Consider the following 57,671-nt stretch of genomic DNA (forward strand, 5'->3'; position numbering starts at 1 on the left):
GCGGGTGGTTTAAAGCTGGCCGCTGCGCGGCCAGCAGACTAAAGTCTTGAAACGAAAAGACCCGGCTTAGGGCCGGGTCCGAATGCGCATGCCTATTGACAATGGCTTTCTCATATTACAAAAAAGCTCCCATTGCTGGGAGCTCTTTCATTTAATGGTGCGGGCGAAAGGACTTGAACCTTCATGGGGTTGCCCCCATACGGACCTGAACCGTACGCGTCTGCCAATTCCGCCACGCCCGCGTGCAGAAATTAGAATAACGGAGCGCCACCACGAACGCAAGAACTATTTTTGAAAAAGTTTGCAGGCATTTTCCCAAGCGGCTTGCGCGATTGTTTCGGCGTCCTCACCAGTGCGATCGACACGGTCGTTAACCAGCGCGTTTGCCGTAATGGAGATCATTGCGGGCTCGCATTCAAGACCGCGGATGGGCTCCGGAGCCATATACGGGCAATCCGTCTCGAACAAAATTCGATCGAGTGGGGTTGCCGCAAATGCCTCGCGCACGTCGTCGTTGCGCTTAAAGGTGGCCGCACCACCATAGGCGATATAGCAGCCCAGCTCCACAAAGCGCTCCATCGTGGCGCGGTCCTCGCCAAAGCAGTGCAGCACACAACCGGCCTGGGGCACGCCCACCTCACGAAGCACGTTGTAGGCGTCCACGTGCGAGGTACGCTCCTGGTCCGTGTCCTCGTGACGCAGATGCAGCTCCACCGGCACATTGCAGCGCACGGCGACTTCGAGCTGACGTGCCATGCAATCAATCTGCACGCTGTGGGGCGCCGGCGTGATGTCGTCGTCGTAATCCATGTGGTAGTCCAGACCAATCTCGCCGATACCGGCACACAAAGGGTCATCAAGCGCAGCAACAACCTGCGCGTGAATGTCGTCGGTATAGTCCGGCGCGCCATACGGATGCACGCCGGCAAGATACTTGATCTGCGGGATATCCTGCATCGGCAGAATCTCGCGCGTCAGCCAGTCGCTATAGTCCGTCACGCTGCGCTTGTCGGCGATGGGGTCGAAGACCGTCACCAACAGGTCGATGCCTGCCGCCTTGGCACGCACGAGTGTCTCAGGCACATCCTTGCCCCAGAACGAAAGCAGATGCGCATGTGTGTCGGCAAGCGGCGCCAGCGGCACCGGGCAGGCCACCGTTTTCTTCTTTTTGGTAAACGTCACGCGTTCGGCATTAGGCGTCATGGATTAGCTCCTGAGCCAAGCGGACAAAGGCGGCGACGTCGAGCGTCTCGGCGCGCGTGGTGGGTGCGATACCGCAAGCCTCAAAGGCGGCATCGAGCACGTCCTTGGCAAAGCCGTTGGCGCTCATGGAATTGCGGATGGTCTTGCGACGCTGAGCAAATGCAGCGTCAATCACACGGGCCACAAATTCGCGATCGAGTCCTTCGGGCACCACACCGTCAACACGGTCGATACGCACGACGGCCGAGTCCACGTGTGGCGCCGGCATAAAGCAACGCGGCGGCACCTCAAAGCGACCCGTCACCTGCGCATACAGGCCAAGCTTTGCCGTATAGCCGCCATAGGTCTTGTTGCCCGGCACTGCGGCAATGCGATCGGCAACCTCCTTTTGAACCATGACGACGGCACGTTTGAGCGCGGGCATCGTCTGGAAGAACTGCAGGATGATCGTCGCCGCCACGTTATAGGGCAGGTTCGCGACAAATACCGTCGGCTCACCGCCCGCAGCCTGCTCAATCTGCCCCGGCGTCACCCTGAGCGCGTCGCCCATGATAAAGCGGAAGTTGGCGTAGTCGGTGGCATGGGCGTCGAGCACCGGCTCAAGCTCGGGATCGGCCTCAATGGACGTAACGCACGCCGCTTCCTGCAGCAGCGCAAGTGTCAACGTACCGCAACCCGGACCCACCTCGAGTACGCGCTCGTCACCTGCAAGCTCGGCAAGCTCGCAGATACGCTCGATCACATGATTGTCGATTAGAAAGTTCTGGCCCAGGCGATGCTTGGTCGCAAGGCCAAACTCCTCCAGCAGCTCCCTGGTGGCCGTGGGGTTTGCCAAAGGCGAAGTTGTCATGGTTGCCTCCTTAGCATGATGGCGGCGTCTTGAAACAAAAGGGCATGGACCGTGGCGGCCATGCCCTTACAGCTAAACAGCAAATTGCCGATATGGCGCTCGCGCGGTCTCTACGCCAGACGCGGGAACAGCGGATCGCCCTTCTCGACGGACTGACCGCCGGCAAGCAGGCCCCAAGTGCAAATGCCCTTGAGGTCGTCGCTCGCGGCCTCGCCCTCACAGGACAGACGGCGCAGAGCCTCGACAGAAGTCTGGGGCATGAGCGGCATCAGCAGGTGGGCGGCGATGCGGATGGCCTCGAGCAAGTTGTAGATCACAAATGCCAGTTCGTCAGCCTTGGCCTCGTCCTTGGCAAGCGCCCAGGGCTCGGAGTCCTCGATGTAGTGGTTGGCGGCATGGATGAGCTCCATGACCTCGTCCTTAGCTCCACCGTAATCGAGCACGTCCATCTTGGCCATGTAGCGCTCGACCAAACCGTCGGCAATCTTTGCCAGCGGGTTATCGAACGCGTCGGCAGACGCCGGTTTAGCCGGGGCGCAGCCGTCAAAGTACTTTGCGCTCATGTTGAGCGAACGCGAAATGAGGTTGCCCCAGCTGTTGGCCAGATCGGCGTTGTAGACCTGCTCCATGCGATCGAAGCTGATGGCGCCGTCGGTGCCGGGGACCACGTCGGTCATAAAGTAATAGCGGTAGCCCTCGACGCCCAGCATGTCGATAACATCCTGCGGAGCGATGGCGTTGCCGCGGCTCTTGGACATCTTCTCGGCCTTGCCGGTCTCGGCATTGCGCACGGTCAGGAAGCCGTGGGCAAAGACGTGCTCGGGCAGGGCCTCGCCGATGGCCATGAGCATGGCGGGCCAAATGACGCAGTGGAAGCGGATGATGTCCTTACCCACGATGTGGAACTGCGCGGGCCAGCGATAGGCCAGCTCGGCACGCGCCTCATCGGTGTCGACACCGTAGCCGACGGCTGTCATATAGTTGAGCAGTGCATCGAACCACACGTAGGTCACGTGACCCTCGTCAAACGGGACCTGAATGCCCCAGTCAAAGCTCGTACGGCTCACGGAAAGGTCGTTAAGGCCGCCCTCGACAAAGCTGCGTACCTCGTTCATACGGAACGCAGGCTCGACAAAGTCGGGGTGCTCGTCATAGAGCTTGAGAAGCTTGTCCTGGAAAGCGGAAAGCTTAAAGAAGTAGGACTCCTCCTGCACGCGCTCAAGCGGACGGTGGCAGTCGGGGCACAGGTGCTGGCCGACGCTGCCGTACTCCTCGTCGCCCTTCTGGACCTGCGTATCGGTGAAGTAGGTCTCGTCAGGCACGCAATACCAACCGTCGTAGCTGCCCTTATACAGGTAACCGGACTCCTTCATGCGCTCCCACAGGTACTGCACGGCATGATGCTGGCGCGGCTCGGTGGTGCGGATGAAGTCGTCGTTGGAAATCTCGAGCTTGCTCCAAAGCTCCTTGAAGTGCGGGGCCTGGCTATCGGTCCACTCCTGCGGCGTCATGCCATGCTTGGCTGCGGCCTCGGCGACCTTCTCGCCGTGCTCGTCCATGCCGGTCAGGAACTTGACGTTATAGCCGGCGGAGCGGCGATAACGAGCCTGAACGTCGGCGATGATGGTGGAATAAGCCGTGCCCAGGTGCGGATCGGCGTTGACGTAGTAGATGGGCGTCGTGATAAAGAACGAAGGCTTGCTTTGATCCATGGGGTTTGTCCTCCAGAAAAACGTTGCATACAGAGGATGATTCTAGCGCAAGGGCTGGATATCCTCCATCTATTGCATATCGAGCACCATGGCATAGACATCGCGCTTGCGGCGCGAATACTTCTGAGACAGGCGCTTGGCCACCGCAGATGCGGGCTCCCCCTCCTCGAGCGCGGCGCGGATATCCTCGCGCAGGGCCTCGTCGGGATCCGCTACCGCAGCGCCAACCGGCGCGATGCCGGCCTCCTCATCCTCGCTCGGCGGCGCGATGACCAGCGCAATCTCGCCCTTTACCTCGCCGCGAGCACGCAGCTCCTCGGCAAGCTGGTCAGCGGGCCCGCGCAAGACCTCCTCGTGCAGCTTGGTGAGTTCGCGGCAGACGGCAACCTCACGCTGGGGAAAGACCTCCGCCACGGCCTCGAGCGTCGCCACGATGCGATGTGGAGACTCGTAGAAGATGAGTGCGCCGGGCACCACGGCAAGGCGCTGCAAACGGCGCACACGGTCGCCGTGCTTTCGGCCCAAAAAGCCCTCGAAGAAAAAATGCTCGCAGGGAATGCCGGACGAAACAAGCGCCGTGACGCAAGCAGAGGGCCCGGGAATAACTTCGACGGGCACATCGGCCTCACGTGCCGCCTCGATCAGCGCCTGGCCGGGATCGGACACGCTCGGCATGCCGGCGTCCGAGGCAAAGGCGAGGGTCTCCCCCGCCAGCAGACGGTCGACCAGGCCGGCAGCGCGGCTGGCGATCACATTCTCGTCGCAACGGACAAGCGGCTTGGAAATGCCCAGGTGCATCAGCAGCTTTGACGTCACACGCGTGTCTTCGCAGCAGATGGCATCGGCGGCGGCAAAAGCCTCACCAACGCGCGGGGACAGGTCGCCCAGGTTGCCGATGGGCGTGCCGACCACATAGAGTTTGCCCGTATGGGCGCTATTTTGCGTCATATCAACCTATTCAATCATGCCGCGCTCGAGCGTACCGAGCGCCGCGCGGGCGTCCCATGCTGCAATGCGCTTCTCGGTCTTCCACGTTTGGAAGAACCAGCCAGCCGCCGGCGCAAACGATGCCAGCTGGTTGGCGATAAACACGCGCTCGTAGGCATTGCGGCCCTCGGGCGTAACCGACGAGTTGGCAAAGATCGCCGCGCCCGACCATTCGCCCACCAGCACGGGGAACCCAGTCGAAATCGCTTCTTTAAGTTCGCGCTTGTTACGCGAAATCGCCGTCGTCAGCCCGCGAGGGCTCGTGATGTCGAGCGCATACTCGTCGCGGTAATGGTACAGGTGAAGGTCCATGTAGACGTTCTTGTACTTGGCGCCGCGCATAAAATGCTTCCACTCGCTGGGATGCCCCGACGACGAGAAGACGACGATCTTATCCTCGGGCATATACGAACGGACGAGCTCGTAGGCATCGCGATAGAAATTGCGCAGGTAGTGAGCGGGAATGCCATCCGTCATGGTGAAGAGGCTCTTGCGAACGCTCATCTGCGGCGTGTCCAGCAGCTCAATGCCCAGCAGGCTCTCGGCCTCGCCATAGCGATCGGCCAAGCGCTCGAGCACGTCGAGTGCGACATGACGGCCGTTGGTGGACGAATGCCACTCGGCGACAGCCTCCGGCGTGGTGGGCGAATCGTTGGAATCGCCCTGGCCACCGGGCACAGTTGCCAGATCGAGCAGCACGCGGATATCGTACTTGGCAGCCCACTCAATCGCACGGTCAATGTAGTCGACAACCGAGATGTAGGACGCATCGGACTCCTGTGAGCCAAAGGCATACCAGGGCACCGGCAGACGCACGGCATTGAGGCCAATCTGCGCCATGCGGCGGAAATCGTCCTCGCTCACAAACGTCTCGTAATGACGGCGCATGCGCTCGTTATAGGCGGCGGTACCCATGGCCTCCTGCAGCTCGGCTGCGTTGGATGCACCGGTCGCCGCGTACAGCGACGGGGTCACCCAAGGCTCGGGAATAAACCAGCCAGAGAGATTAACGCCGAGTATCCTCTCCATCACTGCCCCCTTCGGATCATGCAGGTCGAACCCGCATCGTATTGCATAGGATAAGTATCGTTTTGAGTATACCCGCGTGTGCGGACAGGCGACCGAACGGTCTGTAAAGTGATGCGAAAGTGGGAGGAATGTCTGGGGCGGGCGGGCTCGGAATGGTGCGACGAGGTGTGTACGCGCGCCGGAGGCAGGCACCGGAAATCGCGTCCCGTTCTATCGCTCAATAATGGGGCGCATTTTCCGTTAGCAGGCCCAACCGGAAAGCGCGACCCGCAATTTCGCGTCATTCCGGGTCGCGCTTTCCCAGACAGGCCCGAAGCGGAAAGTGTGTCCCGTTCTGAGCCCTTATTCTGGGACGCAGTTTCCGCAGAACCCTACATAAAAGAAAAGGACCCCTTTGCAGAGGTCCTAGTCAATTCAAGGTGGCGGGGAAGGGAATCGCGTCCGCGCGCTGCGCGGACGGACCGCTGCGGCGCTTACGCGCCTTGCGAGCTGCGCTGGCAAACGCTTACGCGTTTACTCAGCTCCGCGCCCTCACGGGGTTCGATTCCATGTGGGGGCTGCATAAAAGAAAAGGACCCCTTTGCAGAGGTCCTAGTCAATTCAAGGTGGCGGGGAAGGGAATCGAACCCCTGACACGAGGATTTTCAGTCCTCTGCTCTACCAACTGAGCTACCCAGCCATTTGAGGTGTGCCTTGTTTCAAGGCTTGATTAGTATAACCAAGGACGCGTTCCGGTCAACCGAGAATTTTAAAAAAGTTTTTGAGCACAGCCTCGGTTCTTTAAATCGGCACGTCAGAGGCATCAGCCGGCAGCAAGAAGTTTTTCGCTCAGAGCCGCACGGGCAAACTCACTTGGCGTCATCCCCTCGGCAGCCGCCCGTCGACGAATGGCCTCCTTCATTCCCAGAGGAATCTTGACCGACAGCGTTGCCGTCCCCTCACCTGAGAGTGGGGGCCGTCCATGCACGATCCCACCAACGGTGTGTTCGCCATCCGGAAACTCTCCGCGCTCGTACGACTCGCACCACGCGTCAATCATTTCATCCGTTACAACCTGACCATTAGCGGCCGTATACGTCTTGCCCATCATCGACCCCTTCCGTCAGGTGCTTTTTAGCGTTGGGATGGATCTCGACATCCATGCATCTTCTCCTCCATCTTACCCAATTTCGTATGACGAAAGTCCGCTGTCGCCAATTCTTAAGCCGGCACGCGTTGGAGAGCAGGGGTCGAAACAATGATTGAAGGGCGCTCTAGTGCGGCCCAGGCGCCGGGGCAGGAGCACATACGCCAGGGACGTACGTTTTCGTAGCGCGCGAGGATATTGCCGTCGCGATCGATGAAGGCGATGTCGATGGGATAGGCCATAAAACACGTATGGACCGAAGAGCAGCGTGGAAATGCCATGACGAGCGGCAGACCGTTGGCGGCAACCGGACACCGTCCCAGCATGCCGCGCAGGCGCACGGCAAACGACTCCGCCACCGCAAACTCGGCCGGCGTCCAACCCAGCCTGTTGAGTGCCCGCGCGTAGGCGATGTAGGACGAGACCGCGGTCACATGACCACCCCCGGACGCCATGGATCGACCGTCACCGCGCGCTCGTGCGACAACGTTGTCGGCGCCCCCAGCGGAACGCCAGCGATGCTGAGAGAAGTCGGCCACGGCTCATAGTGCATGGTGCAGGTGTAGGTCCTAAACGTACCGGATAGGGAGAGCAGACCACCATCCGATGCCTCCGCGCCTTGCTCGCTCGACACTTCGATCTGCAAGTCATAGCCTTCCATGGCATTCAGAATTTGCGTCTGAACCGTCGCCGAGGCATCGGCAGAGCTTTCGTCGCCCTCCCCGCTCGGCGCCACGGCGTGCGCCAACACGATGTCGGGCACCACGCGGTCGAAGCGTGCGACCGCACCGGCAAAGACCATGACGTTGTACACAATGAGTGCCAGCACCAGCAAAACGGGCGCAACCACTGCTATCTCCACCGTCGCTTGGGCGCGCTCCTCGCGCAGACGCATGCGGATACTCATTACGACCCACCGCCCAGAGCGCCAACCAGCGTGGCGACATCGACGGTGAGTGGGATGGAGCCGCCGCCGGGCAGAGGAATCTCCGCAAGCGTGAACACAGTACCGCTGATGGTGCGTTCGACTTGATATTCCAACGCCTCGCAAAGCGCCTTGGGATCGGTCACGCCCAACGGAATACTTCGCAGTTTGTCTTGCGCTTGAGAGAGACCAGCAATGTCAGACCCCGGGCCCTTAATGACGTTGGCGGAATCAGTCAGCACCGGCTTTCGCAGGCGCAAGTCGCACGGTTCCAAACCCAGCGCCGCCACGGACGCCGAAACGGTATCGCCGAGCCACGATGCAATGGAGCCCAACGCGCCGCTGCCCCCTCCTAGGCCTTTAATCATCTCGTCCATAAGTTCGTCGGCCGAACCTTGGATGTCTCCGTATCCCACAAGCAGCCGTCCCCAGACATCCATGACGCCATCGAGTACGCCGGCAACGCTACCCGAGCGTTCCTTCAATGTCGAGAAAAATCGCGAAAGCACGTTGTTTTGCGCCGTCGCCTCATCGGGCGCCAGTACCGCGGCAGAGATGGCACCGCGACTGCCAAGCTCAACCGCCGTGTTAAACGAAGAGTTAAGTTGATCGGGGCTGGTAATATCACCCGAAACTGCAAAGGCGACTACGCCGTTGCGGCCAGGTGGGGCGATACGCGGACGCTCACCGGAAAGTTCTTTGATGGCGGTATCGAACGCATTGCCCGCACGGTCGGCTTCGTCCTCGGTCTGACGCTCGAGCTCGAGCTCCTTGTTGCGACAGTCGACGTAGTCCTCCAGGGCGTCTTTAAACTTGTCAAAGTGATACTCGAAGCCGTTTTCGATAGAGGTTGAAGGCGCCGCAACAGCACCAAGCGACAAAACGCCAAAATGGCATTTGCTGCATTTATCCTGTCCATCGTAATCGGCAACCGAAGCAAATCCGCTCGGCGTCCCTTTCTTATAGTTAGGGCAGGTCGTCCCGTAATGCAGATACGCCTTGTCATCGTTCACGCTCGTCGGCCACACCGCATCGGTATAGAGTTCCGTCGCCCGAACCTCATCAGAGTTGCGCGGCAGCAGCGGAATATAGGAGGAAACCCTGTCTCCGTTCTCGGTTATATGTGCCCGATCGACCTCCGCGCTCGCATAGGTATAAAACGCCTTACGCGCCGCAGACTCTGCCTTCATCTCGACACTCGAGCCGTGGGGCTTCTCATTTGTCAGACGCCAATGGTAGTAGTCCTTCGCGCGATCAAGGGCAACTTGGGGCTCCCACGTAACGCTCGATGAGTAATGCGGATTTTGAACACCGGAGAGATCCGTTAGGCTTTTCGCACGCTCCCACATGCAAGAACAGCTGCCGACCGAGCCCTTGTCAGACCCACCACAATCCGCCAGCCAAGCACGCTCTTTAGCCTTCGCCGTGTCCTCAGAAGCCTTCCGCAGTTCCTCGGCCGCACACTCTAAATCATCTGATGTGTCTTTAATGGTATCGGTCGAGATCTCTGATCCTTTGAGCGCAGCGAAGTCAGACTCGGATGTCCTGGGCACGGCAAGCGCCGTACCGGTATAGGTCACACTATCGGTATCCTGCGCCGACACCGCCTGCGTGGCACGCGCGGCGATCAGATACGGCAGAGCCGTCTCGATTTTCTGTAAGCCTTCCGATGCGCTTTTGGCAAACTTGTTGCGCGTTTTAATGATCTCAATCCCGGTGTCGACCATATTGCCGGCAACCGGCTCGGCACCCGGGATGAGGATGGCGACCAGGCCCGTCCCGATCGTGGCAAACCCCGCCAGCCCCAGACTCAAGATGCTCGCATCAACCACCGTGGCAGCCGTGTGATAGGACGACACTACGTTGGCACCCGCCAGCGCGCCGCTATCAGCCGCCACCTGGGTATCCCCGGCACGCGACATGCTCCATATCGCCGCGGTCGACGAAAACAACAATGTGAGCACCACTAGGATGACCACGGCAGAAGAAAGCGTGGTATAGGCGCCGTCTTCGATAAACAGATCGACACCGGCTCGACCCATAAAGCCGCCTCGCTTGCGATGGCAGCTCGGACGGCGCGTCAAAACGCGTCTAGACCAGAAACGCTTAATCCCATGTAGCAATCCACGAATCATAATCTCCCTCCAGCCATTCGGGACGCGATTGATACGAGACATCGACCTTGAGCTCAACGTAGCCGCCTTCGGCGGTACCACCCATAGCCTGCGCAAACGCACCGATCACGGGCAACGGCTTGACCTCGCCGGAAACGGACACGGACGAGACGCCACCCGCACCGGCCCGGCCAAGCTCGATATCCCACGACAACGGCCCGCCGGCATGAAAGATCGAAACGTTGGGCACTGCGGCTAGTCGGCGGCGGGTGAACTCCTTAAGATCGTCGTCCTCCGCCGTCGTCGTGGTCATGAGCCGCGCGGTCTCGGCGGCGGCAGACTCCATGACCGCGCGCGTATAGAGCAGGCACACCGGTTGCAGCGCGAGAAGGATGAGTGTCAGAAACGTCGGCAGCAAAAAAGCGGCCTCGACCGTAGACTGCGCCCGGTCCTCGCGCGCGGCATCAATACAACGCGATGTCCTTAGCGGCCGCAGCGGCGTCGATAACCGACGTCGAGGCAACGCCATGGGATGCCGCCCGCTCAACCAGCGCCGCCAAGCGCCCATCGGTGCCGGCACGCCAAAGTCCCGCGATCGCCAGCACGATCGATAACAGCGCCACCGTGACGATGGCGTATTCGACCGTCGCCTGGGCAGATTCCTCACGCAGGACATCATGCATTTCACGATCCCTCCTTTGAGTCCGTTGCCTGCGGGCTCAGGCGCACGGCGCGCAGACGACACGAAGCATCGCCAGCATCCGCGGCAATTGTCACCATATCGACCCAGCCGCGTCCGTCGCGCACGATGGCGCCCCACACGTTTCCCTTGATGTCGAGATAGCCGCTCAGAGCAAGTTGCGCCGTGGGTACCTCGCGATAGGCACGCAGCATATCCGCCGCCGCTTCGGTCATCGGTCGGTCCTCGGACCATGCAAGCCGGACCGCAATCGCGTTGCCCTCAGGCGAATCCGTCGCAGTGCCAGACCGCTTGTCGAGCGTCCGCAGAAAGGTTTGCGCCGTGACAGCGGCATCCGAATCGTCCGCATCTCGCATCTCATCTTTTTGAGACGCCACCGCCGAATCTGAGCCCAAATCGGAGGCGGTCCCAGGACGCTGCTGCCGCGCGGCGTTAAGCCCCCAAAGCACCGCCGCTATCGCCACGGTCAGGCAAGCAAACACCAGCAGCACCCCGATGGGGCGCTCGCCCTCTACAGGCTGTTGATGCCCTCGCTGATAGCGTTCCATAGATCTTGGACCTTGCCCTTAAATGCGACGATGGCGATAATCGCGATCACCACGAGCACGCCGACCAAGATGGCATACTCGGTGGTACCCTGTGCACTCTCCTCCTGCAATAGTTCCTTGGCGCGCTGACGAACATGTGCCGCCCGGCAAAACGCCCAGCCCTGGACCTTGCCAGCAGCGTCAGTCATCGTGTTCATGTATTCCTCCCTACATCATCCCGCCTGCTCCCAGCAGCGGGCCCAATATGGACAGAAGCAACGCCGGCAAGATGAGCGTGCCGGTGGGAATCAGCAGCTTGACGGGCGCACGCTCGATCTCGCGCTCGACCGCGGCGCGATGAGCCGCACGGATCTCGCGACTTTGAGCGGCCAGCGTCTCGGCAAGTGGGGCACCCAGGGCGAGCGCCTGCCCCACCGTGATGGCAAAGGTCTCGAGCGCTCGCACGTCCAGGTCGCGCGCGGCGGCCAACAACTCGTCCTCACGCGTGCCCACGCCCACCTGCCACGCCATGCAGGCGCGCTCAAGGCGAAGAGCCAGCACTGACCGGCGGTTGGCGCAGAAAATCTCAAGCGCCGCATCAAACGAAAGACCGGCCGAAAGACCCAAGCGCACAACATCGATCATCTCGGACACTTCGCCGAGCGACACTCGCGCCGGGCCGCCCGCTCCAACCGCGCCCTTCACTCGCGCGGTCAGAGCATCGACCACCGAGCGACCCGCGGCAGCGACCAGCACCGCCTCGCGCTTGCAGGCCCCTGCGATCTTGCGTGCATCCGCCCGATCCAAACCCGTCGCGACAAATACGCTCAGGGCGCACAGGCAAGCCGCAACTGCAACCGGGGCGCTCATAGCTCCACCCGCATAATGCGCCGGATAACCACCAGGGCAACGGCGTTGAGGGCAAGACCCAGCACCACAGTGCCCGCGCCGGCAGGCGTCGCAAGACCGCGACGAAAATCTGCCGAAAGCAGCGCCAACACCGCGCACATGCCCGCCGGCATCGCCGCGACCATATGCGCAGACATGCGAGCCTGCGACGTCTTAACATCCAGGCGGCGCTTGAGCTCAATGCGCTCCCCCACCATGCTCGACGCCTCGGACAGTAAGTCGGCAAGCGGAGCGCCGGTGCGCTGAGACACCTTAAGCGCCAAGGTCACAAGCGAAAGACCGGGGGCGTCGATACGCACGAGCAAGTCATCGAGCGCGTCGGTCGCCGAGATGCCGCAATCGATCGCCGCCGCCACCCGCAAAAACTCGGTATGCACTGGCTCTTGCGCATGAGCGCCCACAAAGCGCATGCCCTGGGCCAGCGAATGTCCCGAGGCAAGCGACATGGAAAGTGCGGTAAACGCCTCGGGCATTGCCTCTTCTGCATCGTGTTGCTCGCGCCGGCTCTCAAAGCCATCCCGAGCGGCACCAACGGCAAACGGAGCAACAAGTCCCAAGGCAAATCCGAGGGGCGATAACGACACCATCGTTAGTAAAACGCAGCAGACACCGCTCGATAGCAGCAGAAACGCCAAACGTCCCGAAGCATCTTCGATCACGAGGCCAAGGCGATGCGCCGGAGCCAGCGATGCCCACGAACGGGCGATCTTTTTCAGCAGATCGTTTTCCACCAGCTCACGTGGCAGCTTCTCTGCCACCGTCTCGAGCGCCTGACGTGCCAGCTCCGCCGGCGGTACCTGCGGCACACGAGGTTCCGCCCCGCACGCCGTCGCGACAGAAAGCCCTGCCAAGCCCCCTACGACGAGGGGCACAGTGATCTCCATTCGTCCACCTCCTCTTGTGTGAGCGTCCCCGACCGCAGGCCTTCTGCGATAAACGGCGGCTCGCGGTCAAGCGTCCAGGTGCGCTCGGCGGCATCGAACGTCACATAGCGCTCGAGCTCTACGCCACCCGATGCGGCGCGTCGCACCCCCGAATACGAGGAGACGAAACGCCTGCCATCGGCGTGGCGCTCGGACATCACGATGCCGTCGAGCGCCATGGCAATCTGCTCCTCGATGAGCTCGCTCGGCAGATCGATGCCATAACGTGCAAGCAACGTCAGACGCACCACGGTCTCCTGTTCTGAACCCGCATGAAGTGTGGTGAGCGACCCGTCGTGGCCCGTGTTCATGGCCTGCAACATGTCGCAGCACTCGGCACCGCGCACCTCGCCCACCACGATGCGGTCGGGGCGCATGCGTAGGGCATTAGTTACCAGGTCGCGGATCGTCACCGCGCCTTCGCCCTCAATTGAAGCCTCGCGCGCCTCTAGGTGCACCACGTGCGGATGATGCGCAAACTTGAGCTCGGCAGAGTCCTCGATCGTCACGATGCGCTCGCCGGTGGAAATCTCACATGACAACGCGTTGAGCAGGGTGGTCTTACCAGATCCCGTGCCTCCCGCAACCGCCAGGTCCTGTCGCAGCGACACCGCACACGACAGCAGCTGCGCATACCAAAGCGGCAGCGATCCCAACCCCACGAGCTCGTCCAGCGAGCAGATACGGTCCGAGAACTTTCGGATGGTGAGAATCGGTCCGTCAATCGCCACAGGCGGAATCACCGCGTTGACGCGATAGCCCGTTTTGAGGCGGGCGTTGACGATGGGACTGCGCTCGTCGACACGGCGGCCAAGTGGCGAGATAATGCGGTCGATAAGCACACGGATCTGCTCATCATCCTCAAACGCATGCTCGATGGGGTACAAGACGCCGCCGCGTTCAAAGAAAGCCGAGCGGCAGCCGTTGATCATGATCTCGGTAACGGTGTCGTCCTCGATGAGCGGCTGCAACGGCCCCAAGCCCACCACGTCATCCAAAATCTCGTCGATGATGGTCTCGCGCTCGGGCGTCGCGAGATCGGTCGGCTCCTCAACATTGAGCGCCGCCTCCACCGCAGGACGCAATTCCGAGCGGGCAAGTGCCGGGTCGATATAGGCGCTGATACGCGCCACTTCGTCGTAACCCATGCGGTCCATCACGGCGCGCTTGGTGCGTCGTTTCACAGCGCGGCGACGCCCCGCATCTACAGGCGCTGCCGCCGCCGCAGCGCCGGCAGCCTTAATCCTCGTTTGCAGGCTCATCGCTGATCACCCTCGCGCGACCAGGGAAGGCGGATACGCGGGCGTTCGGTGCGCGTTGCACGGTCGGCGACCATATCGCTCCAAGGGCCGACGGCGCACCCCAGTTCCACGAGCATCTCGCGCGTGGCCTCGCGCACGCTGGTCGCAAAAGCGCTGGTCTGCCCCACTGCCTCGTCAGCGCGCCCAAACGCCATGAGCGCGGCGAGATCCTGCCCGCCATCGGCGATACGAATCTTGGAGCTCAACGCACAGGCAATCTCAAAGCGCATGGCGACGTCCTCGTCTGCCCCGCGCGCACCGAACCGGTTGAACACGGCGCTCATGCGCGTGCGCGGCACACCTACTCGACTTGCCAGTTCAATGACGCGCGACGCCGATGTCGCGGACGACACCGCCGCATCGCCAACGATCAGGCAACGGTCGCTCGCCGCCACCGCAGCCGCCACGGCGTCGCCCCAAAAGACCGAGGTATCGATAAAGACCACGTCGGATTCGCGACGCAGGACATCAAGCAGTAGCTCCACCGGACGTGCCATGAGCTCGGCTTGCTCGGGCGCCGCGACGGGACCCCAGAGCGTAACGCCCGGCGCCACGCGCATCGATGTGGCTACGATATCCGGCTCGGTGAGCGTGCCCGCCGCCGACGGCTCGATAAGTGCCGCCATATCGCGCGGAGCATCGACGCCTAACAAGTCGTAAAGGTTTCCAAACATCAGGTCCAGGTCGAGCACGGCGGCACGCAAGCCCAACAGCGACGATGTGTGTGCCATGGTGGCAACGATCGTCGACTTGCCGCAACCGCCCGAACCCGAAATGGCGCAGATGACCGGAGCTCGATGCGGCGAAGCGGCAGCGTCTGCCGGCGGCATCGGAGGCGGCGGGGCGGGCGTCGGTGACAGCGTCCCCGTCTCCCCCGCCGCAACCACATGCTGCGTCCAAGCCGGCATGGCAGCTTGTTCGGTCTGCGAGGCAGGCTCGTTCTGTGCAATCTGCTCATGCTGCATCAGCGACAACTCGCCGCACCCGGCAAAGCCCTCAACTTCATCGAGTTCATCCGCCAGATTCACGCCGTGCACGTATCCCATATCTACAGCCGGGGAATCGCCAGCATGCTGCGCCGGCCCTCCAGCGTCATCGTATACAAGAGGGTTCCGGGGGCGCCGACCATGCTCGGCTTCCGCTTTTCCATAATCATCAACACGCGGGCCTCTTGTAGCGCGAGGCGCCCCGGGTTCCCTATCAACAAAAGCATCGGGCTCAATCGTCATGCGCCGATCGGAATCAACCGCTCCCTCGCCCGCGCGCCCGTTACCGCATATACTGTGTGCAGCGATGACCTCGGTCGCCCCCGCGCGAAACAGCCCCTCGATATCCGACGGATCGAGCGCTTCTATCAACACGACCACGCGACTCACGCGGCCTTCGGCCGTCAGGCGCGCAACAGTCTTGCGCACATCTTCGGTATCAAACAGAGACGCCGCGATGATGGCAGCCCCGCGGCGCGACGGAAACGCCCGCGCCATGGAAACCAGTCCGTCCAGGTCACCCACGCGAAGCACCTGTGCACCCACATCACGGCCCTCGACTTCCCGCTGCAACAGCCCGTAATCACCGCACGCGCAGCACGCAAGCCAGATCGCCTTCATCACTCGTCGCCTCCGCTCTTTTTGCCGCGCGCCGTGGCGGGAATCGTCAGGCTGACCGTTCCCTTGCCCGAGGCTCCCAGCAGTTCCTTGACGTCTTCGGGGTCAGCCGCCAGCGTCACCCATTCGATCTTGCCCTCGCGCGTGGCACCGGAATCCTCACTGGTATCGATCACGTACGCGCCGCACAGCCGATCGGTTACGCCGTCTTTTTGCACATACACATCCACGTAGCTGCCCACGCCCGCAGCACCGCCGACCGAGTGCTCGGCATCGACCGCCACCGAAACGGCGACCTTGCCCTTAGGCACCTCGAGCTTGTGGCTCTCGGCCTTGGTGTAAACATTGCAGATCACGGCGTTTTTGGGAATACGCGAAGTCGTCACGTCGCCACGCACCTGGCGCAGCTCGGTCGCCGTGTCACGCGGCAGCAGACTCGTCAGCCATTCCTGGGTTATGACATTGGTCTCATCGAGGGTCTCGCCCACATCGATATCGCGCGCCGCGACGCATACCTCGACGCGATCGCCACCGTACTTGGCCAAGATCTCAGCCTGGACCTGTTCGGCTCGTGAGCGGATCGACGAGCCGTAAGCCATGCAGAGCAGCGCAGCGAGCACGCCCGCGACCAGACTGATGGCGATGCGCTTGCTCTTGTTCACGGCCGCTCCTCTCATGGCAGTGCCGGGCGAATGCCCATACCACCATTGTCTGGGCGGTCAGAGCGCAAAGCGGCGCAATCGCGATCTTGGTTTTCGATGTCAAACCAATCGCTGACCAAAAGCTGACCAGCCCGTCAAGCTCGTGGCAAGGTTTTGGTCGACACGTCAGCAAACTGCATGTTTCGAGGCTTTTCCGCAGCAAAAAAGCCGTCTCCCGAACAGTTGGGAGACGGCTGTCATAGGAAAAATCAATTACAGATGGACATCGGGATCGAGCATTTGAGCGCTCACGCGCATGGATGACGCCAGGTTTTGGAACGTTTCCAGACGCAGGCTGTCAATCTGCCCGGCGTCTTCGGCCTCGCGAACGGCGCAACCCGGCTCATGGACATGCGTGCAATCGCCAAACCGGCACGCACGCGATGCCTCGACAATCTCGGGGAAAGCGCGCGCCAGACCCCGCTCGTGACCCACGAGCGGCAGGCTGCGCAGACCCGGGGCATCGGCGATCACGCCGGCGTCGCCCGGCAGCGCCACCATCACGCGCGCGACGGTAGTGTGACGGCCCTGGTCGTCGCGTTCGCGCACACCGCCGGTCGCCAACGTATCGTGGCCCAGCAGTGCATTGAGCAGCGTCGACTTGCCGGCACCCGACTCGCCCAGAATCATGGCGCAGCTCCCGACAGGCACGCAGGCACGGACCTCGTCCAGGCCGCGGCCCTCGGCAGAGGACGTCACGATCACGCGCACGTCCGGACCCACCAGGCGGCGCACGCGGTCCAGATCGCGCTCGAGCTCCTCGGCATCGCAACGGTCAGCTTTGGTGAGTACCACCACCGGTTCGGCATCGCAGTCGAGCGCCAACACCAGCGAGCGCGCCACACGGTCGAGCAGCACCTCGCCGGCACCGAGCGCCTGCACGATTAGCACGCTATCCACGTTGGAGCAGAGCACCTGGCGCTCTCCGCGGGCACGGCCGCGCCAACGCTCAAAGCTCGTACGGCGCGGCAGCACGCACTCAATCACGCCCATATCGTGCCCGGGAGCGCGGCGCACCGCCACACGATCGCCCACGGCAGGCAGCAGGACCTCGTCCTCACCGCGCGACTTGGCAAACCCCACGGCATGCTCGGCGCGGAAGGTATCGTCGGCAGTCGCCACCAGCGGAAACCCGCGATCCAAGCGCACCACGGCGCCAAGCTGCATCTGCTCGGGCTCCTCGGCATGTGCGCAGAAATCATCAAAGGCAGTCTGCTGAGCTTCATCGACCGGCAGGTCATCAAACGCCGGAACGTCCTGCAGCGCGTCGAGTCCCGGCACGCTTGCCAGCAGCTCCTCAGCAGATGCGGGAGCCTCGGTCGCGAGCTTCCGACGACGATCGCGCTTAGCCCGCGCCCCCGTCGTCTTTTTCTTCGCTTTAGCCTTAGCCTTGCCCACAAGCGCCTCCCAGCACCATAAATCACAACTGAGCAGGTATTTTAAATCAAAAAGAGCTGGCCGGGCAAAGCCCGACCAGCTCACAAACTTTCCCTCAGCCAATGGTCCCGAGAGGCTATCCAAAGGCCCGACGCCGGGAGGGGTTTCTTCTGAGCGATCCCGCAGCGCGAAGCGCGAGGACCAGCGAAGAAGAAACCCCGCAGGCGGTCGGGCCGGTGGGAAGGATGGCCTTTCGACCTACTCCTTCTCGACCGCGCGCATGATCGCCTTGTAAATCTCCATCAGCGGGATGATCAGGAAGGCCAGGCCCAGGGCAGCGACAACGCCCTTGAGCTCAAGCGTCACGGGGCCAAAGAACATCTCGGCAAGCGTCGGCTGCACGGTTACGATCACCGTCAGCACCAGCGCCAGCGCGGCGGAAGCCCACAGCCACTTGTTCTGCTTCTTCATGGTGAACAGCGACGCACGACGGCTGCGCATATTGAAGCAGTGGAAAATCTCGACCATGTTGAGCGTGATGAACGCCATCATCACGCCTTCCTCGTCGGCATTGCCGGCGATCATATCGGCGATGTGGATGTAGCCCATGTCAAAGTACACGCCCACAAAGAAGCTCGCCAGCACCAGCACGGTGATGATTAGGCCCTGGACCACACAGTCCAGGCCCATATTGCCAGCAAAGACGCCGTCCTTGGCGTTGCGCGGCTTGCGCTTCATGATGTCGCCCTCGGCATCCTCCATGCCCAACGCGAGCGCGGGGAAGCAGTCGGTAACTAGGTTCACCCACAGCAGCTGCACCGGCTGGAAGATGGTAAAGCCGATGAGCGTGGCGATAAACACCGAGAATACCTCGGCAAGGTTGGCCGAAAGCAGGAACTGGATGACCTTGCGGATGTTGTCGTAGATGCGACGGCCCTCTTCGCAGGCACCGATGATGGTGGCGAAGTTGTCGTCGGCAAGCACCATGTCGGCGACGTTCTTGGTGACATCGGTACCGGTGATGCCCATGCCCACGCCGATGTCGGCGCGCTTGATGGACGGAGCGTCGTTGACGCCGTCGCCCGTCATGGCCACGATCTGGTCGCGCGACTTCCAAGCCTCGACGATGCGGGTCTTGTGCTCGGGCTGGACGCGGGCGTACACGCCGTAATCCTCGATGTGCGCGTCGAGCTCCTCGTCGCTCATGCGATCGAGGTCGGCACCGGTGATGGCCTGGCTGCGATCGGCGACGATGCCCAGCTGCTTGGCGATGGCCACGGCGGTGTCGATGTGGTCGCCCGTGATCATGACGGTGCGGATACCGGCGTCGTGCGCCTCGCGGATGGCGTCGGCGACCTCGGGGCGGACCGGGTCAATCATGCCGGACAGGCCGCAGAAGACCAGGTCATGCTCGAGCGCGGCGGGGCTGCAGTCGGCCGGGACCTCGGTGTAGGTGCGGCTTGCCAGCGCCAGCACGCGCAGGGCCTCGTCGGCCATGGCCTTGTTGGCGGCCACGAGCTCGGCACGGCGCTCCGCGGTCAGGGGGGCGACCTTATCGCCCTCGTAGATATGGGTGCACAGGCCGATCACCACATCGGGCGCGCCCTTGGTGTACTGCTCATACTCGCCGTCCAGGGTCTCGACGACCACGGACATCATCTTACGGCCCGAGTCGAACGGGGCCTCGCCCACGCGCGGGTGCTCGGCAGTCAGGCCAGTAAGACCAGCCTTGCCGGCGTCGTTGACGAGCGCGCACTCAGTCGGCTCACCCACGGCCTCGCCCAGCTCCTCATCCCACTGGGCGTCGGAGCACAGAGCCATACCGGCCAGGAACTTCTCCTTGGGCGCGGCGAGCTCGTGCTTGACGACGGTCATCTTGTTTTGGGTAAGGGTGCCGGTCTTGTCGGAGCAGATGGTCTGCGTGCAGCCAAGGGTCTCGACGGCAGAGAGCTTGCGGATAATCGCCTGGCGCTTGGCCATCTTGGTCACGCCAAGCGACAGCACGATGGTCACGACGGCGACCAGACCCTCGGGGATGGCAGCGACGGCGAGCGAGACAGCGACCATAAAGGTGTCGAGCAAGGCAGTCGGATCGGTAAGGACGTTGCCCACGCCGTGGCGGAGGATGTCAACGCCAAAGATCACGACGCAGATGATAATCACCATGATGGTGAGGATGCGGCTGAGCTCGGCAAGCTTCACCTGCAGCGGCGTGAGCTCTTCCTTGGCCTCGGCCAGGGCGCCGGCGATCTTACCCATCTCGGTGTTCATGCCGGTGCCGACCACGACGGCGCGGCCGCGGCCGTATACCACGGTGGAACCCATGTAGCACATGTTCTTGCGGTCGCCGAGCGGCACGTCATCGGTGCCCGCGGCAAGCTCAATCACGTCGGCGTGCTTCTCTACGGGCACCGACTCGCCGGTGAGTGCGGCCTCTTCGATCTTCATCGTGGCGCTCTCGAGCACACGGCAGTCGGCCGGGACGGAGTCGCCCGCCTCGAGCATGATCACGTCACCGGGCACGAGCTCGGCGCTCGGCAGGTGCACGAGTTTGCCGTCGCGCAGCACCTTGGACTGCGCCGCGCTCATCTCCTGCAGAGCCTCGAGAGCCTCCTCGCTTTTAGCCTCCTGGACCACGCCCAGCACCGAGTTGACGATAACGACGAACATGATGATGAAGACATCGGCAAAGTCGGGCTCGCCCTTGACCATGCCCGTGAGTGCACTGATGACGGCGGCAACGATCAGCATGATGACCATGGGGTCGGCCATCTGCTCAAAGAAGCGCTTCCACAACGGTGTCTTCTCTGCTTCCTCGAGCTTGTTAGGGCCTGTCTTGGCGAGGCGCGACGACGCCTCGCCGGTGCTCAGGCCGAGGTTCTCATCGACACCCTGGTCGCTGAGCACCTCCGCCGCGGCGGACAGGTATTCCTTTTGCATATAGAGTCCCCTCCTGGGATTCGGGCCACTCAGCAGATTGATGCCCGATCATAATTCCCAGGAGAAGGGCAAGGGCTCATCAAGGCTGCCGTGCTGAGCGGCAGTTGATAGTGGAGCTATGGTACCCCAAAGCGGCGCGTCTAGCCAAAACATTCCAATTGGAAACACGGCTCGAGTGCAACGGTGCAGACCGTGTGATGCTCAATGTTGGTAAAACGTTTTTTCTTCGGCACTTCGTCAAACTGAAATATCGCCCAGATAGCAGCGGTAAGAGCAGTTGGTAAAATTTTTGCATATACCGTTTTTCTCGCAAAAAATGAACTTCTTAATCGGCATACGGTCGTTTTTTTGGGGTATTCGGTCGGTATTTCGTTATAATCAACTCGATTTTATTTCTTATGGTTTATCTATCAGCGCAAGACGATGTCAGATGGAGGTCTGAATGTACAAGCGCACTAAGATTGTATGCACCATGGGTCCCGCCTGCGATAGCGACGAGACCATCCGCGAGATGATCAAGGCGGGCATGAACGTCGCCCGTTTTAACTTCTCGCACGGCTCCTACGACGAGCACCACGGTCGCATCGAGCGCGTCCGTCGTATTTCCAAGGAGCTCGGTCTGCCTGTCGGCATCCTGCTCGACACCAAGGGCCCCGAGGTCCGCACCGGCCTTCTGGTCGACGGCAAGAAGGTTGCCGTCAAGACCGGCGACAAGATCGTCGTCACTGCTCAGCCCACGTCCGAGGATTTCCACGGCACCGCCGAGCACATCTCCCTCGACTACCTGGCTCTGCCCTCCGAGGTCGAGAAGGGCTCCCTCATCCTGATCGATGACGGCCTGGTTGCCCTCGAGGTCGAGTCCGTCAGCGGCCAGGACATGACCTGCGTCGTTAAGAACGACGGCCTGATCGGCGAGCGCAAGGGCGTCAACATGCCCAACGTCAACATCTCGCTGCCCGCCATCACCGAGCGCGATCGTCAGGACATCCTCTTTGGCCTGACCGAGAACATCGACTACATCGCCGCTTCCTTCATCCGTGACGGCGAGTCCGTCCGCGGCATCCGCGAGCTTTGCCGCGAGAACGGTGGCGAGCACGTGACGATCTTCCCGAAGATCGAGTGCGCCCTGGGCGTCGAGAACTTTGACGAGATCCTCGAGGCTTCCGACGGCATCATGGTCGCCCGTGGCGACCTGGGCATCGAGATCAAGCCCGAGCTCGTTCCCCACATCCAGAAGGAGATCATCGCCAAGTGCAACGCGGCTTACAAGCCCGTCATCACCGCTACGCAGATGCTCGACTCCATGCAGCAGAACCCGCGCCCGACGCGCGCCGAGGTTGCCGACGTTGCTAACGCCATCTACGACGGCACCGACGCCGTTATGCTCTCTGGCGAGTCCGCTGCCGGTAAGTACCCGGTCGAGGCCGTTAAGATGCAGGCCAGCATTGCTCTCGAGACCGAGAAGTACCTCCCGGCTCACGCTCCGCTCGAGGTTCCGGCTGACGCTCACGGCACCCGCGTCGTCAACAACGTTGTGGGTATGTCCGCTGTAAACATGGCTACCACCGTTGGCGCCAAGTGCATCACCGTGCCGACGACCACCGGTCGTACCGCTCGCCTGATCTCGCACTTCCGTCCCAACATGCCGATCTGCGCGTTCTCCCGCCACGAGTGGGCCGTCCAGCAGATGATCATGTACTGGGGCGTTATCCCGCACCAGGCCGAGATTACCCAGGGTACCGTCAACGGCACGATCGTCAAGGCAATCGAGACCGCTAAGGAGCTCGGCTACGTCGAGGCCGGCGACCTGACCGTCGCCACCGCCGGCGATCCCCGCATGAGCGTCCAGCTCGAGGACAAGGTCTCCTCGACCAACGTCGCTTACGTCGCTCAGGTGCGCTAAATCGTACTTGCAAGCAGATTTGCATTGCAAAGGGCCCGGAAGGCATTGCCTTCCGGGCCCTTTTTTAGACCTTCTTCGTATGCCGCATCATCGATTTGCGTTCAGTCGCAAGCCTCTCCGATGCCGAGCGCACCACCGAAGACGCCCTGCGACGGGAGCCGTTGGTCAATTGGGATGAACTGTTCACCGTCAAGCTGGCCGGCTAGCAGCTAGCGATCAGGGGGACTGCGGGAACGTCAGAAGCAGCAACGCGAGCCGCAAATCCCGCCTCGGTTAGCTCGATGACCTCGGTAAATGTTGCATCGAAGAACTCCTCGGTTAGCAGGCGATACGGCGGATGATCGGGCTCACCGGGGTTTTCGCGCACAATCTCGTGCATAACGCCAATGGTCTTGAGCACATACTCCTTATGGATGGGATACTGCCCAAAACGCGTCGCCGCAGTATACAGGCGATCGGTCGCGCGCGGAATCGAAACAATGCCGAGCGTCTTACCAAACCAGTCAAAGTCACCTTGCTTTTTAATGCGGAATTCCTCGCACGGCTTGCCGCCGTGCGCCTCCAGGTACTGATTCACGCGCGTATTCCATACGGTATCGGCCACCAGATGCGACCAGACGCCCAGCGTTAAATCGAGCAAAGACTGCGCCACATCTTCGGACGCAAGCGAGAACTCACAGGCGCTGGGACCGACAACCGGCTCGGCATCCCTGTAGCGCTGGGGATAGTGCACACGATTCAGTCGCTCGCGCTCCTCGATAATCGAGGTCGCCGCGGCCGGCGCACCGGTGGGAGAACTTTTAAGCAGCGGTGCCACATAGGTATCCCAGAACTCATGCTCACGAGGCTTAGGGATTGGCTCGGGCTTTGCAAAGTGCGTAATGCGATACGGAATGGGATCGGCGATACCGGGAACCATATAGCCCACAAAAATGTCCGGAACCACGCAGCCAAACAAAAAGGCATTGCGGTCACGCACGCTATCGGCAAGCGCACTGGTGCGCTCCAGCAAACGCTCCGTCTGAGCGATATGAATGTTCCAGCTTGGCATAGCCACCCCCATAAAAAACCTGGATAACTATACCATCACGGCAAAGCCGCGCGGGCGGCTACGCATCCTCTACGCAGCAACTAGTCCGTAGCACCGCTTTCGGTTCCATACGACGGCACGGGCGCCTCGACCACATGGTGATATCGATCGATATAGATGGCACGGGCCCCCAGGCGGCGCACCAAATCTTGATGGTGCGTACTCATCAAAACCGTCTTACCCGCCGCGACGTAAGCCAGCAAGAAGTTGACCACGATGTCGCATGAATCCTCGTCGAGCCCATTGGTAGGTTCGTCGAGGACCAAGATATCCGGGTTCATCGACACCACCGCAGCCAGCGCAACGCGCTTCTTTTGCCCGCCCGAAAGCTGATAGGGCGAGGCATCGACCAGATCGGCAACCTGGAACAGCTCCATGGCATCGCGGACGCGGCGCTCGAGCTCGTCTGTCGGCAGTCCCATCTGCGCGGGACCAAAAGCAACTTCCTCGCCCACCGTAGCGCAGAACAGCTGGGCGTCGGCATTCTGGAACACAAAGCCCACGCGCTGATGAAAACGCTGAGCGGCTGCGGAATCCTTGAGATATGCCGCATCGATCACGTGCCCGTCAAACAGGTATGCACCCGCGTCCGCGAGCTCAAGGCCGTTGATAAGGCGCATAATCGTCGTCTTACCGCAGCCGTTGGGACCGAGCAGGGCAACGAGTTCACCACGATCGACCCGCAGCGACACACCATCGACAACCGTATGCCCCGTATAGGAGAACACCACGTCGCGCAGCTCGATGAGCGGCGCGACCTCGGCGCCGCCCGCACCGTTCGTGCCCGCCGCACTATTCATATCGATCGTCAAAACGTCGCCCTTCCCTATTTGCATCCCCAGCCAGAACCAGCAGCGCCTACAGCACGGCGCACAACACTGCCAGCAGCGCCACGCCGGCCGCATAGACCGCATCGCGCCAGCCAAACCCGGCGCGCGCGGGCGCCGGATACGCGCCGGCAAAGCCGCGGCAAAGCATAGCCTCATCCATCGCGCGGCTGCATTCCATCGCCTTGATAAAGGTCATGCCCATGATACCCGCCAGCGAGTCGGTGCGCGAAAAACCCGCAGGTGCACGGCCAACGCTGCGCAGCATGACCGATTCGCACAGATCGTGCGCCGTGCGTCCCAGCACCTCGATATGCTTGAGCGCCATATCAAACGTAAAGATAACTTCGTCGGGTAGATGTAGCATCTTGAGCGCCGCCGACATGCGGCTCCACGTGAGGGTCCACGAAACGCCCAGCACGAGCGACACATTAATGAAGGTCTTGAGCGCAATCTTGAGCATGGCGCCCGCGGCAGAAGCGTCCAGCAGCAAGGCAGGCAGTGCCAGAACCACCGCGAGCCCCGCAGCGCCAAGCGCCGGCACAAAGGTTGCCCGCAGCCCGCGTACGGGGCGCACGGCAACGAGCACCAGCGCGATAGCCGCCATCAACATGAGGTACAGCGGGCTCTGCGTCAGGCACACGCACAGAACGCAAACGAACATCCCTACCAAACGCACCGGGGCCGAAACGGAAGAAAGGGCGCGGTCGATTATCGACCCGCCCTTGTGTGCGCCGCCGCCCAGGCGAACCCGCTCAAGCAGGCTCGCCAGGTGCAGGACGTTCTTTTGCATCACACGATGTCGAGCCCCCGCGGGCTCGTAACGCTGCTCGACCGCGAGCCAGCTAGGCAGCTCGGCTATTGCCATGAGCACCGCTTTCCTTGACCGTCAGCGAGATCAGACGGAATGCGATGGTAAGCACTGCCACGCCAATCACGCCCGAAAGGATATACATAGCAGCCTGGCCGGCAAAGCCAAGACCCTGCTCCTCGGAATAGGCCTGCAGGTAATCGCCCGTAGGCAGAGCGTCGGCAAAGGTCGGGGTATCGAGGCCGACCGAAGCCTGCAGACTGTCGTCACCAGCCTCCTGAACGGCAGTCGCGGCGCCCTCGGCGTCCCACTCGCCCCATGCGTCACCCGTGGCCAAAAGGCCCAGCGGCGTGGCCAAGACAAGCACGGCGACCAGAATGAGCGTGGGGATCAGGGAAGTCTTCTTGGCGGTGCCATCGACGGCAAGCTGGCCATCGGCGGCCTCGGGGCCGACGATAATGCTCGGCGCCGTCTTCTTAATGAAGCCGTAGATGGCGGCCGTTGCCACGCCTTCGATCACGCCGGCAACCAGCATATGCGGGATCAACATGGCCGGAATAGCCACGGACAGCGGGAAGGGGCAGTACAGCGGAGCGCCTGAAGCGTTGGTGAAGAGCATCGGCTGAATACCAAACTCGATTGCCGCGCACAGGGCCGCCAGGCACAGGCCGACCCAACCGCTCACGATGGCAGAAACCGAGGTACCCCAGCTCTTGTCGTGCAGACGGCTGTTGAGCGCACGGAACACGATAGCAGCGGTAAACGGCAGCACAAAGGCCATGTTAAAGCAGTTGGCGCCAAAGGACAGAACGCCGCCGTCGCCAAACAGCAGCGCCTGCAGCGCCAGCGCGACCGAGACAGCGATAGCCGCGGCCTCGGGACCCAGCAGCAGCGCGATGAGTGCGCCGCCGACGGCGTGGCCCGTGGTGCCGCCGGGCAGCGGAACGTTGAACATCATGAGCAAAAAGGAGAACGCAGCGCAAATACCCAGAAAGGCCATATGCTCGCGATCGAGCGTGGCGCGCACTTTCTTGATGCAGTGGACCCAAACGGGTACCATCGCCACGGCCATGACGGCATCGGTCTGCGGGGACAGATAATTATCTGGAATGTGCATGAGCCCTCTCAATCAGAACGTTGCGTGTTACGTTTCCAACAATCCGTAACACCGACTCTGCATACTAACAAAAAGACGCACCGCCCACAACGCAGCACGCCCTTGCAATACGTACGTTATTAACCCAGGTCCACGCACCGCCCAATAAAGGCCCATGCACTCCCAACTTTCCGGTCACCCGGAAGAAGGTGCGGTCCGCTCGCAACAAGGTTAACGCAGGAACCCGCCCCCGAGAGGAGTTTTCTAAGGCAACATCCCGCAGCCGCGAAGCGGCGAGGACGTTGCCGTGAAAACCCCGCAGGGGACGGGTTCCGAACGGCAAAGATTACGAGCGAACCTCGCCGTTTACGCCCTTGCACACCTTGGTGACGATCTTCTGGTGCGCCTTCTCGACCTCTTCGCTGGTAAGCGTGTGGTCGTCCGAGCGATACGTAAGCGCAAAGGCCATGGACTTCTTGCCCTTGCCGATGCGGACCGGATCGCGGTAGACATCGAACAGGCGCACGCCCTCGAGCAGCTTGCCGCCGGCACTCGTAATACGACGCTCAAGATCCTCGCAGGTCACAGTGTTGTCGACCACGATAGCCAGGTCGTGCTCAACGGCCGGGTACTGCGAGAACTCGCGATAGTTCTCCTGGTTGCGGGCGCCCTTGATCAGCTTGTCCAAGTCGAGCTCAAAGGCAACGACAACCTCATCGATGCCCATCGCCTCGCGCGCCTCGGGGTGAATCTCGCCGACCCAGCCCAGCACGGTTCCGCCGGACAGAACCTCGGCCGCACGACCCGGCTGCAAGAAAGCGTAGTCCTCGCCCTCGACGGGACGGAAGCGAACCTTCTCGATGCGCAGCTGGGCGAGCAGCTCCTCGACAATGCCCTTGCCAAAGAAGAAGCGCAGCTTGCGGTACTTCATGTTCCAGGACTGCTCGCTCCACTGGCCCGAGAGCACACCCGCCACGGACTTGGTCTCCTTGGGCAGGCTGGCGTTCTCGCGACCGTGGAACAGGTTGCCGACCTCGTACAGGTGCACGTTGGGCGTACCGTGCGCCTCGTTGTAGGCCACGGACTGCAGCAGGCCCGGCAGCAGCGAACGACGCATCTCGGTCTGCTCGGCCACCAGCGGGTTCATGAGCACCACGGGGCAGCCGCGGCCTTCGGTGGACATGCCAATCTTCTCCAGGTCGCCCGGGGCGGCAAAGCCAAAGGTCGTGGTCTCGTTGAGGCCACAGGCGCGCAGGATCTCGCCGACCTTGCGGGTAAGCTTCTGCTCGCGCGTCAGGCCGCCGATGTGGTTCTTGGCAGCCGGAATGGTCGCCGTGACGCGACCCATGCCCCACAGGCGCAGGACCTCCTCGATCAGGTCGATCTCACGCGGCAGGTCGGGACGGAAGCTCGGCGGGGTAACCATAAAGTCCTCGCCGTCACGCTCGACGGTGCAGCCCAGGCGGGTGAGCGAGCGCTCGATAAAGTCGGGCTCGATGTCGGCGCCGCAGATGGCGTGCACACGGGCCAGGCGCAGCTTAATGCTATCGATGGTCTTGGGCGCGGGGAACACGTCGACATAGCCGGGAGCAACCTCGCCGCCGGCGATCTCTTCGATGAGCGCGCAGGTAACGTTGGCGACATCCACGCAGCCGGTCTCGTCAACCTGGCGCTCAAAACGAATGGAGGCGTCGGAGATCAGCGACAGGTCACGGCTGGTGTGCGAGGTGCGGCCGGCGTTGAAGCAGGCGCTCTCGACCATCACGTCAACGGTATCGTCCTCGATCTCGGAATCCATGCCACCCATAACGCCGGCCAGCGCCACGGGACGCTCGCCGTCGGTGATGAGGCCCATGCCGGCGTCGAGCACACGCTCCTCGCCATCGAGCGTCGTGAACTTCTCGTCCTGCTGGGCGGCGCGAACCACCACGCGACGGTGGCCATCGCGCTCGGCAAAGGTGTCCAGATCAAAAGCGTGCAACGGCTGACCGGTGAGCATCATCACGTAGTTGGTGATGTCGACGATATTGTTGTGTGGGCGCACGCCCAGGGCGTTAAGGCGCTTGACCATCCAGTCGGGCGACGGGCCAACCTTCACATTGCGCACGATGCGGGCGACGTAGCGGTCGCACAGGCCCTCGTCGGCAATCTCGACCGAAAGCTCGTCGTCGGTCGCGCGGCCGGTCTCGATCTTGATGGCGGGCAGCTCAACGTGGAAATCGCGATCGAAGATGGCACCGGTCTCGCGGGCCATGCCGATCATGGACAGGCAGTCGGGGCGGTTGGGCGTGATCTCACAGTCGAGCACGGTGTCGCTCGAGCCCACATACTCGGCAAACGGCATACCGCAGGGCGTGTCCTCGGGCAGAATCATGATGCCGGAGTGGTCGCCACCCAGCCCGAGCTCGCGCGCGGAGCAGTTCATGCCCATGGACACGACGCCGCGAAGCTTGCTCTTCTTGATCTTGACGTCGCCGGGCAGGACAGCGCCGATCATGGCCGTGACGATGTGGTCGCCGGCCTCGAAGTTCTGCGCGCCGCAGACGATCTGCAGCGGGGCGGGGTTGCCGTCGGCGTCGAGGTTCTTGTCGCCCACGTCGACCGAGCACACATACATGTGGTCGCTATCGGGGTGCGGGGTCTTGGTGAGCACCTTGGCAGTCACCACATGGTCGAAGGACTCGCCCACGGTGTCAATCGCCTCGACCTCGGTGCCGGTACGGATATATTCGTCCGAAAGAGTCTTGGGATCCTCCGGAATATCGATCATGGTCTTGAGCCAGTCGTAAGAAACGCGCATATAGCTCTCCTAGTTCTTAATCTCCGCATAGGGAGGGGTATCAAATGAAGACGTTCGCCTTAGGGTTGTCCAGGTGCCCCAGGTTGGCGTGAAAGAGGAGCGACGCGTACTAAAGGTACGCGAGCGACGGTTTGAACGCCAAGATGGGGTGCCTGGGCAAGGCTAAAATTGGTTCAGGAAGCGCATATCGCCAGTCATGAGAGTTCTGAGGTCGGGCAGGTCGTAGCGCAGGGCCGCGACGCGTTCGGCGCCAATGCCAAAGGCGAAGCCGGTATACTTCTCGGGGTCGATGCCGCAGTTGATAAGAACGTTGGGGTCGACCATGCCGCAGCCCAGGATCTCGATCCAGCCGCTGTGCTTGCAGAAGTTGCAACCCTTGCCGCCGCAGACGTGGCAGCTCACGTCCACCTCGCAGCTGGGCTCGGTGAAGGGGAAGAAGTGCGGGCGGTAGCGCGTCTTACGGTCCTCGCCAAACATGCACTTAACAAAGTAGTCGAGCGTGCCCTTCAGGTCGCCAAAGGTGATACCCTCGTCGACGACCAAGCCCTCGATCTGGTTGAACTGCGGCAGGTGGCAAGCGTCGGCCGTATCGGGACGGTAGACGGTGCCCGGGCAGATCATGTAGATGGGCGGCTTCTGTGACTCCATGGTGTGAATCTGCACGCCCGAGGTCTGGGTGCGCAGCAGCACATCGGACTCGCCGTGGGCGTGAGCCTCGGGATGCGCGACGCTGCCGGGATTGTTGTCGACCACATAGAACGTGTCGCGGGCCGAGCGGCTCGGGTGATCCATGGGGGCGTTGAGCGCAGTGAAGTTGTAGTAGGAGGTGTCGACCATGGGGCCGGACTCGACGGTGTAGCCGATGCCGCAGAAGATGTCCTCGGCCTCCTCGATGATCTGCTTGATCAGGTGCTGGTGACCGATCTGCGGACGGATACCCGGCAGCGTGATGTCGACGGCCTCGTGCTCCAGTGCGTGCTTGAGGGCGGCGGCCTTCATCTCGGTGTTGCGCTCGTCGAGCATGCCCTCGATCAGCTGGCGCATCTCGTTGGCGCGCTTACCCATCACGGGACGATCCTCGGGGGCGAGCTTGCCCATCATGCGCATCAGGCCGGTAATGCGACCCTTGCGGCCGAGCAGCTCAACGCGCGCAGCCTCGAGCTTGGCGGCGTCGTCGGCGCCTGCGACGAGCTCCTTGGCCTCTTCCTCGAGTTTGACCAGATCATCAATCAGACTCATGTCTTCCCTTTCGTCTCTCGCGCTCCCCGCTCGCCGGGACGACTGCCGCCGCCCAGCGTTGCGAAAACGCGGCCCGGTTCGGTAACAAAAAACCGCCCTCGGGCATGTGCATTGCCCAAGGACGGTTGAATTCCGCGGTACCACCTTGTTTGACCCGGCGGATGTCTGGCCCGCCGTGCCCACTCTGCGCCCCTTATCGCGAGGCTCACGGCTTCCCTACTGGGGCTTCGCCGCCGCTAGCCGCGCGCCCGTTGAGGTCGCTGCTCGGGAGTGAACGCTTGGCCCTTGCCACCGCAGGAAGGCTTGCAGCCCATGACCTTCCCTCTCTTGCCGGCGACGCGGCGGGCAAAACCCTCTCCGTCAACGCATTGGGCTATAGGATAACACATTCTGCGAGCATATCGCCGCGTTCCGTTTTGTTCGCACTGGGTACAAGGCAGGTAGCTGTGCAAACTGGCCGTGCACCCGCCTGCGGCGCTCGGCCTGCGAGATCAAGGATATAGGTATGGGAAAGAAGTACGATAAGAAGGCCAAGCCCGCGGCGGGCAAGACGCCCAAAGGCATCAAGGTCGATAAGGCCGTCAAAAAATTCCGCAAGCTCGAAGGCAAACTGTGGACCCGCGAGTACCTGCTCAAGATTGCCGAGTTCGATGGCGCGACGATTGCCCCCGCCAACGGTGCCGCGGCCCGCGCCGATGCTATGGGCACCCTTGCCGGCGAACATCACAAACTCCTGACCAGCAAAAAGTCCGTTGAGCTCGTGCGCTCTCTCGCGCGTGAGACGGTCGCGGGCGGAATGGTCGACGACCCGCAGCTGCTCGACGAGATCCACGTGCTCGGCCGCGACCAGCGCGAGGCAAGCGTTATTCCTACCGAGGAGGCCGAAGCCTGGACCAGGCTCACCTGCGAGGCCGACGCTGTGTGGCACAAGGCCAAGACGGCCAATGACTGGGCGAGCTTTGAGCCCTATGTGGATAGAATCGTCGCCCAACTTAAGCATCAGGCCGAACTCATGGACCCCAAGCGCGACCCATACGACGTTTGGCTCGACCAGTACGAGCGCGGCCTTTCTGCCAAGAGCTTCGACGCGTTTTGCGAGGAGGTCAAGGCCACGGTCGTGCCGCTCGTGCACGCCATCGGCGAGCGCGGCCAGCAGCCCGATGCCGACTTTTTGCACGCCCGCGTGCCCGAGGCCGCCCAGCGCGCCATGAGCTTCGACCTTATGAAGCTCGTCGGTCTGGATCTGGACGACACCACGCTTGCCTTTACCGAGCATCCGTTTAGCGAGGGCTTTGCCGTGGGTGACGCGCGCATCGCGACGCACATCTACGAGGACGACTGCATCTCCAACGTCTACAGCATCATCCACGAGGCCGGTCACACCATGTACGAGCTGGGCGTGAACCCCGCCTATGCGCGCACCTGCCTGGAGGGCGGCACCTCCATGGGTATCCACGAGAGCCAGAGCCGCTTTTTCGAGAACACCGTGGGTCGCAGCCGCGCCTTTATGGGACCGCTGCTCGAGGTGCTGCGCCGCCACGCACCCGAGGTCTACGGCGACGTCGACGAGGACACGCTTTACCACGCCGTGAACATCGCGCAGCCTTCGCTGATCCGCACCGAGGCCGACGAGCTCACCTATCCGCTGCACGTTATGGTGCGCTACGAGATCGAGCGCATGCTGTTTGCCGGCGAGGCCACAGCCAAGGACATCCCCGCGCTTTGGAACCGCTTCATGGATGAGTACCTGGGCATTCCCGTTCCCGACGACACGCGCGGCTGCCTGCAGGATACGCATTGGAGCGGCGGTTCGTTTGGCTACTTCCCCACCTATGCGCTGGGCAGCGCCTACGACGCCATGTTTGTGCCGGCCATGTGCCGCGACGGCGTCGACCTTACCGGCGCCTGCGCGAGCGGCGACCTGACACCTGTCCGCGCCTGGCTGGGCGAGCACATTTGGCAGTGGGGCCGCGCCAAGGACGCGCCGGAGCTCATCAAGGGCGCCTGCGGCATGGCGTTCGACGCCCGCTACTACTGCAGCTACCTGCAGGACAAGTTCACCGCGCTCTACGAGCTGTAAGGCATAACCGACACGCCAACGCAAAGGGGGCGCCGCGGAACCAATCCGCAGCGTCCCCTTTTTTCACCCAATAACTAGGTACCCAATGACTAGTTCGTTGACGCTAATGTCTTGGCAACATCAGCGAAAACGACCCTAAGCGAGCAAGGTGACGTGAAATGAAAGGGCGCTGACCTTCTGGTCGCGCCCTTGAAATTGAACGTCAGATTGCCGCTTGGGGCCGTTTGCAGCGTCGAGCAGTTACGCGGTTTGGTAAAACCGCGTAACTACAGAGCCTCGAGCGCGTTGGCGATGCGCTTCATGGCGGCGTCGGCGGCGGCTTGGTCGGGGGCTTCGGCCAAAACGCGGATCACCGACTCGGTTCCGCTCTTGCGCACCAGTACGCGGCCCTCGCCTGCCAGCGCGGCCTCGGCCTCGGCGATGGCGTTCTGCACGCCCATGTTCTCGAGCGCGGCGTCCTTGTCCGCCACGTGCACGGCCACCTGCGCCTGCGGCAGCAGCTTGCACGGAGCCGTGAGCTGCGAGAGCGTCTCGCGCTCGGCACGAATCACTTCCATCACGCGCAGCGAGGTCATAATGCCGTCGCCCGTGCGCTCGATATCGCCAAAGATCGTATGGCCCGTCTGCTCGCCACCCAGGCTGTAGCCGCCCTCGCGCATCTTGGCATACACGTGACGGTCGCCCACGCCGCTGGTCACGGCGCTCAGACCGGCAAGCTCCAGCGACTTGACCAGGCCAAAGTTGCTGGCAATCGTCGGCACCACGGTACCGCCCGAGAGACGCCCGTGCTTGTTCAGATACACGCCGCACACGTACAGGATCTGGTCGCCGTCTACCACGCGACCGCGCTCGTCCACGGCCAGGCAGCGATCGGCATCGCCGTCATAGGCAAAACCCACGTCCAGGCCCTGCTCCACCACGTGGCGCTGCAGGCGCTCCATATGCGTGGAGCCGCAGTCAACGTTGATGTTAAAGCCATCGGGCGCGGCGTTGATCACGCGCACGTCGGCACCCAGTGCGTCGAACACCGGCTTGGCCACCGAGGATGCCGAACCGTTGGCGCAGTCGATGCCGATCTTGACGCCCTGCAGCGAAAAGTTCGCGCTTGCGATGAGCGAGGCAATATAGCGGTTGCGGCCCTGCATGTAGTCCACCGTGGCGCCGATGTGATTGCCCGTTGCCAGCGGCACCTCGCTCTTGCCATCGATATAGTCCTCGATGAGCTCCAGCACGTCCTCGTCCATCTTAAAGCCGTCGCTGTTGACGAGCTTAATGCCGTTATCGCAAAACGGATTGTGGCTCGCACTGATCATGATGCCGCAATCGAAGCAGCCCTCCACGGTCTGATGCGCCACGCCCGGCGTGGGGATCACGTGCAGCATATAGGCGTCCGCACCGCTCGCGACCAGGCCGCTCACCAGCGCCGCCTCAAACATATAGCTCGAGCGACGGGTGTCCTTGCCCACGATGACGCGCGCCTTGCGCTCGCGGTTGGCGCCGTAATACCAGCCCACAAAACGGCCAATCTTATAAGCGTGCTCTACCGTCAGCCCAACGTTGGCCTCACCGCGAAAGCCGTCGGTGCCAAAGTACTTCATGCGCTCTCCTTACAAAATAGGGGCGGACAGATTGCCTGTCCGCCCCAAAATGGTACTCGATTATCTGCGCTACCAGAAAAACCCTACGCCGACGCGCTGTCGCGAGCCGCCTGGCATGTAGGAGTCTGACGCAGCGTAAGCGGCTTGTCCCCCGCCTCGGCCGACGTGGTCAGCGTATATGTGATCGTCGTCGTCTCGCCAGCATGCAGGTCAACGGTGCCCGAATAGAAGGGGATTCCATGCCACGCAGCGGCGCCAAGACCAAACTGGGTGCCCTCGACGGTCAGATCAGTAATGTTGCCGCCCGTCGGGGCAAACAACGAGACATTCAGACGCTCGTCGTCGCGCGCGGCATCGGGCGCGCTCGCCGCGACGTAGTCGGGCAGCTTGCCGGCCTCCTCCTGCGTCATGATGTTCGTCAGGGTAACGGTGATGCGATAGGAGCACGTGCCGTCGCCGTTCTTGATGCCCTGGCCAATCTGCGTGTCGGCGTTCAGATACCAGTCGAGCTTGGAGAAGCTCAGGTTGTTAAAGTAAACGCCGGCAACGGGATCGGCACTCGGATCATCCGGATCGGGCAGCGAAGCGTCAATGCCCGTCTCTTTGATGGCATTCTGCTCATCATCGTTTCTCATCCAAGCGATCAGGCGGCCCTCTTCGGCACCGCGCTCAACGGCGCTGACAAGCTTCGTAACATCGACATCGCCGATACCGCCAAGGATCTTGTCGAAGGCAGCGCTGGCGACGGATGCAAAGATGCCGTCAGACTCCTCGACCGGATAGTTCCAGTACACATCGTGCATGAGGACCTTTGCGGCGTTGGTGCCGTCGACAACCGTTCCGTCGGGCAGCGACACGTTACCGACCAGGCCCAGCAGATACTGCAGGAACACCGGGTCGATACCGATGACGCCATCAACGTCCTGTCCATACTGGGACTTCCACAGCGCGGCGACACGCTGCGAGTTGCGGGGCCAATCAGGCGAATAGGTATTGCCCGAGTTGTACAGGTTACTGTGGTTGCCGAACAGCGCCTCATCCTCTTCGTCGACGCTCTCGACTGCCTCATCCTCGCTGAGTCCAATGCGGGGAACAAACTCGCCAATCGACATCTGGCCGTCAGTGACCGAAATCAGGCCCTGTGAACCGCCAAAGCCGCCGCAAGCACGAATCTCGACGTTGTTCATGGCGTACATAAGGTAGTTGCGCGTCTGGCCGTTGGCGCCGAGCATCTGGGGAAGGACGGGGGCGACCTTCTCCGCCGCGTCAACCGCGCCGTTGAGGGTGGCAAAGCCGTCCTTGGCCTTATCGACCAGCTCGGTCACCTGGGAAATATGAGTATCGCCAATGCCCTGGACCTTCTCGTTGGCGCTCTTGAACACCTTCGAGCTGCTGGAAAGCGAATCGGCGACCGCCTGCAGCGCGGACACGTTAATCATGCCGTCCTGGAACAGCTTGCCGGGCGTAGCCTGCGAAAGGTTATCGGCCATGGGAACCAGCGCATTGCTCGAGACATCGGACAGGGCGTCGATCATGGTGCGGGCCGCATTGATGTCGCTGCCATACACCGGGATAAACGAAGCCGCCGTCCACAGCGGGCTCGAAGTCTCCGCCTTCATGCTGTCGCAGAGCTCATCAATCTTCTTCGCGTCGTCAGGCAACGTCGAAAAATCGCCCGACGTGACCTTGTCCTTAAGGCCACCGACGATCTCGACAGCCTCCTTCGCTTCGCTCTTTACGGTCTTTGCCGAGTTAAGCAGCATAAAGCCGCTTGCACCAAGCGCAACGAGAAGCACCGCGACTACAGCGGCAATAATGGCGCCGGTGTGACGCTGTTTGCGCTCGCCCTTGCGATGGCGATGACGGACCAGACCGTCAGAGGTCGAACTCGACGAAGCGTCGCTACCGTAGTTCAAGCCAAAATCGTAATAATCTTCCTTGGAACCCGAGCCCGCAAACTCGGCACCGCTATCATCCAGGCGGGCGAACGTGCCAGTCTCGGAGGCGCCGGTGTAGATCGTGCCAAGGTTACCCGTAAGTCCCGCGCCACCGGCAGAAGGAGTATTGCTGGCGGCCTTGCCGGCATTAACGTTGCCGGCGGCATTCGCGGCGTTGGCAGCACCTGCGTTGTTCGCAGGTACCGAAGGAGCCCCGCTCGGCTGCGACACGGAGGTTGCACCGCCTGCAAAGACATTCCCTCTTGCACGGCCGGTCTTTTTTGCCTTTTGAGACTGCTCGTACAGAGCGGTAAACATCGCCGTCTCGCCCGGGGACACGCGCTTACCGGAACCGCCCTGTCCAGCGCCACCCGGCGTGCCGGCCTTACCAGCCCCGTTCGGACGCGGCGGAACTGCAGGGCGGCCGCTATCGCTGCCCTTAAAGTGATTACCAGCCATAAAGAAATCCTCGCAATTGAGTCGCAATGAAAAAGTCCATAACGTTACTAGTTTATGGCATTTTGAGCATCGACAGCTAAACTCCAGACACGGACATCAATTGTCGAAAATGCGGCACAACACCTTTTCTGTCTTGGCGGCGGCGCCAGCTACACCGTGAGGAACATCATCACGATGATCATGGCAAAGCCGATAAGGTCGGTCGGCAAAAACACCGTGCCCAGCATAACGGCGCTGGTGATGGTCGCCGAAACCGGCTCCACAGTTCCGATGAGGCTCGCACGCACCGAGCCGATGTCCTTAACGCCCTGCATATAGAGCATGTAAGCAAAAAACGATCCGATAATCACGAACACCGCGAGCGCCTCGACGCCGGCGGCGTCGAGCGCCGGCATATGCGCCCAGGGCTGCACGAAGACGCACGAGGCCACGCCCGCCGTGAGCATTGCCGAGCCCGTGACGATGGGGCTGCCGTATTCGGGCAGGATCTTGGCGGGAATCACCGCCATACACGCGGCGCTGACCGCACACATAAGACCTGCTGCCAGACCAAGCGGCGAGATATTCAGGCTGGTGGGGTCGCCGCCGGTGGCGATTAAAAAGGTTCCACCCAGAGCCAGGCCAATGCCGATGACTTCGCGAGTACGCGGCATGCGGCAATCGGTCACGCAGGTGTAGCCCATGATGATAACGAGCTGCAGGCACTGGAGCACCGTCGCGGTTCCGGCGTTCGTCAGGCGCACGGCCGAAAGATAGCAAAACTGGTTGAACAGCAGGCCAAAGGCGGTAAAGAGCAGCAGCTGTTTGCGGTCGGCGGGTGTGGTCCAGAGCTTAATCAGGCGCTCGCGGTCGCGCGTGACAACCACGGCCATAAAGAGTAGACCGGCGAGAATCTGACGCACGCTCATAAGCCACAAGGTGTCGACGTGGTAGGTATCGAACAGAAAGCTCGCGCTGGTGCCCGAGAAGCCCCAAAACGAACCGCCCACCAGCGTAGCCAAGACGCCCGTGATCATCTTGCGCGTCGAAGCGCTGTTCAGGCGGTCGCGCCATGCGCGACGGGTGTTGCGGCTGAGCTCGTCGGTGCCCTCGGGCACATCAATGTTCGATATATCGGTCATCGGCACCGAAGCCCCTGCGCCTTCGACCTGCTCGACACACTCTTTGCTCATTCCACTCCCCCGAAACAGTCTGGAAGCAATTCGGCTTACCTTACCACGGCGAAGGCACCAGCTGGAGGCTTGTCCGCTTATCGGTAGGACAATTCCGCAGGCGTCTTTCCATAGCTCGATACCGCAATGGCCTTGCATTATGCGACAGCTAAATCGCGGCAGCAGGCTCTTTTGAAATGGATATGACAAAGCCCCCGAATTCCACAATGTAAGCGATTTTTAAAAATGTTCTTGCCACCGAGTTCAGGCTCCGTTATATTATCCCTTGCGCACTTGCGCACCCTTGATCGGGCGTTTAGCTCAGGGGGAGAGCGCTTCCCTGACACGGAAGAGGTCAGAAGTTCAAATCTTCTAACGCCCACCAAATGTTCACAGCTCAGAGGCTATGTCTCTGGGCTGTTTTGTTTTATGTCGCCAAATCCGCTGGCAGTTCCAACCGTCATCGCAACGTGACATCAATTCACCTGACGAATGGCTGCCAAACAAATTCAATACCCCAACATCAACAATAGCCAGGCACAAAACTGCGCCGCAAACTGCTCCAACCGCCCAACTGGTCAAAAGCCGACCATCTACTTGCCAATCTATCCATCGGCATAACCAATCAGTCCGCACCGCAACTTCTCAGCAAAACGCCGCGATGTCTGCGCCCTGCGGTATCCTTGAGCCACTTGCACCTGCAGCACCAAGGAGCCGCCATGCGCACCGAGCTCGATGTCCCCTTTTCGCACAAAGAAGAAGCCAAGGCGCTGGGCGCCAAATGGGACCGGACCAAGAAGATCTGGTATGTACCCAGCGGCGTCAACCCCGAGCCCTTTGCCGAGTGGCTGCCCGGTGTTGACCGATCCGACCCCTCGGCGCCGTATATATATCTAGTACTGGGCAAGCGCGAATGCTGGAAGTGTCACAAAGAGACCTCGGTCGCGGCCTTCGGCATTCCCTATCGAACCGATAATGACGAGAGCATCGCCATCGCGCACGCGCCCAACGAAGCCGGGCACATTGCCATCGACACGGCCAGAGCCGACGCGCTCGCCATCGTGCCCGCTCTTGGCTGCGTGCCGGGCGAGATCCGCGACTACCTTCATAAGCGCTGCGGCTACAAGCCCGTAACGTCGCGCACCACCAAGACCGTATCGCTCGCCAGCACCTGCACCGTCTGCGGCGCGCTGCAAGGCAGCCATTACCTGTTCGAGGAGCCCACGTCGCCGTTTGCGCTCACGGCCATTAACAAGCTGCCCACACTGGAGTTCGTACGCGTGGAAGTCGCCGGCGTCTATGGAATCCCCGCCAGCCAAGGCAACTTTGACCAGGCACTCTTTACCTGGGCACGCGACCATCACGCCGAGTTCCACAAGCAGCTCGGTGAGGGGATTTATTTGTAGGGGCGGAGAGGCTTTCACAGCCAGCTCCTCCGCATCACCTATCCCTCGTCGCCGGCGTCGTACACGATATCGAGGCCACAAACAGGGCATTTCTCCGGATACACCGGCATATGAACGCCCGTACGTTTCCTCACTTCGTCGCTGAACCTGTCACGTGCATCGATGAACCGAATGTCGAGACACGGTATTTGCGAGCCGCAGCAAGGGCAGGTGACGACAAACGACCCGCAATCAACCTCTACGCTCGGAAACATATTGTTGTCTATAAGGGCACGCGGCAGTTTTCCGTACTTCCCCATCGCAATATCGCCTCGCCAGCCCACGCTCGCTCCCTTCCCGTTATTCAAACCAGGAAGAGCATGCACCAGCAAGTGCGCGCGAGATTGCATCGCCACGCGATCCGATCAAAAGACACGATCGTAAAAGACCGCCAAAGCCAAATACGCTAATACGGCAGAAGCCCCGCCTTTTCACGCTTCTTTTCCGAGCGATCGAACTCGATGCGATGGGCCTCAAGAAACACCGTATTGGGTCGCCACTGACGCTCATTCGGCTGCCTTAGCGTCGCACCCGCAAAGGAAACGTAGTCGGTCTTATCCAGCAGGTACGATCCGCACAGCCGATATTCGCCGCAAACAGGCTCAAACGAAATCAGATGAGCATCGAATAAAGCATGTAAGTCGCGCCGAAGCAGAATGCCGTTGCTGGCAACCTGCGATTTGGGTCCCGAGTAATTCTCGATATGTGCAGCCTCCAGAGCTTCGCTGACGCCGCAGTCCGACACCGCGCAACGGCCATCATAGGCGGCAACGAGCTGCTTGCGGAACCATTGTTGCCCCAATCGCTCGCGCCTTAACGCATAGCGGACTTTTTCGTCGTCGGTCGTACCCTGTCCGGCAAACTCAATATCGACGGGCATGTGCTTCAGATAGCTCATGTCGGGCGCAAAACGAGGGTCCGGTCCGCCTTTATGAACAGGACCGTGCAGAACAAACCATCCGTTTTCGGGCTCGAACCGCTCAACAAACGCAAGGCCGAGCACCTTATAGCCCACCTCGGTTGCAAATATGACTCCGACTGGAACGCCACATTCCATGCAGTTGAGCATTTTACGGTTGTAATTCTGGTCTCGAAAACCAACGGTACCCGGCGCTTGAACCGAGTACTTAATGACCCACGTACCATCGTCCAAATAGAGCGGAGGCACATCGGTGTAGAAGCTCTTTTTAGAGTTATGGACCGAAAGTGCAAAGATCTTATTAGGATCTTGCTTCACCCGATCCTGGCCCGGCCAGAAGATCCCTGAATCCCGCGTTACGGGAAAGAAGTCCGAGCCAATTCTCAAACGATACTGATACTGAGAGCTATCTTCCTTGGCGTGGTGCGGAAGGCTGGTCCAAACGCCGCCGCGCTGTTCCTCACCCAGAAACCACTCCCATGCCTCAACGTATTCGGAAGGCACGAGACTGCAGGCGCGGTCATAGCTTGGTCCATCCATCAACGGAACAGCAAGGTCAATGTCGTTCATCGCCAGCACCTACAACCATACGAACGCGAGTCATGCCCCTCAATAATATGGCCGAGAGTCAATTATTACGAGATCTCATTCCGCGATCGGCACATCGTTGATGTTCTCGGTTTGCCGCTGGTGCGCTTGTACCCCGCTACCCCACTCCCCTGTATACTGATGTAGCACGTGTTTCATCCGGCTTGTTGGGCCGAATTGTTCATGGGAGGGTCTTATGGCCGCTTCGAATCCGCCTAAGGGGAGCGTTTCTTCTTCGTCCATCAAGCCGGTTACGCGCAAGGCCGTGCGCTGCCAGCGCGAGGTCGCCTGGCTTGTCACGCAGGCGGCGGGCAGGCTTGTGGCGACCACCCAGGACGTCAATGCGCCTACGCCGAGCTTTGTGTTAGCAGCGGCGCTGGATTTTGCGCGCCAATTGGAGCTTGCCGCACAGGATTCCAGCGGCCACCTCGACTACCAGAATGTTATGGCACCCGACCTGCAAACGTTCTGCCACATGGCCAAGTTGCCCGCCGCGCCCAATGCGCTTTCGGACGCAGGCTACATGTTTACGCTTTCGGGCGCGGACCTTATCCGCGATATCTACGCATACTGCAGCGAGCTCGCCGAGCGCCACGTCTTTGACGCGGCAGAAGTCAAACCGGGATATGTCATCAAGCTGGTTCTTAGGCTGTTCTTGATGGACGAGTTCGGGGCCATGCCGGCGTAAGCCGAGTCTTCAGCATCACCGTCGACCGAGCAACAACCGCTTTACCTTAGTGGGCGCCAATCGAGAGTCGATTAATGGGTCGCCTCGTCCACTAACGCATTTATTCCACGCGCTCTGACAGTCGATATTTGCGGTTGCGGCTTGTCGGCGGCGCCGTCGGCTCAAGCTCACCCTGCTCAATGAGCGCATTGACGCGTGCCCTAACCTGGGAAACCGTGAGTCCCGTGCGTTCTGCCAGCTCACGCGTCCCCAGCTCGCCGTAGTGTTTGAGTGCCGTCACAATTAAGCCCCCGCCATGATCGACCGGCTCGATCTTTGAACGGTAAAGTACGACCTTGAACCGATCGAACCCCGGGCAGAACAGGGGCTCGGCCAGACCATGCGCGCGCATGGCATCGATCATCATCGGGATGCCCGAGCCATTGCCCTCAGCCGGCGAACCTGCGCCATCCGGCAGCGGGACAATCGACATGAGTTTCACGAGTGTCGCGTTACGGCATCGGGAGCTGCCGTCAAACAAGTTCTCGCGAGCCTTTCCCCCGTAAAGGCCGCCAGGATTCGTCACCTCGATGCGGTCGTCAAAGACGTCGACGGCAATCGATTGTCCACAGAACCGATCCCCGTATTCTCGATGGATTACGGCGTTGGCGATTGCCTCGCGCAGAACCTCCTCGGGAATCTCCAGCGAGTCGACACGCGAGACGCCTTGGACGGTCGATGTTCGCCGCAAATTCTTGGCGACGGCCGCGACAGCACCCGAAATCATCTCGCCCAACGTTCCCTCACAGATTGTGCGGTCCATAAACCTTAGTGGCCCCGCAGCTCCCTTTTGAGCTCCCACGTGGACAGCCACATCAATGAAGAGCTTGGGATAGAACTGCTGAGGGTAAACGCCCGCGGCAAGGAGGCCGGCCTTGGTAACATTGCCCTGGAAGTCGAGGAGATTCAGGCGCTCCATCTTTGTCTTCTTGTCCGTCGCGCCACGCATCGCTCGAGGCGTCAACGAATAGGCACGTTCTATCGTGCGGTCGACCAGCGACTCGTCGAGATCGCCCACACTCGCGCCGGGCACCGCATCGCGATCGCTAGGACTCGTCCGTTCGTATGACGACAGTGCCAAAACCTCGGTCGACGAAAGCGGGACATCTTTGTCATCGATGCGTTTGTAGCTGCCACCTTGAGCGCCCCGCTCTATGACATAGCAAGGCTTGCTAGACGGGTCGAGCTCCTCAATCGTGATAACGAGAACAACGGTACCCCGAAGCTCCACGCGCTCAATGGTGTATCTGGGCGGATTGGCCAGCTTTCCGCGACCGCCGGCATCGCCCATGCCCGCCACGAATTGGTTGAGCACTTTCTCGGTCTCAAAGTTTGCAACTGGAACAAAACCCGCGCGCTCACTCACTCCGAGTACGATGATGCCGCCGGCGGTGTTTGCGAAAGCGCTGACCGTTTCCCATACGTCGCGGGAAAGCGTCGTGGCGCTCTCCTTGACCTCGACGTTAAGATCGTCCGAGCCCATGCGCCTTAAAGACTCGAGCAGACCGGTCAGTTCGTTTTCGTTCATCTGCACGTCCTTTCGCTCGGTTCTGCGAAGAATGCCGCGAATAGATTTCCTGCGTCTCTCAGTTATCTCTCGTAATTATCTCTCATCTTTCTGTTATCTCTCATATTAGAGAGGAGTGAGAGATGAAAGATAAGATGTCTGTCATCTGTTTCATTTAAACATGTTTTCGCTGGTAAAACAATTTATATTGAGACAATACCATGGTTGCCTGTCTCTTTGCAGCATTGTTATCTCTCATATTTATCTCTCATCTTTCTGTTATCTCTCATATTAGATACGAATGAGATATGAGAGATGTGTGGGCGGCGGATGAGCGTGGATTTTGGACGGTCGGAAAATGAGGGTGGATATTTGGACGGTTTTTGGGCGTTTTGAGGCTGATTCCGTCCGAAAATCCACTCTCATTCGATAGGCGTCCAAGTTTCCACGCTCGCGCGGCGGTCACGCGGGGCCTATGCCCAATCCGCTGGCATCGTCTTCAGTTCGCCGCAGAGCCGTGCCCCCATATGGGTATACTCTCGAGGATTCGACTCGATTCGCCCCCGCTGGGGCGTCAAAGGAGACTGCTTATGCCCACCACCTCAACCGACCCGCGCGCCGCTGCCGCCGCGCTGCTGGTGCCCGGCACTACCTGCCACGGCTTTGCCGTCGAGCGCTGCGAGACCGTGCCCGAGCTCGACTCTGACGCTTACGTGCTGCGCCACACTGCCTCGGGTGCTCGCCTGCTGTACCTGGCGTGCGACGACGAAAACAAGGCCTTTGCCATTGGCTTTAAGACGCCGCCGGCCGATTCCACCGGCGTGTTCCATATTCTTGAGCACTCGGTGCTGTGCGGATCGGCCAAGTTCCCCGTCAAGGAGCCGTTTGTCGACCTGATCAAGAGCTCCATGCAGACGTTCCTCAACGCCATGACCTACCCCGACAAGACCATCTACCCCGTTGCCACCACCAACGAGCAGGACCTGTACAACCTGATGGACGTGTACCTGGACGCGGTGTTTAACCCGGCCATCTATACCAAGCCCACCATTTTTGAGCAGGAGGGCTGGCACTACGAGCTTGACCTGCCGGAGGACGCCGAGGGCGACGGCTGCTCCGCGAGCCTGCGCGAGGGCACGCTGCACTATAACGGCGTGGTGTTCAACGAGATGAAGGGTGCGTTGTCCGACCCCATGAGCGTGCTGGACGACGCCGTCAACGCCGCGCTCTATCCCGACACCGCCTATGCGCACGAAAGCGGTGGCGACCCGCGCGCGATTCCCGCGCTCACCTACGAGCAGTTCCTGGACACGCACGCGCGCCACTACAATCCTTCCAACTCCTACATCACACTCTACGGCGACCTGGACGTGGACCGCGCCCTGGCCTTTTTGGACAAGCGCTATCTGTCGCAGTCGAGTGCCGCGAGCCGCCGCATGGACGCTGCCGTCGCCGCCGGCGAGGACCCGTCCACGCTGGCGCCCAATCCGCTGGGCGTGCAGGCGCCCGTGACCTGCGAGTACAAGCGCGTCGAGATGGCTACCACGCCCGAGAACGCCCTGGTGGGCCTGGGCCTGGTGCTGGGCAGCGCACTCGACCGCAAGCGCACGATCGCGGCGGATATCCTTTTCGAGGCGCTGCTGGGCTCCAACGAAGCGCCGGTTAAGAAGGCCATTCTGGCCGCCGGCCTGGGCGGCAACGTGGTGAGCTACACCGCGGCCGAGAGCCTGCAGCCCTACGAGCTCATCATGCTGCAAAACGCGCAGCCCGGCGTGGCGCGCGAGTTGCGTCGCGTGTTCCAGGACGCCTGCCGCGACCTATGCGAGCGTGGCGTTCCGCGCGAGCGCCTGGAAGCCATCATCAGCAGCAACGAGTACGACCTGCGCCAGCGCGACTACGGTATCGCCGACGGCGTGGCCATTGCGTGTGACGCGCTGAGCACCTGGCTCTACGATGACGACGCCGCGACGCTGGCGCTCAAGTACGGCCCGGTATACGAGGAGCTACGCGGCGAGCTGGACGGCAGCTACTTTGAGGACCTGCTGCGCGAGCTCGTGCTGCAGAACGATCACATGGCACTGGTCGAGCTGGTGCCGGTGGACGCCACCGAGGGTTCGGAGGGTGCCGAGGCCGCCGAGCTGGCAGCCAAGCGCGATGCCATGACCGATGCCGAGCTGGCCGACGTGGTCGAGCGCACGGCCGCGCTGCGTGCCGCGCAGGAGGCCGAGGACACGACCGAGGACAAGGCCACGCTGCCGCGCCTGCGCGTGTCCGACATTGGCGAGGCACGCCCCGAGCCGCTGCTCGTTGTGGACACGACCGCGCCCATCCCCTGCCTGCGCCACGGCATCCCCACCAACCGTCTGGCCTACGCCATGCAGTATTTCGACCTGAGCTGCGTCGCATTTGAGGACCTGCCCTATGTGACGCTGCTCTGCCGCCTGCTCAAGCAGCTGCCCACACGCGAGCATTCTGCCGAGGAACTCGACAACTTGCTCGCCGGCAAGCTCGGCTTTTTGAGCTTTACGACCGAAGTCATGACGCAGCCCGAAGTGGACGGCGTGTGCCCCTACCTGCTGGTGAGCGCCGGCGCCCTGTCCGAGAAGATCGATGCGTTGGCGAGTCTGCCGCGCGAGGTATGGTCGAGCACGCTTTTGCTCGATGCCGACGCCGACCGCGTGCGCGACGTGCTCACGCAGATTCGCATTGGGCTTGAGCAGGGCTTTATCAACAACGGCCACTCGGCGGCACTAGGTCGCGCGATGAGCTACAGCTCGCCTTCGGCCGTGGTGCGTGAGCAGCTCTCGGGCGTGGACTTCTACCTGTTCCTGCGCGATTTGCTCGAGCACTTTGACGAGCGCGTGGACGGGCTGCGTACCAAGCTTGCCAAGCTGGCGGAGCGCATCTTTGTGGTCGATGGCTGCCTGGCGAGCTTTACCGGCAGCGACGAGGACTTTGACGCGTACTGGGATGCCGCGGGCGACCTGGGGCTTGGCGCGGGCGACGGCGCTGCCAGCGGCACGCTCGTGGTGCCGGAGCCGCGCGACCGCCACGAGGCTTTCGTCATCCCCAGCGACATCTGCTTTGCCGCGCGTGCGTGCGATCCGCGTCGCCTGGGCATTGACGTGACAGGCGCTTGGGCCGTGGCTGCCAACGCGCTCTCCTACGACTACCTGTGGAACGAGATTCGCGTGAAGGGCGGTGCGTACGGCTGCGGATTCCGCGCAGCCGGCGAGCGCCAGACGGCGTTCTACACCTACCGCGACCCGGCGATCGATCCTTCGATTGAGCGCGTGGAGCGCGCGGGTGCATGGCTTGGCAGCTTTGAGCCCGACGAGGCCGCCTTTGAGGGCTTTATCGTGAGCTGCGTGAGCGGTATGGACGCACCGGTGAAGCCGTACGCGCTCACCAAGCGCCGCAACACGACCTACCTGGCCGGGCTCGATCCGCACGCACGCGAGGAGCGTCGCGCCCAGATGCTCGCCGCCACGCCCGGTGAGCTGCGCTCGCTCGGCGCCGACGTGACGCGCATCGCAGCCGAGTCGCCCACCTGCGTCTTTGGCGGCCGCGAAGTCATCGCCAAGAGCAACGCCGACTTTAACGTCGTCGACCTGCTGGGCTAAGGCACGGCAAAGGTAGATTTTTGGGACATGCCTGAAAATCTACCTTTTCTTTTGCCGCTGCTTGGGCGGGGCGGCGCAGCCCACCGCGGCGGTTTGTCTCAATCTGTAACATCTAGGTCCAATTTTGCCGAGTTACTGTTACAGATTGAGACAAACCGCCGCAGACGCCCACTCCACAGCACAGACCACCACAAAGGTGCCTGTCTCCTTCCTCAGTTGTGATTCGAACACTTGTTCTATACGCACACATGTTCTATAGTAGAGGTGCTTGCATCGAACTGAAATTGCAACTAGAATATAGTTGCAGAATGTGAGGCGGGATGACTCGATCCGATAAACTCATCGCCCAGCTGCTTAGCTGTCCTTCAACGTATAGATTCGCTGACTTTCTTAAAGTTATGGCTTCATATGGCTTTGAAATGGACAGCAAAGGCAAGACATCCGGATCGCGCGTTCGCTTCTACAGGCCATCAGATGGCAGAATGTTCGTAATGCACGCGCCTCATCCATCTGACGAATTGACAGTGGGGACCATTCGAAACATCGTTCGCTTTCTGCAAGATGTCGGAGGTAGTCATGAGTAACGTTTTGGCATACAAGGGTTATTTCGCCCCGGTCGAGTTCGATGCCGAACAGCATGTGCTAACAGGTATGGTCGCCGGCATTAGGGACGCAATCGTATTTGAAGGCTCCACGGCTGAAGAAGTGGAGCAATGCTTCCACGACGCCGTCGACGATTACCTTGAGTTTTGCGCCGAGAAGGGCAAGGAACCCGAGCGGGCTTTTAAGGGCTCGTTCAACGTGAGAACGGGCTCTGAGCTCCACAAGCAAGCAGCGCTGGCGGCGGCAAAGAAGGGTGAGTCACTCAATAAGTTTGTGACTGAAGCGATCGCTGCGGCGCTGTGAAGCCAACGTCGAGTCGAAGCCGCCACAAAGGGCGCCTTTGCGGCGGCTTCGACGTTTGCCCAGATAAAACCTGCCAAAATAAACCTGTCCCTTTTTGGTAGGTTTGGGAGAGGGGGCTAGGATGGACAAGGCTGAGTTGCGGCGGGCGGTGATTGCTCGGCGCGATGCTCTTGATTTGGACTTGCAGGCGGCGAAGTCTGCTGATATCTGTGCGCGGCTGGTTGAGCTGTTGGATCGCTCGGATGCCGCGGCGCCGCACACCGTTGCCGTCTATGCCGCGATGGGTTCCGAGGTCAACCCTGCCGCGTTTGCCGCTGCGGTCGCCGCGCGCGGCTGGCGCGTGGCCTATCCGTGCATGCTCTCGGCAATTGATGCCGCAGCTTGTGGCCAGCGCATGTGCATGCGAGCAGTTGCCGCCGACGATGCGTCCGCGGCTCCGTTTATCGCCCACCCCGCGCGGGCCTTCGCGGCCACGGACATCGACAGCGACCGCTTCCCCATCGTACCTGCCGAAGCACTCGACATGATTGTTGTGCCGCTCGTGGCCTTCGATCAAACCGGCGCGCGCCTGGGCTACGGCGGCGGTTGCTACGACCGCTACCTGCCCATGCTCTCACCCGCATGCCAAATCATCGGCATCGCCTTTGACGAACAGCGTGTCGACCACGTTCCCACCGATGCCCACGACCTGCCGCTACCCCACATCATCAGCGCCTAACGGCTGGCGCACCTCCCGACAGCCTAGTGCTCCTCGCCGGCACGGGCCAGGTCGTAGGGCGTGGTCTGGTAGACGTAGTAGTTGAGCCAGTTGGTGTAGAACAGCTGAGCCTGGCTGCGCCAGACGTTGCGCGGCTCGGCGGTGGGGTCGTCGCCCGGGAAGTAATGCGCCGGCACCTGAGGGTTGAGCCCGCGCTTCACGTCGCGCTCGTACTCCAGGCGCAACGTGTCGCTATCGTACTCGGGATGGCCAAAGACAAAGAAGCGACGGCTGTCGGTCGACTTGACGATGTACAGGCCCACCTCGTCGGACACGGCCACGACCTCAAGCTGCGGCTCGGCCTCCACGTCCTCGCGACGCACATCGGTGTTGCGCGAATGCACGGCATAGAAACGGTCGTCAAAACCACGGACCAGCGGGCTTTGCGGCTTCACCAGATAATGCTCGAACACGCCACTCGCCTTTGCCGGCAGGTCGTGCTTCTGAATACCGTAATGATGGTACAGGCCGGCCTGCGCGCCCCAGCAAATGTGTAGCGTAGAGTGTACGTGCGTGGTGGACCAATCCATGATCTGGCAGAGCTCGGGCCAGTAGTCGACCTCCTCGAACGGCATCTGCTCCACCGGGGCGCCCGTGATGATCAGGCCGTCGTAGTGGATGTCGCGGATGTCGTCGAACGTGCGGTAGAACGTCTCCAGATGGCCGGCGCTCACATGCGTGGCCTCGTGCGTTTTGGTGCGCAGCAGGTCCACCTCCACCTGCAGCGGCGTGTTGGAGAGCTTGCGCATGATCTGCGTCTCGGTGGCGATCTTGGTGGGCATGAGGTTGAGGATGAGCACGCGCAGCGGGCGGATGTCTTGGTGCAGCGCGCGGTACTCGGTCATGACAAAGATGTTCTCGCTCTCGAGCTGCGCGGCGGCAGGGAGGGCGTCGGGGATGCGAATGGGCATGGATGCTCCTTACGAGTCAGTTGCAGCTATGGTACAACGACCGGCCCCATCCGTGCGAGCGCATCGCCCAGCGATGCCGTCAGCGGCCCAAATCACTCCAAAAGTAGAGATTAAGGCATGTCCCAAAAATCTATGGCGCTTTAGTCTAGCAAAGTGGTGGCAGGACGCTACAATGGTTCGACGCGAAAAACTCGGCCGAAAGGATGCATATATGTACCAGACGCGTAAGATCGGTGTGGTCGGCCAGGGCCACGTAGGAGCACATGTTGCCAACAGTCTGCTCATGCAGGGCATTGCCGATGAGCTGTACCTGTGCGATATCAACGAGGCCAAGGTGACGTCCGAGGTCCAGGACCTGCGCGACTCCCTTTCGTTTGTCCCGTACAACACCAAGATCGTCAACTGCTACGACCACTACGAGGAGCTTGCCTGCTGCGACGTCATCGTCAACGCCGCCGGCAAGGTCGCGCTGGCCGCCGGCAACCGCGACGGCGAGCTGTTCTTTACCACCGACGCCGCCCGCACCTTTGCCAAGCGCATCGTCGACGCCGGCTTTGACGGCATCTTCGTGAGCATCTCCAACCCCTGCGACGTCGTGTGCACCGAGCTGTGGCACCTGACCGGCTACGATCCCAAGAAGATCATCGGCTCGGGCTGCGGTCTGGACTCCGCCCGCCTGCGCACCGAGATCTCCAAGAAGGTCGGCGTGAGCCCCAAGTCCATCGACGCCTATATGATCGGCGAGCACGGCTTTAGCCAGCTGGCTGCCTTTAAGTCTGCAACCATCGCCGGCAAGAGCCTTAACGAGCTTCAGGCCGAGAACCCCGACAAGTATGCCTTCGACCACATGGAGATCGAGGAGCTCGCGCGCAAGGGCGGCTACGTAACCTACCAGGGCAAGCAGTGCACCGAGTACGCCGTCGCCAACTCCGCCGCGCGCGTCTGCGCCGCCGTGCTGCACAACGAGCACGCCGTGCTTTCCGCCTCCACGCTCATGACCGGCCAGTATGGCGAGGAGGGCATCTTCACCTCCCTGCCGTGCGTGATCGGCGCCGAGGGCGTCGAGGAGGTCTACACGCTCGACCTGTCCGAGTACGAGCTCGAGGGCTTCCACAAGAGCTGCCAGCACATCCGCGACAATATCGCCCAGCTCGACTGGTGGGACGCCGAGGCATACGACGCGAAGTAGGCCGCCTGTTGACGCGACAACTCGCTAATACGGACGCAATGTAAAGCGGGCTGCGCCGGAAATCCCCGGCGCGGCCCGCTTTTTTGACTCACGTAGTGCCCTTGCGAATCGAAGGTGAATACTTTTCCCGGTACCTAGTACTGCTCGATGCCCATGTAGCGACGAACCTCGGGGCTGTGGTCGAAGACCTTGCCGCGGGCAGCGCGCAGCTCGCAGCTCATGTTGTAGAAGAAGATCGGCTCCAGGAACGAACGAACGCTGGCAGGCACTTCGCCCACGCCGTACTCGAGCGCATCGAGCACCATGACCGTATCGGTGTGCGTGTTGAGGAACGCGAGCGCGCGCTCCTCCATGGGGCGGCACTCGCCCGATCCGAGCTGCACAAAGTAGAACACGCCGGGCTCGGTAGCCTCGAAAGGACCGTGGAAATACTCGCCGGAGTGGATGTAGCAGCAGTGCTGCCACTGCATCTCCATGAGCGAGCAGATGGCCATGGCGTAGGTCTGGCTAAAGTTGGGACCGGAACCCAGGATATAGAAGAACTTATGCTGCTGGCAGAGCTCGGCAAAGCGGGCGCCCAGCTCGGCGTTGACCTTCTCGCGCGCGGCGGGCAGCAGCGCGTCCATCTGCTTAAGGCCTTCATACATGTCGGCGAGCGCCTCGTAACCCTCCTGCTGGTCGAGCAACTCGGCGGCGATCAGAGCGCCGATGCCCTGCGGCACCTCGGCCTGTGACACGCCCTCGCCCCACGGATAGACCCAGGTGGTCCACTTGCCGTTATCGATCTTGGAGCCCTCGCAGTCGGTGAGGGCAACGACCTCGGCACCGGCTGCCAGCGCCATCTCGCAGCCATCAACGACCTCCTGCGTGTTGCCGCTGTGGCTGCAGGCAATAACGAGCGACTTCTCGCCAAGGCTCTTAGGGGCCATCAGGCAAAACTCGCGTGCCGTGTAGACCGTCGAGGTAAACGTGGTGGCCTCGCGCTTGAGCAGCTCGTTGGCCGGCATCAGGTCGATCATCGAACCGCCGCAAGCAATCCAAAAGACATTCTCAATCTTGCCCTTGCGCTCGATAATTTCCTGAACCAGATCATGTGCGTTCACGGTGACGCTCCTCCTTGTGTGGCGGCTTTGGATGACGGCAGCTCGTACCTGCTGTCGTTCTATGTTGTCCTATTTATAGCACGCACGACGACGCTCGTGAAGCCATTTCGCCAAACTTGTTCTATGTTGTTCTATCTGTGGATGTTAGATGTCGAACACGTAGCGCGAGCCCACGATCTTTTGGCGTCCGAGCAGCAAGGGCCGCTCGTCCGCATCGGTAAAGTACGCCTCCATATAGAAGAGCGGCTCGCCGACCGGCACCTCCAACAGCGGGGCCGCCTGAGCATCGGCAAGCGCAATCTCCACGGTGCAAGGGTCGGACTTGAGAGGTGCGCGGCCCGAATGCTCGGCAACGAGCGCAAAGATCGAGTTATCGGCGAGGTCCTTATCGGCAAGTGTCTGCAGATAGGGATGGTCAGCCAGCACAAAGGCGTTGTTCTCGAGCATGACGGGCACGCCGTCTGCCGTGCGCACGCGCTCGACAACGATGAGCTCGCAGCTGGGTTCCACCCCAAAAAACGCCGCGTCCTCGCGCGTCGCCGCAACCACCGTGCGCGACACCAGGCGTGCTCCGGCCACCATGTCGTTGGCGGCGCAACCCTCGGAAAAGCTCTGAACGTCACCCTTCTGGACAATCTTGCGCTTGAGCTTGGGCGCGCACACGAACGTGCCCCTCCCCTGCTGGCGGTTGAGATACCCCGCGCGCGACAGCTCCTCGATGGCGCGGCGCACGGTGATGCGTCCCACGCCGTAGGACTTCGCGAGCTCCATCTCGGAAGGAATGCGCGAGCCGGATGCGTACACGCCGCGCGCGATCTCGCCCTTTAGGTCGTCCATAACCTGCTGGTACAGCGGCACGGCGGATACCTCAGTGCGCTCGGTTTTATCGTCGAATGCCATCGTTATGCTCCATTCCGTGCATGCTCGGACTCAAACTCTTCAATCGCCGCCATAAACTGCTCGCCAAAGGCGTCGGCCTTTTTCTCGCCAATGCCGTTGACCTGGATAAGCTCGTCGCGCGTCTGCGGGCGTTGACGGCACAGACCGCGCAGGGCCTTGTCGGAAAAGACCATGTACGGCGCCATCTCCAGCTCGGTCGAGATCTCCTTGCGCAGGGCGCGCAGACGCTCGAACAGCTCGGCATCGTCACCCACGCGCAGGCGCTGATCCAGCTCGGCCTCCTCGCGCAGCAGATCCACCGCACGGCGGGCGCGGGCCGAAGCCTTGCGCTTGGACGCGCGACGCTTAACGGTAAAGGCGAACGCCTCGTCCTCGACCTCGCCGGCGCGCGGGCCTAGCCCCACGACCGGGTACTGCCCCTGCGAGGTGGCCAGGTAACCGCGGCCGCACAGCTGGCCGATGATGTCCTTGATGCGCCCGACCGATTCGCTCGACAGCTCACCGTAGCCGCGGTCCTCGTCCAGATGCATCTGGCGAATGCGCTCGGTGTTGCCGCCGTGAAGCACGTCGGCGATGAGCGACTTGCCAAAGCGCATGGGACGCGTGGCCACATAGCGCACAGCGGCGCGGGCCATATCGGTGACGTCCTCGACCTCGAACTGCGTGAGGCAATTGCTGCAGTTGCCACAGCCCTCGACGTCGTCCGTGGCGGTGCCGCCCGTACCGGCCGAAGCAGCATGCTCGGCCGCGGACTCGTCGCCAAAGTAGCGCAGCATGTATTCGCGCAGGCAGCCGGTGGTATTGCAGTAGCCCTCCATCTGGCTGAGCAGACGATATCGATTCTGGAGCGCCCACGCGCGCTGCTCGTCGTCGAGCGCCTCATCGGCAGCATCGCCGCGGTCGATCAGAAAGCGGCGCATGCGAAAATCGTTGCCGTTCCACAGCAAGTGGCAGCTGGCCGGGTCGCCATCGCGGCCGGCACGTCCCGCCTCTTGGTAGTACGCCTCGATGCTCTCGGGCACGTTGTTGTGGATCACGTAGCGCACGTTGGGCTTGTCGATGCCCATGCCAAAGGCGTTGGTGGCAACCATCACCTGGATATCGTCGTCGATAAAGGCGCGCTGGCTTTGGCGACGGACGTCGTTGCCCATGCCGGCATGGTAGCGGCCCACGCGAATGCCGCTGGGGCCCAGCGCCTCGGCAAGCTCGCCCGCCAGCGCATCAACCGTCTTGCGGGTCGAGCAATACACGATACCGCTCTCGCTCGAATGCGCGATTACGTAGTCGCGCACCCAGGCGGTCTTGGCCTTGTCGCCCATCTCCTCGCAACCAAAGTAGAGGTTCTTGCGATCAAAGCCCGTCACCACCGTCGCCGGGTTTTGCAGGCCGAGCATCTGCTGAATGTCCGCGCGCACGCGCTCGGTCGCCGTAGCGGTAAAGGCCGCCACGATGGGGCGCTGCGGCAGGGAATCGATGAACTCGCGAATCTGCAGGTAGGCGGGGCGGAAATCCTGACCCCATTGGCTCACGCAGTGGGCCTCGTCAATGGCCACAAGCGGAACGCCAATGCCGCCTTCGGCCGCAGCTTCCTGCGCAAAGGCCAGAAAGCGCGGCTCGAGCAGGCGCTCGGGCGCCACATACATAAGTTGGTAGCGGCCTTCGCGCGCCCGCTTGAGCACGGTGTTTTGCTGAGCCGGCGTAAGGCTGGAGTTGAGATAGCTGGGGTGCGCGCCCGCCGCGAGCAGCGCGCGGGTCTGGTCCTCCATAAGCGACAGCAGCGGACTCACCACAAAGGTGATGCCGGGCAACATGAGCGCGGGCACCTGGTAGCAAATGGACTTGCCGGCGCCCGTGGGCATAACACCCAGCGCATCGCGGCCTGCAAGAATCGCATCCACCATGCGGTCCTGCCCCGGGCGAAACGAGGTGTAGCCAAAATAGGCGCCGAGCGTGTCAAGCGCCATCTGCTGCATGCTATCGGTCATGGTTTCCTAACGTCCAAGTCATCTGCCGCCGATTATACGCCGCCACGCGGACCGGTGCCGCACAGCTGCCAGCGATGGGCTACGCAATCCGAAGGGAACGAGCGTGGATTTTTAGACACTTTCCGGATGAGCGTGGATAATCTCCCACTTTGAACCCGCCATTGAGCCAAAAACGGGAGATTATCCACGCTCATTCTGCGGGTAGTCATTGGGGACGTTCTTGAATGACTAGTCGTTTAAGAACGTCCCCAACGACTAATCTCTTGACAAACGCGGAAACGTCTCTGGTTGAGCATAAGTCAGCGAAAACGCCCCTAAGCGAGCAAGGTGACGTGAAAGAGGAGGGAAGCGTACTTTGGTACGCGACCGACGATTGAACGTCAGATTGCCGCTTAGGGGCGTTTGCAGTGTCGAGCCGTTACGCGGTTTGGTAAAACCGCGTAACTTACATCACCATGACGTAGCGCGATCCCACGTAGTACTGCTTACCCATCAGGACCGGCTCGCCATTGGGGCCGATAAAGCCGGCACGCAGGTTGAGCAGCGGATCGTGCGGAGCAATGCCCAGCTCAGCCGCCTGCTCGGCATTGGCGCGAACGGCCTCGACCGTGCGGTAGCCAACCGAGACAATCGGCGTTCCGCCAACACGCTCGACCTCGGCAAAAATCGACTTGTCCTCAAGATCGGCCGTCAACAGCTCACGGTAGGCGTCAAACGGCACAAAGATGTTCTCCTCAAAGATGGGCTCGCCGTCGGCCGTACGCACGCGCTTGATATGCAGCAGCAGCGCATCCTTCTGCAGGCCAAAGAACTCCATCTCGTTTTGACGCGCCGGGACAATCTGGCGATCGACCACATGTGCACCGGCCTTCATGCCATTGTCGGCACACAGTGCAGTAAACGTCTGCAGCGTCGAGGCGTGAAACTGACGGTTGATGTGTGGCGTGGAGACAAAGGTGCCACGGCCCTGCTGCTTAACCAGGTAGCCATCGGAGCACAGCTCCTCGACGGCTCGGCGCACCGTAATGCGGCTCACCTCGTACTGCTCGGCAAGCTCGAGCTCGGACGGAATACGCTCCTTGGGTGCATAAACACCTTTCTCGATCGCATCCTTGATTTCGTCGTAAATCTGCTGGTAAAGCGGTGCATTTTTGGGCGCAGGCATATCAAATCACTCTTATCGAAATATCGAAATAACTAATACGTATATAACGTCTTTTTATATGTTACCTCAGTTGGATAAAACGATACACCACATACAGCAAATCCTTACTTGCCGTCGTCCTGTTGCAGACTGTCCTGCTCGATGAGGCGCGCCTGCCTGCTGGCCATGCGCGCGGGCTTGTCGGGATCGGGTACGGCCGTAGGCATGGGCTCGTCGACATGGCCACCCCACCAGCCGCCCACAAAGTTGAGCGTGTGAAACACATTGATCACGGCGCCGGGATCAATGTCGCACACCAGCTTGATAATGTCCTGGCTCTCGTAGGTCGAGACAACGGCGTGCAGCAGGTACATCTTTTCGCGGCTGTATCCGCCGATGACCTCGGCGCAGCTAATGCCGTGCTGAAAATGGTCAACATAGGCGGTCATGACCTCGTCTGCCTTACGCGTCGTGATCTGCAGCGTCACGCGATCGTAGCGACGATAGAAACTGTCGATGGTCTTGGTCGAAATAAACTGGAACACGATGGAATACGCCGCCTTGTCCCAGCCAAACATAAAACCAAAGATCGCCAGGATAAAGCAGTTGAAACCAAAGATGACGCCCCAGATGGTCTTGCCCGTGTGGTTGGAAACCCACAGCGCGATAAAATCGGTGCCGCCGGTGGATGCGCCGGATTTAAGCGCGATGGCAGCGCCCAGACCCGAGACCACGCCGCCAAAGATGATGAGCATGATCTTGTCGCCCAAAAACGGCGCGAAGTGAAAGACGTTGAGGAACAGCGACGAGAGCACGACCTGCATCATCGAGAAGATGACGAAGCGCTTGCTAATGCCGCTCCAGCATAGGAGCGCCACGGGGATGTTGAGCGCGAGCATACCGAGCGAGATGTCGATGTGAACGCCGCCCAGCGAAGTAACGCGATCGAGCAGGACCGCGACGCCGGTGAGACCGCTCGGAAGCAGGTCGGCGGGCTGAATGAACGCCTGGATCAGGAATGTCTGGAGAACGGCGGAAATGGTGACCGCCACGGCAGTAATGGCGCGGCGGACGATGGTAAGGCGGCCGAGCACGAGCACTCGGTCCGTGAGCTGATCGATGGCGTTCGCCACGTAGGCTCCTTTCGAAGGCAGATATAGTTGTGGGGCATGTCGGCGATTGTAGCATGGAGCGCGAAAGGGCGCTTCAATTCACCCTCTCTCGACAACCATCAGAAGAACCGTGAGGCCGCTCAAAAGAAAAACGCCGTGAAGAGAGCGATCCCTTCACGGCGAATTCGGCATTTGCCCAGATAAAACCTGCCAAAATAAACCTGTCCCTAAATGGCAGATAGGATGTCGGTCAGGTTGTCGATGACAACGTCAGCGGCGGACTGGTCCAGGTTGACGCCCTCGTGCGGACGCAGCGCCAGGACGCGGGCGCCGGAGCGCTTGCCGGCCTCGATGCCCAAAGGCGAGTCCTCGATAACCAGGCATTCGGCAGGCTCCACCCCCAGCGCCTCCATGGCACGCAGGTAGATCTCGGGGTCGGGCTTAAACGCACTGCACTCGTGGCCGCTGATGGTGTAGTCCAGCACGTCGGCGATGCCGGCAATCTCCACCAGCTCGTCGATCAGCTCGCGATAGGACGAGCTCGCGATGGCACACTTCACGCCGCGCTCGTGCAGCTCACGCATCACCGGCTCCGTCTGCTCGTTGAGCAGCTCGGCATACGGAACGGGGTGGTCCGGGCTGTAGACCTGCTTGTACTCCACGCGCAAGCGCTCGCGCAGCTCAACATCGTCGGGCACCAGCGCCTCCCAAATGGCGGGCTCGTTAGACCCCGAAAGATCGGGAATCTCGTCAAAGTGAAACCCCTTCTCTTCCATAAACGCCACGCGGCGGCGGTTGTAGAACCACTCGGTATCGACCAGCACGCCGTCCATATCAAACAGCACTGCCTTGATCATACGCATCTCCTCCCACCTGCCAAAAAGGGACAGGTTTATTTTGGTAGGTTTTATCTGGGGTTTTATGACGCGACAGACA

General features: G+C 61.3%; 47 protein-coding genes and 3 tRNA genes. 10 read left to right on the plus strand and 40 right to left on the minus strand.

Features of this window, described 5'->3' with window-relative positions:
• Positions 1-155 precede the first annotated feature (155 nt).
• The 22 genes from DWY05_RS06415 to DWY05_RS06520 form a co-directional block, all read right to left on the minus strand.
• Positions 156-242, minus strand: a tRNA-Leu gene (locus DWY05_RS06415).
• Between the two features lie 43 nt (positions 243-285).
• Positions 286-1,203, minus strand: coding sequence for a TatD family hydrolase (locus tag DWY05_RS06420; protein ID WP_117821143.1), 918 nt, complete (start codon positions 1,201-1,203; stop codon positions 286-288).
• Positions 1,193-2,053 carry a 16S rRNA (adenine(1518)-N(6)/adenine(1519)-N(6))-dimethyltransferase RsmA gene (rsmA, locus tag DWY05_RS06425; RefSeq protein ID WP_117821142.1) on the minus strand — a complete coding sequence of 287 codons (861 nt, stop codon included), beginning with the start codon at positions 2,051-2,053 and terminating at the stop codon, positions 1,193-1,195. Before rsmA ends, DWY05_RS06420 begins: the two co-directional genes overlap by 11 nt.
• 110 nt (positions 2,054-2,163) lie before the next feature.
• Complete coding sequence (gene metG, locus DWY05_RS06430) at positions 2,164-3,765, minus strand: methionine--tRNA ligase (RefSeq protein ID WP_117821141.1); 1,602 nt, start codon at positions 3,763-3,765, stop codon at positions 2,164-2,166.
• Positions 3,766-3,834: 69 nt separating this feature from the next.
• Positions 3,835-4,713 carry a 16S rRNA (cytidine(1402)-2'-O)-methyltransferase gene (rsmI, locus tag DWY05_RS06435; protein WP_117821140.1) on the minus strand — a complete coding sequence of 293 codons (879 nt, stop codon included), beginning with the start codon at positions 4,711-4,713 and terminating at the stop codon, positions 3,835-3,837.
• Between the two features lie 6 nt (positions 4,714-4,719).
• Positions 4,720-5,781, minus strand: coding sequence for a glycoside hydrolase family 5 protein (locus DWY05_RS06440; protein WP_055309641.1), 1,062 nt, complete (start codon positions 5,779-5,781; stop codon positions 4,720-4,722).
• A 606-nt stretch (positions 5,782-6,387) separates the two neighbouring features.
• A tRNA-Phe gene (locus DWY05_RS06445) sits at positions 6,388-6,460 on the minus strand.
• A 123-nt stretch (positions 6,461-6,583) separates the two neighbouring features.
• Positions 6,584-6,868, minus strand: coding sequence for a ribbon-helix-helix domain-containing protein (locus tag DWY05_RS06450; protein WP_035137167.1), 285 nt, complete (start codon positions 6,866-6,868; stop codon positions 6,584-6,586).
• A 113-nt stretch (positions 6,869-6,981) separates the two neighbouring features.
• The gene (locus DWY05_RS06455; RefSeq protein WP_233511294.1) at positions 6,982-7,341 is read right to left on the minus strand and encodes a DUF192 domain-containing protein; all 360 of its coding nucleotides are present in this window, start codon (positions 7,339-7,341) and stop codon (positions 6,982-6,984) included.
• Positions 7,338-7,814, minus strand: a complete 477-nt coding sequence (locus tag DWY05_RS06460; protein ID WP_117821138.1) for a hypothetical protein — start codon at positions 7,812-7,814, stop codon at positions 7,338-7,340. The genes DWY05_RS06455 and DWY05_RS06460 overlap by 4 nt, the downstream gene beginning before the upstream one ends.
• Positions 7,814-9,874: a hypothetical protein gene (locus DWY05_RS06465; protein WP_117821137.1), complete on the minus strand. Its 2,061-nt coding sequence runs from the start codon at positions 9,872-9,874 to the stop codon at positions 7,814-7,816. Before DWY05_RS06465 ends, DWY05_RS06460 begins: the two co-directional genes overlap by 1 nt.
• A gap of 64 nt (positions 9,875-9,938) precedes the next feature.
• Entirely contained in the window at positions 9,939-10,475 is a 537-nt protein-coding gene (locus DWY05_RS06470) for a TadE/TadG family type IV pilus assembly protein (RefSeq protein ID WP_117765468.1), read from the minus strand.
• Positions 10,411-10,629, minus strand: coding sequence for a hypothetical protein (locus DWY05_RS06475; protein ID WP_117563704.1), 219 nt, complete (start codon positions 10,627-10,629; stop codon positions 10,411-10,413). Before DWY05_RS06475 ends, DWY05_RS06470 begins: the two co-directional genes overlap by 65 nt.
• A 1-nt stretch (position 10,630) precedes the next feature.
• Positions 10,631-11,194, minus strand: coding sequence for a hypothetical protein (locus DWY05_RS06480; RefSeq protein ID WP_147335209.1), 564 nt, complete (start codon positions 11,192-11,194; stop codon positions 10,631-10,633).
• Positions 11,158-11,391 (minus strand): hypothetical protein, encoded by a 234-nt coding sequence (locus tag DWY05_RS06485; protein ID WP_089572694.1) that lies wholly within the window; start codon positions 11,389-11,391, stop codon positions 11,158-11,160. Before DWY05_RS06485 ends, DWY05_RS06480 begins: the two co-directional genes overlap by 37 nt.
• A 10-nt stretch (positions 11,392-11,401) precedes the next feature.
• Positions 11,402-12,043 (minus strand): type II secretion system F family protein, encoded by a 642-nt coding sequence (locus tag DWY05_RS06490; protein ID WP_055250542.1) that lies wholly within the window; start codon positions 12,041-12,043, stop codon positions 11,402-11,404.
• On the minus strand, positions 12,040-12,966 hold the full coding sequence (locus tag DWY05_RS06495) for a type II secretion system F family protein (protein WP_117821135.1): 927 nt from the start codon (positions 12,964-12,966) through the stop codon (positions 12,040-12,042). Before DWY05_RS06495 ends, DWY05_RS06490 begins: the two co-directional genes overlap by 4 nt.
• A complete protein-coding gene (locus DWY05_RS06500; RefSeq protein WP_117821134.1) occupies positions 12,939-14,267 on the minus strand; it encodes a CpaF family protein in 1,329 nt (442 codons plus the stop codon). The genes DWY05_RS06495 and DWY05_RS06500 overlap by 28 nt, the downstream gene beginning before the upstream one ends.
• Entirely contained in the window at positions 14,264-15,913 is a 1,650-nt protein-coding gene (locus DWY05_RS06505) for a P-loop NTPase (RefSeq protein ID WP_117821133.1), read from the minus strand. Before DWY05_RS06505 ends, DWY05_RS06500 begins: the two co-directional genes overlap by 4 nt.
• Positions 15,913-16,572: a Flp pilus assembly protein CpaB gene (gene cpaB / locus DWY05_RS06510; protein ID WP_233504044.1), complete on the minus strand. Its 660-nt coding sequence runs from the start codon at positions 16,570-16,572 to the stop codon at positions 15,913-15,915. Before cpaB ends, DWY05_RS06505 begins: the two co-directional genes overlap by 1 nt.
• Before the next feature lie 252 nt (positions 16,573-16,824).
• Complete coding sequence (gene rsgA, locus DWY05_RS06515) at positions 16,825-17,778, minus strand: ribosome small subunit-dependent GTPase A (protein WP_199409592.1); 954 nt, start codon at positions 17,776-17,778, stop codon at positions 16,825-16,827.
• 468 nt (positions 17,779-18,246) lie between these two features.
• Complete coding sequence (locus DWY05_RS06520; protein ID WP_117821131.1) at positions 18,247-20,928, minus strand: cation-translocating P-type ATPase; 2,682 nt, start codon at positions 20,926-20,928, stop codon at positions 18,247-18,249.
• A 442-nt stretch (positions 20,929-21,370) separates the two neighbouring features.
• Here DWY05_RS06520 and pyk point away from each other — a divergent pair, with 442 nt between their 5' ends.
• Positions 21,371-22,831, plus strand: a complete 1,461-nt coding sequence (pyk, locus tag DWY05_RS06525) for a pyruvate kinase (protein WP_117634311.1) — start codon at positions 21,371-21,373, stop codon at positions 22,829-22,831.
• Positions 22,832-23,033: 202 nt separating this feature from the next.
• Here pyk and DWY05_RS06530 read toward each other — a convergent pair whose 3' ends face one another.
• The 6 genes from DWY05_RS06530 to pheS all read right to left on the minus strand — a co-directional run bounded on the left by DWY05_RS06530 (position 23,034) and on the right by pheS (position 30,694).
• Positions 23,034-23,882: a hypothetical protein gene (locus DWY05_RS06530; RefSeq protein WP_117821130.1), complete on the minus strand. Its 849-nt coding sequence runs from the start codon at positions 23,880-23,882 to the stop codon at positions 23,034-23,036.
• An 80-nt stretch (positions 23,883-23,962) separates the two neighbouring features.
• On the minus strand, positions 23,963-24,733 hold the full coding sequence (locus tag DWY05_RS06535) for an energy-coupling factor ABC transporter ATP-binding protein (protein WP_233504043.1): 771 nt from the start codon (positions 24,731-24,733) through the stop codon (positions 23,963-23,965).
• A gap of 46 nt (positions 24,734-24,779) precedes the next feature.
• Positions 24,780-25,616: an energy-coupling factor transporter transmembrane protein EcfT gene (locus DWY05_RS06540; RefSeq protein WP_117821128.1), complete on the minus strand. Its 837-nt coding sequence runs from the start codon at positions 25,614-25,616 to the stop codon at positions 24,780-24,782.
• Entirely contained in the window at positions 25,594-26,676 is a 1,083-nt protein-coding gene (gene cbiM / locus DWY05_RS06545) for a cobalt transporter CbiM (RefSeq protein WP_117821127.1), read from the minus strand. The genes DWY05_RS06540 and cbiM overlap by 23 nt, the downstream gene beginning before the upstream one ends.
• 325 nt (positions 26,677-27,001) lie before the next feature.
• The gene (gene pheT / locus DWY05_RS06550; protein ID WP_117821126.1) at positions 27,002-29,455 is read right to left on the minus strand and encodes a phenylalanine--tRNA ligase subunit beta; all 2,454 of its coding nucleotides are present in this window, start codon (positions 29,453-29,455) and stop codon (positions 27,002-27,004) included.
• 162 nt (positions 29,456-29,617) lie between these two features.
• Positions 29,618-30,694: a phenylalanine--tRNA ligase subunit alpha gene (gene pheS / locus DWY05_RS06555; protein ID WP_117821125.1), complete on the minus strand. Its 1,077-nt coding sequence runs from the start codon at positions 30,692-30,694 to the stop codon at positions 29,618-29,620.
• 505 nt (positions 30,695-31,199) lie between these two features.
• On the opposite strand from pheS, the gene DWY05_RS06560 reads away from it, so the two are divergent.
• Positions 31,200-32,774: a carboxypeptidase M32 gene (locus DWY05_RS06560; protein ID WP_117821124.1), complete on the plus strand. Its 1,575-nt coding sequence runs from the start codon at positions 31,200-31,202 to the stop codon at positions 32,772-32,774.
• A gap of 266 nt (positions 32,775-33,040) precedes the next feature.
• On the opposite strand, the gene glmM is transcribed toward DWY05_RS06560, so the two are convergent.
• The 3 genes from glmM to DWY05_RS06575 all read right to left on the minus strand — a co-directional run bounded on the left by glmM (position 33,041) and on the right by DWY05_RS06575 (position 37,940).
• Positions 33,041-34,372, minus strand: a complete 1,332-nt coding sequence (gene glmM / locus DWY05_RS06565; RefSeq protein WP_117821123.1) for a phosphoglucosamine mutase — start codon at positions 34,370-34,372, stop codon at positions 33,041-33,043.
• A gap of 83 nt (positions 34,373-34,455) precedes the next feature.
• Positions 34,456-36,768 (minus strand): DUF4012 domain-containing protein, encoded by a 2,313-nt coding sequence (locus tag DWY05_RS06570; RefSeq protein WP_117821122.1) that lies wholly within the window; start codon positions 36,766-36,768, stop codon positions 34,456-34,458.
• 149 nt (positions 36,769-36,917) lie between these two features.
• The gene (locus DWY05_RS06575; protein ID WP_199409589.1) at positions 36,918-37,940 is read right to left on the minus strand and encodes a DMT family transporter; all 1,023 of its coding nucleotides are present in this window, start codon (positions 37,938-37,940) and stop codon (positions 36,918-36,920) included.
• 289 nt (positions 37,941-38,229) lie between these two features.
• Between DWY05_RS06575 and DWY05_RS06580 the strand changes: the two genes are divergently transcribed.
• Positions 38,230-38,304 (plus strand) — tRNA-Val (locus tag DWY05_RS06580).
• A 334-nt stretch (positions 38,305-38,638) separates the two neighbouring features.
• The gene (locus DWY05_RS06585; protein WP_117821121.1) at positions 38,639-39,325 is read left to right on the plus strand and encodes a DUF5710 domain-containing protein; all 687 of its coding nucleotides are present in this window, start codon (positions 38,639-38,641) and stop codon (positions 39,323-39,325) included.
• Between the two features lie 445 nt (positions 39,326-39,770).
• Here DWY05_RS06585 and DWY05_RS06595 read toward each other — a convergent pair whose 3' ends face one another.
• Positions 39,771-40,853, minus strand: coding sequence for an HNH endonuclease (locus tag DWY05_RS06595; protein WP_117821119.1), 1,083 nt, complete (start codon positions 40,851-40,853; stop codon positions 39,771-39,773).
• Positions 40,854-41,067: 214 nt separating this feature from the next.
• Here DWY05_RS06595 and DWY05_RS06600 point away from each other — a divergent pair, with 214 nt between their 5' ends.
• Positions 41,068-41,559 carry a hypothetical protein gene (locus tag DWY05_RS06600; RefSeq protein WP_117821118.1) on the plus strand — a complete coding sequence of 164 codons (492 nt, stop codon included), beginning with the start codon at positions 41,068-41,070 and terminating at the stop codon, positions 41,557-41,559.
• A gap of 100 nt (positions 41,560-41,659) precedes the next feature.
• On the opposite strand, the gene DWY05_RS06605 is transcribed toward DWY05_RS06600, so the two are convergent.
• Entirely contained in the window at positions 41,660-43,126 is a 1,467-nt protein-coding gene (locus DWY05_RS06605; protein ID WP_117821117.1) for an ATP-binding protein, read from the minus strand.
• Between the two features lie 569 nt (positions 43,127-43,695).
• Here DWY05_RS06605 and DWY05_RS06610 point away from each other — a divergent pair.
• From DWY05_RS06610 to DWY05_RS06625, 4 genes are all read left to right on the plus strand, one after another.
• Positions 43,696-46,728, plus strand: coding sequence for an insulinase family protein (locus DWY05_RS06610; protein WP_117821116.1), 3,033 nt, complete (start codon positions 43,696-43,698; stop codon positions 46,726-46,728).
• A 320-nt stretch (positions 46,729-47,048) separates the two neighbouring features.
• Entirely contained in the window at positions 47,049-47,312 is a 264-nt protein-coding gene (locus DWY05_RS10260; RefSeq protein WP_117821115.1) for a type II toxin-antitoxin system HicA family toxin, read from the plus strand.
• Positions 47,305-47,634, plus strand: coding sequence for a type II toxin-antitoxin system HicB family antitoxin (locus DWY05_RS06620; protein WP_022094981.1), 330 nt, complete (start codon positions 47,305-47,307; stop codon positions 47,632-47,634). Before DWY05_RS10260 ends, DWY05_RS06620 begins: the two co-directional genes overlap by 8 nt.
• A gap of 121 nt (positions 47,635-47,755) precedes the next feature.
• The gene (locus tag DWY05_RS06625) at positions 47,756-48,352 is read left to right on the plus strand and encodes a 5-formyltetrahydrofolate cyclo-ligase (RefSeq protein ID WP_117821114.1); all 597 of its coding nucleotides are present in this window, start codon (positions 47,756-47,758) and stop codon (positions 48,350-48,352) included.
• 23 nt (positions 48,353-48,375) lie between these two features.
• Here the strand turns inward: DWY05_RS06625 and metA are convergent, their stop codons facing one another.
• Complete coding sequence (metA, locus tag DWY05_RS06630; protein ID WP_117821113.1) at positions 48,376-49,302, minus strand: homoserine O-succinyltransferase; 927 nt, start codon at positions 49,300-49,302, stop codon at positions 48,376-48,378.
• A gap of 211 nt (positions 49,303-49,513) precedes the next feature.
• Between metA and DWY05_RS06635 the strand changes: the two genes are divergently transcribed.
• The gene (locus tag DWY05_RS06635; RefSeq protein WP_117821112.1) at positions 49,514-50,491 is read left to right on the plus strand and encodes an L-lactate dehydrogenase; all 978 of its coding nucleotides are present in this window, start codon (positions 49,514-49,516) and stop codon (positions 50,489-50,491) included.
• A gap of 134 nt (positions 50,492-50,625) precedes the next feature.
• Here the strand turns inward: DWY05_RS06635 and DWY05_RS06640 are convergent, their stop codons facing one another.
• The 6 genes from DWY05_RS06640 to DWY05_RS06665 form a co-directional block, all read right to left on the minus strand.
• Entirely contained in the window at positions 50,626-51,594 is a 969-nt protein-coding gene (locus DWY05_RS06640) for an SIS domain-containing protein (RefSeq protein WP_117821111.1), read from the minus strand.
• Positions 51,595-51,738: 144 nt separating this feature from the next.
• A complete protein-coding gene (locus tag DWY05_RS06645; protein ID WP_117821110.1) occupies positions 51,739-52,494 on the minus strand; it encodes a GntR family transcriptional regulator in 756 nt (251 codons plus the stop codon).
• A 2-nt stretch (positions 52,495-52,496) separates the two neighbouring features.
• On the minus strand, positions 52,497-54,479 hold the full coding sequence (locus DWY05_RS06650; protein ID WP_117821109.1) for an ATP-dependent DNA helicase RecQ: 1,983 nt from the start codon (positions 54,477-54,479) through the stop codon (positions 52,497-52,499).
• Between the two features lie 445 nt (positions 54,480-54,924).
• On the minus strand, positions 54,925-55,644 hold the full coding sequence (locus DWY05_RS06655) for a GntR family transcriptional regulator (RefSeq protein WP_117821108.1): 720 nt from the start codon (positions 55,642-55,644) through the stop codon (positions 54,925-54,927).
• Positions 55,645-55,748: 104 nt separating this feature from the next.
• Positions 55,749-56,756, minus strand: coding sequence for a YitT family protein (locus DWY05_RS06660; protein WP_117821107.1), 1,008 nt, complete (start codon positions 56,754-56,756; stop codon positions 55,749-55,751).
• Between the two features lie 206 nt (positions 56,757-56,962).
• The gene (locus tag DWY05_RS06665) at positions 56,963-57,592 is read right to left on the minus strand and encodes an HAD family phosphatase (protein WP_158558707.1); all 630 of its coding nucleotides are present in this window, start codon (positions 57,590-57,592) and stop codon (positions 56,963-56,965) included.
• Between the last annotated feature and the right edge of the window lie 79 nt (positions 57,593-57,671).

It is taken from the genome of Collinsella sp. AF23-4AC (genome assembly GCF_003462685.1).
In the GTDB taxonomy this organism is placed as follows: domain Bacteria; phylum Actinomycetota; class Coriobacteriia; order Coriobacteriales; family Coriobacteriaceae; genus Collinsella.

Bases quoted from the DNA above. Each gene is read 5' to 3' on its own strand.
- metA (WP_117821113.1), bottom strand. From the start codon at position 49,302: ATGCCCATTCGCATCCCCGACGCCCTCCCTGCCGCCGCGCAGCTCGAG.
- rsgA (WP_199409592.1), bottom strand. From the start codon at position 17,778: ATGCAGCTTGGCGCCGTGGTGCGCTTGGATCGCGGGTTTCCGCTGGTG.
- DWY05_RS06665 (WP_158558707.1), bottom strand. From the start codon at position 57,592: ATGATCAAGGCAGTGCTGTTTGATATGGACGGCGTGCTGGTCGATACC.
- DWY05_RS06470 (WP_117765468.1), bottom strand. From the start codon at position 10,475: ATGGCGTTGCCTCGACGTCGGTTATCGACGCCGCTGCGGCCGCTAAGG.
- DWY05_RS06500 (WP_117821134.1), bottom strand. From the start codon at position 14,267: ATGAGCCTGCAAACGAGGATTAAGGCTGCCGGCGCTGCGGCGGCGGCA.
- DWY05_RS06485 (WP_089572694.1), bottom strand. From the start codon at position 11,391: ATGAACACGATGACTGACGCTGCTGGCAAGGTCCAGGGCTGGGCGTTT.
- DWY05_RS06450 (WP_035137167.1), bottom strand. From the start codon at position 6,868: ATGGGCAAGACGTATACGGCCGCTAATGGTCAGGTTGTAACGGATGAA.
- DWY05_RS06625 (WP_117821114.1), top strand. From the start codon at position 47,756: ATGGACAAGGCTGAGTTGCGGCGGGCGGTGATTGCTCGGCGCGATGCT.
- DWY05_RS06475 (WP_117563704.1), bottom strand. From the start codon at position 10,629: ATGCATGATGTCCTGCGTGAGGAATCTGCCCAGGCGACGGTCGAATAC.
- DWY05_RS06440 (WP_055309641.1), bottom strand. From the start codon at position 5,781: ATGGAGAGGATACTCGGCGTTAATCTCTCTGGCTGGTTTATTCCCGAG.
- pheT (WP_117821126.1), bottom strand. From the start codon at position 29,455: ATGCGCGTTTCTTACGACTGGCTCAAGACCATGATCGATATTCCGGAG.
- cbiM (WP_117821127.1), bottom strand. From the start codon at position 26,676: ATGCACATTCCAGATAATTATCTGTCCCCGCAGACCGATGCCGTCATG.
- DWY05_RS06420 (WP_117821143.1), bottom strand. From the start codon at position 1,203: ATGACGCCTAATGCCGAACGCGTGACGTTTACCAAAAAGAAGAAAACG.
- DWY05_RS06650 (WP_117821109.1), bottom strand. From the start codon at position 54,479: ATGACCGATAGCATGCAGCAGATGGCGCTTGACACGCTCGGCGCCTAT.
- DWY05_RS06595 (WP_117821119.1), bottom strand. From the start codon at position 40,853: ATGAACGACATTGACCTTGCTGTTCCGTTGATGGATGGACCAAGCTAT.
- DWY05_RS06585 (WP_117821121.1), top strand. From the start codon at position 38,639: ATGCGCACCGAGCTCGATGTCCCCTTTTCGCACAAAGAAGAAGCCAAG.
- DWY05_RS06460 (WP_117821138.1), bottom strand. From the start codon at position 7,814: ATGAGTATCCGCATGCGTCTGCGCGAGGAGCGCGCCCAAGCGACGGTG.
- DWY05_RS06645 (WP_117821110.1), bottom strand. From the start codon at position 52,494: ATGGCATTCGACGATAAAACCGAGCGCACTGAGGTATCCGCCGTGCCG.
- DWY05_RS06570 (WP_117821122.1), bottom strand. From the start codon at position 36,768: ATGGCTGGTAATCACTTTAAGGGCAGCGATAGCGGCCGCCCTGCAGTT.
- DWY05_RS06490 (WP_055250542.1), bottom strand. From the start codon at position 12,043: ATGAGCGCCCCGGTTGCAGTTGCGGCTTGCCTGTGCGCCCTGAGCGTA.
- DWY05_RS06505 (WP_117821133.1), bottom strand. From the start codon at position 15,913: ATGAAGGCGATCTGGCTTGCGTGCTGCGCGTGCGGTGATTACGGGCTG.
- DWY05_RS06575 (WP_199409589.1), bottom strand. From the start codon at position 37,940: ATGAGCAAAGAGTGTGTCGAGCAGGTCGAAGGCGCAGGGGCTTCGGTG.
- rsmI (WP_117821140.1), bottom strand. From the start codon at position 4,713: ATGACGCAAAATAGCGCCCATACGGGCAAACTCTATGTGGTCGGCACG.
- DWY05_RS06605 (WP_117821117.1), bottom strand. From the start codon at position 43,126: ATGAACGAAAACGAACTGACCGGTCTGCTCGAGTCTTTAAGGCGCATG.
- DWY05_RS06520 (WP_117821131.1), bottom strand. From the start codon at position 20,928: ATGCAAAAGGAATACCTGTCCGCCGCGGCGGAGGTGCTCAGCGACCAG.
- DWY05_RS06495 (WP_117821135.1), bottom strand. From the start codon at position 12,966: ATGGAGATCACTGTGCCCCTCGTCGTAGGGGGCTTGGCAGGGCTTTCT.
- metG (WP_117821141.1), bottom strand. From the start codon at position 3,765: ATGGATCAAAGCAAGCCTTCGTTCTTTATCACGACGCCCATCTACTAC.
- DWY05_RS06480 (WP_147335209.1), bottom strand. From the start codon at position 11,194: ATGGAACGCTATCAGCGAGGGCATCAACAGCCTGTAGAGGGCGAGCGC.
- DWY05_RS06465 (WP_117821137.1), bottom strand. From the start codon at position 9,874: ATGGGTCGAGCCGGTGTCGATCTGTTTATCGAAGACGGCGCCTATACC.
- DWY05_RS06620 (WP_022094981.1), top strand. From the start codon at position 47,305: ATGAGTAACGTTTTGGCATACAAGGGTTATTTCGCCCCGGTCGAGTTC.
- DWY05_RS10260 (WP_117821115.1), top strand. From the start codon at position 47,049: ATGACTCGATCCGATAAACTCATCGCCCAGCTGCTTAGCTGTCCTTCA.
- pheS (WP_117821125.1), bottom strand. From the start codon at position 30,694: ATGAGTCTGATTGATGATCTGGTCAAACTCGAGGAAGAGGCCAAGGAG.
- DWY05_RS06655 (WP_117821108.1), bottom strand. From the start codon at position 55,644: ATGCCTGCGCCCAAAAATGCACCGCTTTACCAGCAGATTTACGACGAA.
- DWY05_RS06560 (WP_117821124.1), top strand. From the start codon at position 31,200: ATGGGAAAGAAGTACGATAAGAAGGCCAAGCCCGCGGCGGGCAAGACG.
- DWY05_RS06540 (WP_117821128.1), bottom strand. From the start codon at position 25,616: ATGGCAATAGCCGAGCTGCCTAGCTGGCTCGCGGTCGAGCAGCGTTAC.
- DWY05_RS06635 (WP_117821112.1), top strand. From the start codon at position 49,514: ATGTACCAGACGCGTAAGATCGGTGTGGTCGGCCAGGGCCACGTAGGA.
- DWY05_RS06610 (WP_117821116.1), top strand. From the start codon at position 43,696: ATGCCCACCACCTCAACCGACCCGCGCGCCGCTGCCGCCGCGCTGCTG.
- DWY05_RS06600 (WP_117821118.1), top strand. From the start codon at position 41,068: ATGGCCGCTTCGAATCCGCCTAAGGGGAGCGTTTCTTCTTCGTCCATC.
- DWY05_RS06530 (WP_117821130.1), bottom strand. From the start codon at position 23,882: ATGCCAAGCTGGAACATTCATATCGCTCAGACGGAGCGTTTGCTGGAG.
- glmM (WP_117821123.1), bottom strand. From the start codon at position 34,372: ATGAAGTACTTTGGCACCGACGGCTTTCGCGGTGAGGCCAACGTTGGG.
- pyk (WP_117634311.1), top strand. From the start codon at position 21,371: ATGTACAAGCGCACTAAGATTGTATGCACCATGGGTCCCGCCTGCGAT.
- rsmA (WP_117821142.1), bottom strand. From the start codon at position 2,053: ATGACAACTTCGCCTTTGGCAAACCCCACGGCCACCAGGGAGCTGCTG.